22 protein-coding genes and 1 riboswitch (2 of these 23 cut by a window edge) are annotated in these 57,671 nt (G+C 49.1%); of the genes, 20 read left to right on the top strand and 2 right to left on the bottom strand.

The window, feature by feature from the left end; translation table 11 throughout:
* The 8 genes from NO352_RS11725 to NO352_RS11690 form a co-directional block, all read left to right on the top strand.
* On the top strand, nucleotides 1-1,576 hold the 3' portion of the coding sequence (locus NO352_RS11725; protein WP_289355736.1) for a non-ribosomal peptide synthase/polyketide synthase. The gene continues 15,425 nt to the left of window position 1, outside the view; the window shows 1,576 of its 17,001 coding nt (coding positions 15,426-17,001); its start codon lies off the left edge, out of view; it ends in the stop codon at nucleotides 1,574-1,576.
* A 53-nt stretch (nucleotides 1,577-1,629) separates the two neighbouring features.
* Nucleotides 1,630-10,812, top strand: coding sequence for a non-ribosomal peptide synthetase (locus NO352_RS11720; RefSeq protein WP_289355735.1), 9,183 nt, complete (start codon nucleotides 1,630-1,632; stop codon nucleotides 10,810-10,812).
* A gap of 2 nt (nucleotides 10,813-10,814) precedes the next feature.
* Nucleotides 10,815-23,354 (top strand): non-ribosomal peptide synthetase, encoded by a 12,540-nt coding sequence (locus NO352_RS11715; protein ID WP_289355734.1) that lies wholly within the window; start codon nucleotides 10,815-10,817, stop codon nucleotides 23,352-23,354.
* Nucleotides 23,355-36,752: an amino acid adenylation domain-containing protein gene (locus tag NO352_RS11710; RefSeq protein ID WP_289355733.1), complete on the top strand. Its 13,398-nt coding sequence runs from the start codon at nucleotides 23,355-23,357 to the stop codon at nucleotides 36,750-36,752. It begins immediately after the preceding gene.
* 71 nt (nucleotides 36,753-36,823) lie between these two features.
* Nucleotides 36,824-37,606, top strand: a complete 783-nt coding sequence (locus NO352_RS11705) for a thioesterase II family protein (protein ID WP_163977462.1) — start codon at nucleotides 36,824-36,826, stop codon at nucleotides 37,604-37,606.
* Nucleotides 37,607-37,672: 66 nt separating this feature from the next.
* On the top strand, nucleotides 37,673-39,091 hold the full coding sequence (locus NO352_RS11700) for an ABC transporter ATP-binding protein (protein WP_289355731.1): 1,419 nt from the start codon (nucleotides 37,673-37,675) through the stop codon (nucleotides 39,089-39,091).
* The gene (locus NO352_RS11695) at nucleotides 39,091-40,614 is read left to right on the top strand and encodes a hypothetical protein (protein ID WP_005549945.1); all 1,524 of its coding nucleotides are present in this window, start codon (nucleotides 39,091-39,093) and stop codon (nucleotides 40,612-40,614) included. Before NO352_RS11700 ends, NO352_RS11695 begins: the two co-directional genes overlap by 1 nt.
* A gap of 167 nt (nucleotides 40,615-40,781) precedes the next feature.
* Nucleotides 40,782-43,151 carry a type IA DNA topoisomerase gene (locus NO352_RS11690; RefSeq protein WP_289355730.1) on the top strand — a complete coding sequence of 790 codons (2,370 nt, stop codon included), beginning with the start codon at nucleotides 40,782-40,784 and terminating at the stop codon, nucleotides 43,149-43,151.
* A 113-nt stretch (nucleotides 43,152-43,264) separates the two neighbouring features.
* Here NO352_RS11690 and NO352_RS11685 read toward each other — a convergent pair whose 3' ends face one another.
* Together NO352_RS11685 and NO352_RS11680 are read right to left on the bottom strand one after the other, a co-directional pair.
* Nucleotides 43,265-44,041 carry an HAD family hydrolase gene (locus NO352_RS11685; RefSeq protein ID WP_289355729.1) on the bottom strand — a complete coding sequence of 259 codons (777 nt, stop codon included), beginning with the start codon at nucleotides 44,039-44,041 and terminating at the stop codon, nucleotides 43,265-43,267.
* Nucleotides 44,042-44,128: 87 nt separating this feature from the next.
* Nucleotides 44,129-45,049: an ArsR/SmtB family transcription factor gene (locus NO352_RS11680; protein ID WP_005549951.1), complete on the bottom strand. Its 921-nt coding sequence runs from the start codon at nucleotides 45,047-45,049 to the stop codon at nucleotides 44,129-44,131.
* A 125-nt stretch (nucleotides 45,050-45,174) separates the two neighbouring features.
* Here NO352_RS11680 and NO352_RS11675 point away from each other — a divergent pair, with 125 nt between their 5' ends.
* The 12 genes from NO352_RS11675 to NO352_RS11620 form a co-directional block, all read left to right on the top strand.
* Nucleotides 45,175-46,356, top strand: a complete 1,182-nt coding sequence (locus tag NO352_RS11675) for an MFS transporter (protein ID WP_289355728.1) — start codon at nucleotides 45,175-45,177, stop codon at nucleotides 46,354-46,356.
* 125 nt (nucleotides 46,357-46,481) lie between these two features.
* On the top strand, nucleotides 46,482-47,210 hold the full coding sequence (locus NO352_RS11670; protein WP_005549956.1) for a phosphonate ABC transporter ATP-binding protein: 729 nt from the start codon (nucleotides 46,482-46,484) through the stop codon (nucleotides 47,208-47,210).
* Between the two features lie 126 nt (nucleotides 47,211-47,336).
* Nucleotides 47,337-47,948 (top strand): DUF3298 and DUF4163 domain-containing protein, encoded by a 612-nt coding sequence (locus tag NO352_RS11665; protein ID WP_005549957.1) that lies wholly within the window; start codon nucleotides 47,337-47,339, stop codon nucleotides 47,946-47,948.
* Nucleotides 47,949-48,178: 230 nt separating this feature from the next.
* Nucleotides 48,179-49,480 (top strand): hypothetical protein, encoded by a 1,302-nt coding sequence (locus NO352_RS11660; protein WP_268599875.1) that lies wholly within the window; start codon nucleotides 48,179-48,181, stop codon nucleotides 49,478-49,480.
* 27 nt (nucleotides 49,481-49,507) lie between these two features.
* Complete coding sequence (locus tag NO352_RS11655; protein ID WP_005549959.1) at nucleotides 49,508-50,206, top strand: response regulator transcription factor; 699 nt, start codon at nucleotides 49,508-49,510, stop codon at nucleotides 50,204-50,206.
* The gene (locus NO352_RS11650) at nucleotides 50,185-51,630 is read left to right on the top strand and encodes a sensor histidine kinase (RefSeq protein WP_163977455.1); all 1,446 of its coding nucleotides are present in this window, start codon (nucleotides 50,185-50,187) and stop codon (nucleotides 51,628-51,630) included. Before NO352_RS11655 ends, NO352_RS11650 begins: the two co-directional genes overlap by 22 nt.
* Nucleotides 51,631-51,821: 191 nt before the next feature.
* Entirely contained in the window at nucleotides 51,822-52,340 is a 519-nt protein-coding gene (locus NO352_RS11645) for a response regulator (RefSeq protein WP_262866692.1), read from the top strand.
* 45 nt (nucleotides 52,341-52,385) lie between these two features.
* Nucleotides 52,386-54,227: a sensor histidine kinase gene (locus NO352_RS11640; RefSeq protein WP_289355727.1), complete on the top strand. Its 1,842-nt coding sequence runs from the start codon at nucleotides 52,386-52,388 to the stop codon at nucleotides 54,225-54,227.
* A 183-nt stretch (nucleotides 54,228-54,410) separates the two neighbouring features.
* The gene (locus NO352_RS11635; RefSeq protein ID WP_005549963.1) at nucleotides 54,411-55,199 is read left to right on the top strand and encodes a transporter substrate-binding domain-containing protein; all 789 of its coding nucleotides are present in this window, start codon (nucleotides 54,411-54,413) and stop codon (nucleotides 55,197-55,199) included.
* A gap of 154 nt (nucleotides 55,200-55,353) precedes the next feature.
* Nucleotides 55,354-56,010 carry an amino acid ABC transporter permease gene (locus tag NO352_RS11630; protein WP_005549965.1) on the top strand — a complete coding sequence of 219 codons (657 nt, stop codon included), beginning with the start codon at nucleotides 55,354-55,356 and terminating at the stop codon, nucleotides 56,008-56,010.
* Nucleotides 56,003-56,725 carry an amino acid ABC transporter ATP-binding protein gene (locus NO352_RS11625; protein ID WP_005549967.1) on the top strand — a complete coding sequence of 241 codons (723 nt, stop codon included), beginning with the start codon at nucleotides 56,003-56,005 and terminating at the stop codon, nucleotides 56,723-56,725. Before NO352_RS11630 ends, NO352_RS11625 begins: the two co-directional genes overlap by 8 nt.
* A 245-nt stretch (nucleotides 56,726-56,970) precedes the next feature.
* Nucleotides 56,971-57,139: riboswitch (cyclic di-AMP (ydaO/yuaA leader) on the top strand.
* 2 nt (nucleotides 57,140-57,141) lie between these two features.
* Nucleotides 57,142-57,671: the 5' portion of a 3D domain-containing protein gene (locus tag NO352_RS11620; RefSeq protein ID WP_005549969.1), read on the top strand. 184 nt of this gene lie beyond the right edge of the window; the window shows 530 of its 714 coding nt (coding positions 1-530); the start codon lies at nucleotides 57,142-57,144; its stop codon lies beyond the right edge, outside the window.

Below are 57,671 nucleotides of genomic sequence, written 5' to 3'. Positions count from 1 at the left end.
TTCGATTGTGAGCATTCAGATTATTTTCCGCTGCACCCAAGCCGGGTTGAAGCTGACACCGAAGGATCTGTTCGATCATCAGACGATCGCTCTCTTGGCAGAGGCGGTACAGATGGGCAGCGAACAAGGTCCAGTTGTTGGTGACATTCCATTAACACCGCACCAGCAATGGTTCTTCGAACTAGCAATGACGAACCCGCATCATGCGAACCAGTCCAGACTGCTGACAGTGCCGGAATCGATTGATATCACGTTGCTGTCACAAGCATTCCACAGCATCATTGTTCATCATGATGCATTGCGTCTGCGATTTGTGATAACAGATGGCATCGTAGAGCAAAGAAACGAAGCTGAGCCAGATGAGCATATATTGGAGTTCATTGACCTGTTTGATCTGTCAACAGCTGCACAGAAGGAGGCGATCAAGAGAGAGACAGAACGGCTGCAGCGGAGTCTCCATATAACCGAAGGGCCGATCATCCGCGCAGCGCTGTTCGACCTTGGACCGGGAATTCCTGCTAGATTGTTCATTGCCATTCATCACTTGGCAATCGATCACAGCTCGTGGCACATTCTGCTTCAAGATTTGCAGACAGCTTATGAACAATTGAGCAAAGATGGGACTGTTAAACTGCCGTTGAAGACGGCCTCGTTCAAATCATGGGCCGAGCAGCTGAAATCGCAAGTTCTGTCAGATAATGCGACATCGGAGCCGGAATTCTGGACATGCATGACGCAGCAAGAGGTGCCGATGCTTCCGGTTGACCGACATGTTGATCTGGATGTGATGGCCGATGTAACCACGATGGGAATGAGCAGCAAGCTGAACCTTTCCCTGACCGAGCAGGAGACGGCAGATCTGTTGCACCAAGCAACTGCGGCGTTCCGTGTCGAAGCACGGGAAATACTGCTCGCTGCTCTAGCCGTAACCATCTCATCATGGACGGCACAGCGTTCATTGTTCGTTGAATTGCAGGAAGAGCGATTCATTGACAAGTTCAAATTGGACTTGTCACGCAGCGTGGGCTGCTTCAGCTATCAATTTCCATGGTGTCTAGAGCTAGGAGATAGCCAATCTGTTCAGGAAGTAATGGCTGCTGTCAAAGAGCAACTGCGGCGTGTGCCTGATAATGGAATCGGGTATGGACTGCTGAAATATGCAAGTCCGAACCGAGAGATGGCACGACAGCTTCGTGAGCAGGCGAAACCGTCAATTCGCTTTACTTATATCAAGCCGTCAGATCAGACATGGAACTCCGATTATTTTGGGCTTGCACAGGAATCCATCGGGGCTGATTGGTCGGAACATACACAGCTCGATGTTGCTCACCATATAAACTGCTATCTCCATGATGACCAGCTTCAGGTGGAATGGTGCTATAACGCACATCTGTACGAAAGAGCGACAATTGAACGGCTGATGGCCGAGTTTGCAGAAACGCTTCGCACGATTATTTTGCAGAGTACGGGAACTCCTGTTGATGCATATTCTGCCGTTGATTTTGCCGAATTTGGTTGGGATCAATCTGAACTGGACGGCTTCCTTGACGCAATCAAGAAGCATTCCGGCTCCTGACAGCACAAGACATTCACCAGGTATTCTGATTCGGGAAGGATTGTGTATATACAATGAGCCTTAATCACATTGAAGATTTTTTCCCGCTTTCCCCTATGCAGCAAGGCATGTTATTCCATAGTTTATATGCGCCTGATTCTGGCGTATGCGTCGTCCAGTCCTCCTTGAGTTTCAAGGGGGATCTGGATCCATCCGATTGGAATAAAGCGTGGATGCACATTGTACAGCGGCATGCTATATTGCGAGCTTCATTCATTAGTGACGATGTGAAAGAACCGATTCAAATTGTGAACCGTGAAGTTGAGCTTACGCAGGAACTTCTTGATTGGCGCTCCGTCCCAGAGGAGGAGCAGCCGCATCGTCTTGAAGCGTATCTACAAGCAGACAGAAGCAGGGGATTCGTGTTAAGCGAGCCTCCGCTTCTGCGGCTTGCTTTGATTCAGATGGCGGAACAGAGCTACACGTTTGTTATTACGATCCACCATCTACTTTTAGATGGATGGAGCCTTGGAATTCTGTTCCGCGAATTATTTACCCAATATGAATGTCTCCGTGCAGGAGTAGATGGAGTATTCGATGCTTCGCGGCCGTATCGCGATCATATCGCATGGTTAAAGAAACAGGATATGTCGAAGGTAGAAGCGTTCTGGCGCGATCAACTGCGAGGATTTTCAAGCCCGACGCCGATAGCAATTGGCCGAACTCCGGCACAAGTAGGGCAGCAGTATGACGAATGTTCGGTTATACTGCCTGAGGATATCACCGCAGAGCTGCAAGCATTTGCACGCCGTAATCGAATGACACTGAACACGCTTCTGCAAGGTGCTTGGGCGATTGTACTGAGCAGGAACAGTGGTGAAGAGGATGTTGTCTTCGGTTCAGTTGTTTCAGGCCGTCCTCACGACTTGCCGGGAGCAGAGTCCATTGTTGGCTTGTTCATCAATACATTGCCAGTTCGCGTTCAGGTGCCAGGTCATGCTACTGTTATTAACTGGTTCCGCGAATTTCAAGCTTATCAGACACAATTGCGGCAGTACGAGCACAGTCCGCTGCTGCAGGTACAGAATTGGAGTGAGCTGCCAAAGGGACAACGCTTATTCGATAGTATTGTCGTGTTCGAGAATTATCCGATTGACGGCAGTGTGATTGAACAGCAAGGGAATTTAAAGCTGGAAGCAGTGCAAAGCTTCGAGCAAACCGGATATCCTTTGACTATCGTCGCAGGACCAGGGTCAATGTTGAAAATTGAGATGCTGTATGCATGTGATCGATTCACAGGCGATGCTATCGAGAGGTTGCTGGAGCAACTGCAAGCTGTGCTGACAAGCATTGTCCACAATGAAAAGCGCACGCTTGCAGACCTTCCATCACTGCCTGAAGCAGAGTACCAGAAGCTGCTGCATGAATGGAATGATACCGCGCTGCCGCTTGCGCTTACAAGTCCCGTTCCTCATGGCGTGGCTCAGATGGCGCAGCAGCTGCCCGACCAGATTGCAGTATCAAGCTTAGACGTATCTATCACCTACCAAGAGTTGGATGAACGGTCTAATCAGCTGGCGAGATTTCTGCAGCAAGCAGGTGTCGGGAAAGGATCATTAGTAGGCGTTTGTGCAGAGCGCTCGGTTGAACTGATTGTCGGGCTGCTGGGCATTTTGAAAACGGGCGGGGCTTATGTTCCGCTTGATCCCGAATACCCGAAGGAGCGTCTGCAATTTATATTAGAAGATACAGCGGTACAGGTATTGCTTACCCAGCAGCGGCTTCAAGATCGACTGCCTGACCACGGCGCTCGGGTTATTTTCCTAGACACAGAATGGGATCAAATCGAACAGCATAATGCTCAAGCTTTCATATGTGAGGCAGATCTTGACGATGTGGCATATGTTATCTACACCTCGGGCTCAACAGGCAGACCGAAGGGAGTAGAGATTACACATTATGCTCTACTTAATCTGGTCAATTGGCATCAACATGCGTATAAGGTGACGGAGAGCGATCGTGCCACTTTACTGGCCGGTACTGCCTTTGATGCTTCTGTATGGGAAATCTGGCCGTATGTAACGGCTGGTGCAGGCCTGTTCATTCCGGACGAAGATACGAGGCTTATACCTGAACAATTGAGAGACTGGATTGTTGAGCAGCATATTACAATTAGTTTCATGCCGACACCGATTGGTGAAAGACTGCTTGACTTACCGTGGCCGAATCAGCTATCGCTGCGCGTGCTGCTGGTCGGCGGCGATAAGCTTCACCGCTACCCAGCAGAACAGCTGCCGTTCCAACTAGTCAATAACTATGGACCGACGGAGAATACGGTCGTTTCTACGAGCGGATTCATACCTGTCCGAAGAGATAGCGAAGAAGCGCCAACGATTGGTCGACCGATTGCCAATACGAAGGCGTACATATTGGATCGGCATCTGCAGCTTGTTCCTGTGGGCGCTGTAGGGGAATTGTATGTGGCTGGACAAAGTCTGGCACGAGGATATTGGAGGCAACCCGAATTGACTGCCGAACGATTCATCCGCAATCCGTTCGGATCATCACCTGATGAGCGGATGTATGCTACGGGGGATTTATGCCGCTATCGGACAGATGGAGAGATTGAATATATCGGCCGCAAGGACGATCAAGTAAAAATACGCGGCTTCCGTATTGAACTGGGTGAGGTGGAGACTGTTCTTGCCTTGCATCCTGCCATTAGCGAAGCATTGGCTGTTGTGCATCAGACGTCGGCGGGTGACCCGCGATTGGTTGCCTATGTTACGCTGGCAGACACGACTGCTATTGCGGTGCAAGGGGCCGAACTGCGTCACTATGTGAAGGAGCGGCTTCCGGATTATATGGTGCCTGCCTCTTTCATGATTATTGACGCGTTTCCGCTTACACCGAACGGCAAAGTCGATCGCAAGGCGCTGCCTGAACCGAATCTTACACTGGAAACCGAGACTTATGTCGCACCTCGTTCTGAAGTGGAACAACAATTCGCTCAGATCTGGTCGGATGTGCTTGGGATTGAACCGATCGGCATTCATGACAACTACTTTAGCCTAGGCGGCGATTCGATTGTAAGCATTCAGATTGTTAGCCGCGCCAAAAAACAAGGTCTGCATATTACGCCGAAGCAGCTCTTTGCTCATCCAACGATTGCAGAACTGGCACATGCAGCGGTGAAGATGCAGACGACTACAGCGGCACAAGGAGTCGTCGAAGGCTCCGCAGCGCTTACACCGATACAGCGCTGGTTCTTCGAGCAAGAGTTTTCAGCTCCACAGCACTTCAACCAAGGCATGGTGCTGACCGTCAATCCGAAGTTAAGTATAGATGTGCTGCGGCATGCGATTGGCCATCTGGTTGCCCATCATGACGCGCTAAGAATGCAGTTTACGCGAAGTTCAGAGGGATGGGTGCAGCATAATGCGGGCATCTCGGAACAGATTCCATTCGCTGTAGTAGATCTGTCTCATCTGCCGCAAGACCAACAAGCGGAAGCGCTTGAACAGGCAGCTGATGAGGTGCAGCGTAGCATACAACTGGCTGAAGGAAATCTGATTAAGGCTGTTTATTTCCAGCTTGGGGGAGGTACTGCGGGGCGACTACTGTTGATTATTCATCATTTAGCGGTGGATGGTGTATCATGGCGCATTTTGTTGGAAGATTTACATAACGTTTGTGAACAATTAGTCGACAATGAACCTGTGGAGCTTCCAGCCAAAACAACTTCCTTCCGGGAATGGGCCGAGAAGCAGACGGAATATGCATGTTCGGCGGAAGTACAGGCAGATGCTGCTTACTGGTTCGGGGAACGAAACACGTACGAACCAGCATTCCCTGTGGATAGAGAAGGAGCAAGCACCGCCGCAACTGTTGAACAGACCGTTCGCATCCTGTCTGCCGAAGAGACGCGGCAATTGCTGCACGATGTACCTGCGGCCTATCGAACCCAAATTAACGATGTGCTGTTGACGGCACTGGCGCGTACGATGGCATGGTGGTCAGGGGATCAGAAGCTGCTGCTTCATTTGGAAGGGCATGGACGAGAAGAGGTAATTGAAGGAATTGACTTATCGAGAACGGTGGGTTGGTTTACTTCCATGTATCCACTCCTGCTTGAGCTTACGGAGCAAGATGAAGTCGGTGAACAGTTGAAATCTATTAAAGAACAGCTTCGTGCTGTACCAAATCGTGGTTTAACTTATGGGCTGCTGCGTTATGTAGCTCAACCACCAATGCTCAGGCCGTTTGAGGAGTACCCGTCACCTAAGCTTAGCTTTAATTATTTGGGTCAATTTGATCAGACGCTGGGATCCAGCGGAGATGCTCTGTTTAGCGGCGCTGCGGAATCTATGGGAGCTGAGTTTGATCCGTCAACCGTTCGTCAGCATTTACTTGATGTATCCGGCATGATTGTGGGCGGCTCGCTTCATGTGACGTGGGCGTACAGCGACAACAATTATAATTCGCTTACCATTGAGCAGCTTGCGGATCGATATATGGAAGAACTGGTTGGAATCATCTCCCATTGCCAGATGCCTGATGCGGTAGGGGTAACGCCTTCAGACTTCCCGCTTGCCAAAGTTACGCAACAGCAGCTTGATCAAGTCTATGCTCGGAACAATGCGCTGCGAGATTTATTTCCGCTTACGCCAATGCAGGAGGGAATGCTATTCCATTCGCTGGAGGCTCCGGAAGCGAGCCTATATTGCGAGCAGAGTGTATTTACGCTTCAAGGCCCATTCCAGGTGCGGTCATTCACGCAAGCTTGGCAGCAAGTGATGGCTCGGCATGCGATTCTGCGCACCCATGTTGAATGGGAAGGGCTGGAACGCCCGCATCTCGTACTTTGCGACGAGGCGCCGGTGAATGTGGAGGTGCTGGACTATCGTTCGCTTCCAGCGAAGGAGCGCAAAGAGATGTTGCAGAGCTTACTCGTGGAGGATCGCCGTCGGGGCTTTGATTTCGCGCAGTCGCCACTGATGCGCTTCACGATTGTACGACTTGAAGACAATGTGAACCAGTTTATCTGGACATTCCATCATTTACTTCTTGACGGGTGGAGTGTGCCGATCGTTATTCACGAATTTTTCCTCTTGTATGAAGCGCATGCGGAGGGTACATCTGTAAGTCTTGATCCAGTACCTTCGTATCGCAATTATATTGCATGGCTCGACAAGCAAGATCAGAAGTTGGCAGAGGAATTTTGGAAGAGCTATTTGCAAGGAATAGAGAGCCCTACTGCCATAATGGGAGCGGCGGCTCCGGAACATGAAGAAGTACAGTATGACGAGATGATGGTCGGAATTGGCGCTGTGTTGACGAACGAGCTTGACTCTTTTGCACGCAGTCAACAGCTTACGATCAGTACGTTAATCCAAGGAGCATGGGCACTTCTGCTCAGTCGTTATAGCGGGGAAGCAGACGTTATGTTCGGAACGACAGTTGCGGGCAGACCGGTTGATCTTGATGCGGTCGAAACGATGGTTGGCTTATTCATCAATACATTGCCAGTTCGTGTATACATAGAGCCGCACAAGCAAGTATTGCACTGGCTGCGTGAACTGCAAGAAGTGCAGACCAACATGAGGCAGTATGAATATGCATCGTTAGCTCAGGTTCATAGCTGGAGTGAGGTGCCGCGTGGGACGTCACTATTCGAAAGTCTCGTCGTCTACGAGAACTATCCTGTGCTGCAGGCTTCACCGGAAGTAGCAGCAGCAATAGCCGAACTGGAGATGGAGTCAGCTCAGAAGCTGGAGTTGCTTGAAGTTAAGGCATATGAGCGGACGAATTATCCGATTACTGTAACGGTCATCCCTGGTCATGAGCTGGAACTGCGTGTCAGTTATGATGCTCATCGGTATAGCGAAGCAACGATAAGACAGATTACAGTACACTTAGAACGAATTTTGGCAGGCATAATAAAGCAATCTCATGACAGCATTCGTAACATCTCAATGCTAACCGAGGACGAGGAGCGTCTTCTGCTTCATCAATGGAATGATACGGCTGGGAATTACCCGCGTGATAAGACGGTGCATGAGCTGTTCGATGAACAAGCAGCACGTACCCCTGATTCAATTGCACTTGTGTTCGAGTCAGAGCAGCTTACTTACCGCGGACTGCAAGCAAGAGCAAATCAGCTTGCCCAATATTTGCGTAAGCATGGGGTCGGTCCTAATGTCCCTGTCGGGATTGCGTTGGAACGCTCATTTGATGCGATTGCAGCCCTGCTTGGTATTTTAAAGGCTGGAGGAACCTATGTTCCTCTTGATCCGGATTATCCGACAGAACGGCTTATGTTCATGGTGGAGGAGACAGACATTGCGCTGTTGCTCACACAGGAGCGATTACAGCATAAGCTGCCTAAGACGGCAGCGAAAATGATTTTGCTGGATCAAGAATGGGAGATGATTGCAGAGCAAACGACGGATGCGCCTGAGCTGTCATGCGGTGCTGAACATTTGGCGTACATCATCTATACTTCAGGCTCAACCGGACGACCAAAAGGAGTATCTATCCCGCATCTCGGCATCGTTCGGCTTGTGAAAGGACTCGACTTTGCCCGGTTCGGATCAGGTGAGGTTATGCTGCAATTCGCCCCTATCTCCTTCGATGCGTCAACGTTCGAGGTATGGGGAAGCTTGCTAAATGGCGGTACATTAGCCATTATGCCTCCAGGGCTGCCTTCTGTTCAGGAGCTTGGCGAATATATGCAGACCAATAAGGTTACCGTTGCTTGGCTGACAGCCCCGCTCTTCCATACGATGGTAGAGGAGAACTTGGACGGACTGCGTCAATTGAAGCAGCTATGGGCTGGCGGCGATGCGCTAAGCATGGTGCATGTGCAGAAGGCGCTGGCATTAGACGGCTTGGAGTTAATTAATGGATATGGTCCTACGGAAAATACGACATTTACATGCTGTTATAGGTTCCCGCAAAAAATGGGTTCTATCATTCCGATCGGGAGACCAATCATGGGCACTACATGCTACATATTAGACAAAAACCAAAGTTTGGTGCCAATAGGGCTGCCTGGCGAGCTTTATATCGGGGGAGACGGATTGGCGCATGGTTACTTGCATCAGCCTGAGCTGACAGCGGAGAAGTTCGTAGACAGTCCTTTTGTACCAGGGGAACGCTTATATCAAACAGGTGATTTGGTTCGATATATGCCGGATGGAAATATGGAGTTCCTCGGACGCCTTGACCATCAAGTGAAAATCAGGGGTTTCCGTATTGAGCCTGGTGAGATTGAGAAGGAAATCAGCTCACATCCAGATGTTAGCCAAGCTATCGTTGTTGCAAAGACAAACGGCTCCAAAGAGAAGCGGCTGGTGGCGTATGCGGTGCAAGCTCAGGCAGGCGGACACTTGACTGGCGACAATTTGCGTGCCTATCTCAAGGAACAACTGCCGGACTACATGGTTCCGACTGTCATTGTGGTGCTGGATGAATTGCCACTGCTACCTAGCGGCAAAGTCAACCGCCATGCATTGCCTGAACCTGAGTTTACTTCTTCTCAAGGGTATGCAGCACCTATAGAGGAAGCAGAACGAATTTTGGCGGAAATATGGTCGAATGTGCTCGGGGTAGAGCAGGTTGGCATTCATGATAACTTTTTTGAACTGGGTGGAGATTCGATCCTAAGTATTCAGATTGTGGCCCGTGCTTCGCAAGCAGGCTTGAAGCTGACACCGAAGCAATTGTTCCAATACCAGACGATTGCGGAGCTTGCGACGGTCGTGGAAACGACGACAACGGTTCTAGCAGAACAGGGATTGGTGCAGGGGCCGCTTCCGCTTACTCCTGCGCAGCACTGGTTTTTCGAGCTGCCGCTCGTCAACCGTGATCTTTGGAACCAATCGTTCATGCTGCAGCTGCACTCGGATTCAGTAAGCCCGGATATCGTACGACAAATGATCTATCATCTTATCAGCCATCATGATGCGCTGCGCATGAGATTTAACGAGGACGAACACGGCTGGACACAATGCAATGATGAGCTAGAAGAGGCCGAGGTACCGTTTGCACACTTCGATCTCTCCATGATGGAGCAGGTGGAGCAGTCAGCCAAAATCGAAGAGATCGCCGCCGGACTGCAAGCCAGCTTAAGCTTGTCTGGCGGGATTATGATGCGCGCTGCCTTGTTCGAATTGGGAGGAGGTCAACCAGCACGACTCTTCTTAACGATTCATCACCTTGTCGTAGACGGCGTATCGTGGCGCATCCTGCTGGAGGACGCTGAGCGAGTATATAATCAGCTAGCAGAAGGACATCCGGTAGAGCTTCCAGCCAAAACGACGTCATTCCGGCAATGGGCTCATATGCTTACAGAAGAAGCGGCCAAGGGAGCATACAGACAGCAGCTCGAGTACTGGGAAGACATGGCGATGGCATGGATACCGCGTCTCCCACTTGATTATTCAGTAAGCGATGACCAGATTCCGATGATCAATACTCATGCGTCATCTGAAGGCATCAGCGTTCAACTGGATGCAGAGAGCACACAGAGATTGCTGCAAAATGTACCAGCCGTCTATCGGACGCGCATTGATGAAGTATTGTTGACTGCACTTCTTGCTGCCATGGAACGCTGGACAGGCAGCAGCACTCTGCTTGTTCATCTGGAAGGACATGGGCGTGAAGATATTGTGCAGGGAGCGGATCTGTCTCGTACAATAGGTTGGTTTACTGCAATTTATCCGGTCTTGCTTGACGGAGGTTATGAGACGGAACCCGTATCCCGACTTCTTGCCGTCAAGGAGCAATTACGGGCAGTACCAGATCGTGGCGTAGGCTACGGTATATTGCGTTATCTCGATCAAGGAGAGCGAGGAAATCATACACTGGCGCAGTTCCCTACGGTGGAGGTGAGCTACAACTACTTGGGTCAGATGTCATCTATGTATGAGGAAGGCGGCTTATTCCAGCCGGCTTCTGAGTCAGGCGGGATGACACATGAACTATCCAATTCACGTCAGCACCTTATCGATGTGGCAGGAATGGTAGTCAATAACCAACTGCAGTTGATGATTACCTACAGTACGAATTTGCATCATAAGAGCACCATTGAGCAGTTAGCGAATGACTTTACTGAAACGCTTCACGCCATCATCGCAAATTGCCATCATTCTGCTGCAGATACGTTCACGCCTTCAGATTTCCCTGAAGCGGGGCTGAGCCAGCAAGAGTTGGACTTGATCATGAAAAAAATGCATGGCGGGAGGAACAGCTAACGATGACTGCAAACATTAAAGATATATACGCGCTTTCCCCTACCCAGCGGGGGATGCTCTTTCATACGCTTTATTCCCCTGATTCTGGGGTCTACGTTGTGTCCTATAGTTGTACGTTTCAAGGTGCAATTGACGTCGCTTTATTCGAGAAGGCGTGGAACAAAGTCATCGAACGCCATGACATTTTACGTACCGGTTTCGTATGGGAAGATATCGAGAAGCCTGTGCAGGTCGTCTATGATCAGCTTCACGTTTCACTGGAGCAATACGATTGGCGCGGAATGATAGAAGATCAGCAGCAGGAGCGGTTTGATGCCTATTTACGCGATAACCGCAGCAAAGGGTTTCAATTATCTGAAGTACCACTGATGCGATTGTCGCTTATCCAATTACAAGAGGATTGTTACCAGTTCGTATGGATGTTCCATCATATTTTGTTGGACGGCTGGAGCATCTCCATCGTTATGGGGGAAGTGTTCGCCTTCTATGGCGCATTTATTCAAGGACAAAACTTGCGATTGCCCGGCATCCGTCCATATCGGGACTACATTGCATGGAATCAGAAGCAGGATGTGCAGCAAGCGGAGCAGTTCTGGCGAAATTTGTTGCAGGGGGTCGGCGCACCGACCTCCCTGCCTCCAAGCCGTATAAAGGGGAACAGCGGATACGAAGAAATTGGTACTGCGTTATCTGTAAACGTAACAAATGAACTGCGCAATTTGGCGCGTCAGCATCAATTGACACTCAACACTTTCGTACAGGGGGCATGGGGGTTGCTGCTATCTCGATATACGAGGGAGCAAAATGTAATTTTCGGAGCTACTGTCTCCGGTCGTCCCGCGAATCTTCCAGGTGTTGAATCAATGGTCGGTCTGTTCATTAATACGCTGCCTGTGCGAGTGAACGCTGATCCGCAGATGGATGCCATATCGTATTTAAAACAATTGCAGGAGCTTCAAGCGAGCATTCGAGATTATGAATACTGCCCGCTGTCCGATGTACAGGCGTGGAGTGAGGTAGCACGCGGTCAAGCGCTCTTTGAAAGTATTATTGTGTTCGAGAACTATCCCATTCAGCAAACGAAGGAAGAAGAACGCGGCCTGCTGAATATGATTACAAGGATTCATTCGGAAGAGCAGACAAACTATCCGCTCACGATAAGTGTAGTTCCTGGCGATTTTCTGGAACTATCCATTTCATATGATCGCAGCATATTCGACAAAAACATGATTCAGCAGATGATAGCGAATTTACATACGGTGCTTGAGGCGATGGCTGCTTCATCGACACAGGCGTTGGCATCCATTCCTATCCTTACGCCTGAGGATCGTGAACAAGTGCTTGCGATCTCTGCTGGCGAAGTTATTGATTATGACGCAAGTGGCTGCGTACACGAGCTTATACGTGAGCAAGCAGAACGCACTCCTGATGCATTGGCTGTCGTATGTGGGGCTGTATCGATGACTTATCGGGACTTGAATGGCCAAGCGAACCGAGTCGCAGCTTATTTGCGCCAGCTAGGGGCAGGTCCGGGCAAGCTGGTTGGTCTGTTCTGCGATCGCTCAGTGGAGCTGGCGATAGCGCTGCTGGGTGTCTTGAAGGCGGGTGCTGCATATGTGCCGATAGATCCGGCGTATCCACAGGAGCGCATTGCATACATGATCGACGATGCACAGATGTCATTCCTGCTGACGAAGACGGATCTTGCATCGCAATTGCCAGTGAATAGTGCGACAGTGATTTGTCTTGATGCAGAGCGTGATGCAATCTCTGCCCAATCTGGCGAAGAATTGGAAGCCGATGTAACTGGAGATCATCCTGCCTATGTCATTTATACATCAGGTTCCACGGGGGTGCCGAAAGGCGTTGTCGTTCCGCATCGAGCGATGCTTAATCACAATCTAAGTGCAGCAGCGCATTTTGAATTGACAGCAGCGGATCGCGCATTGCAATTTGCAACGATTAGCTTCGATGCGGCTGTCGAAGAATTTTTCCCGACATGGATTCACGGGGCAGCTCTCGTCATGATGCCGGAAAGGTTAATGAGTCCGGCCGAATGCTGTCAACTGGTGGAGCAGCATCAGATAACGGTGCTTAACTTTCCTACAGCATACTGGCATGAATGGGTAAGCGAGATGGCAGAAGGGACGATCTCGCTGCCATCAACGGTACGCGCCGTTATTGTCGGTGGTGAACGTCCATCACCGGAACGGCTTGCTGATTGGCAGCGTATCGTTGGCAATCAAGTGGCATGGTATAACACCTATGGACCGACCGAAGCAACTGTGAGCTGCACAGTATATCGTGCTACTGATGCAAGTTCAGATGACGAGCTTGTTTACGAAGAGATTCCGATTGGCAGACCTATCGCGAATACCCGTATTTACATCTTAGATGAGAACAAGGATCTGGTACCGATTGGGGTGCCCGGTGAGATGTATATTGGCGGGGCAGGATTGGCCCAAGGATATCTTCATCGGCCAGAACTGACAGCGGAGCGATTCCTTCCGAGTCCATTTGAAGACGGAGAACGATTGTATCGCACCGGGGATATTGGTCGTTATCTGCATGATGGTCAACTTGAATTCTGGGGACGGGTTGATTATCAGGTGAAGATCCGCGGCTTCCGCATTGAGCTGGAGGAGATCGAGGTTGTACTGCTGCGCCATCCGAAGGTGCGCCATGCGATTACGATTGCGCATGCAGATCAGCGTGGTGACAATCGACTGGTTGCTTATGTGGTGCTGCGGGAAGAGGAGCACTTGGAAAATGGCGAACTGCGTCATTATGTGATGGAGCGGCTGCCTGTATATATGGTTCCTGCTGCCATAGTCATATTGCCTGAGCTTCCTCTTACTCCGAGCGGAAAGGTTGATCGCAAAGCGCTGCCAGCGCCTGATTTCTCTCAATTAACTAGAGAACAGGAGTATGTAGCGCCGCGTAATGGCGTTGAGGAAACTCTTTGCCGCATCTGGTCTGAAGTGCTGGGGGTTAATCGTGTCGGCATTTACGATAATTTCTTTGAGCTTGGCGGGGATTCGATTCTGTCTATCCAAGTGGTCTCGAAGGCAGCTCAGGCTGGATTATCGTTGTCACCGCGGCATATCTTCGAGCATCGCACCATCTCGGAACTGTCTGCTGTGGCGAAGTCAGCTGGGATATCCGCAAACGAGCAAGGCATGGTAACAGGGCCGGTTCCGCTAACTCCGAATCAACAGTGGTTTTTCGAGCAAGACATTACGAATCGCCATCAATGGAATCAAGCGATGTTCCTTACAGTCGAACAGCCGGTGCATGTCGTTGCGATGGAGCAAGCGGTAGCGCGGCTTATCGAGCATCATGACGCCTTGCGTATGCACTATACGCTGACAGAGGATTCAACTTGGGTGCAGCACATGGGTGATCGGCTTGAGAAAACACCGTTTGAGCGGGTGGATCTGTCACATGTACCGTCAGACGAGCAGCAAGCAGTGCTGGAGTACAAGGCTGAGGAATATCAACAAAGTCTAAGTTTGAATGGGCCGCTGATCAGAGTTGTGTTGTTCGATCTTGGCCGCCAAGAACGAGCTCATTTGCTCATTACGATTCATCATCTGGTCGTTGATGGTATGTCTTGGCGTATCCTGTTGGAAGATTTGCAAACCGTCTATGAAGCGTTCGTAAAAGGAGAACAGGCGGTGCTCCCACCGAAGACAACCTCGTTCAAGCATTGGTCTGAGCAGCTTGTCAGCTATGCACAATCGGGCGCACTTATGCATGAAGTGAACAATTGGGTAGAAGCTTCGCCTTCACAAATAGCAGCTCTGCCGACCGATTATGAGCTAGATTCGCGAACAGACAAGCTGGTAAATACAGAAGCTTCAACCGCAACTATAGCAGTTGAACTCAGTGAGGCGGAGACACAGTCTCTTTTAAGAGAAGTTCCAAACGCATATCGTACACAGCTTAGAGATGTACTTGTAACGGCACTTGCTCACACGATAGCGGAGTGGACCCAATCCGAGTCAGTTGCTATCGATATGGTAGGGCACGGCCGAGAAGAATTAATGGATGGTGTTGACCTATCACGAACGGTTGGCTGGTTTACGTTTGTATATCCGATCTACCTTGAGATCGATCGTTCTACAGCAGCTAAGCTGGGGGATGCCATTATTCGTACAAAGGAGCGACTTGCTGCGATTCCGAACAACGGTATCGGATACAGCATATTGCGCTGTTTGGGTGATGAGGCGAGTAGAGAGGCGCTGCGTCATTTACCGCAGGCGGCAATCAGCTTCAACTATTTGGAACAGACGAATCAACAACAGAAGCCAGGAGATGGCGAAGGCAGATTCAGCATCGCCACCGAATCGTCGGGTTCTGTATTGCATACAGCGAATAAAAGAACATATTTGCTCGATATCAACGTCATGATCGTCTGCGGCAAGCTGCATATGACGTGGTCGTACAGCAGCGATTTGTATAAGAGCGAGACGATAGAGGAGCTGGCTGGCGAGTATGTTACTGCGCTGCGCGCGCTTATCGCTCACTGCCTGTCAGCCGAAGCGGGCCGTTTTACACCTTCTGACTTCCCGCTGGCGGCTTTGACCCAGGAACAGCTGGATGAGCATCTTGCCAGCTATCGCCAGATCGAAGATATCTATTTGATCTCGCCGATGCAGGAAGGGATGCTGTTCCATGCCATATACTCGCCAGACTCGCAGCTATACTTTGAGCAGTCGAGCTTCGCTCTGCAAGGGAAGCTGAACATAGATGCATTCGAGCAAGCTTGGCAGACAGTGCTCGATCGCCATTCGATATTGCGCAGCGGATTTATGTGGAACGGCGTGGACAAGCCACACCAGTTCGTACTCCGCTCACTTCAAGTGCCGTTTGAACATCAGGATTGGCGAGGCATGGAACAGGAAGAGCAAACAATTCAGTGGGAGAAGCTTCTTGAGCAGGATAAGGAACGGACATTTGATCTTGCAGCACCTCCGCTGATGCGATTTGCGCTCATTCGTACAGAAGAGCAACTGTACAAATTCGTCTGGAGCTTTCACCATATTTTGTTGGATGGTTGGAGCGTGCTTACATTACTTGGCGAAGTGTTGACAAGCTATAATTCGCTCGTTCAAGGGAAGGAGATTCAATTGCTTCCCGTTACTTCAGCCTATCGGGATTATATTGCATGGCTGCAAAGGCAAGATATGCAAGCAGCGGAGGCTTATTGGCGTACGCAGCTAAGCGGCTTCGCTGCTCCAACAGCCCTGCCGATTGAGCGTCGCAAAGGTGAACAGCAAGAGCAAGGCGAGACGAAAGTGACTTACACACTTTCTGCAAAGGCAACAGCACGCTTGCAAGCAATGACAAGGCATTATGACTTGACAATAAGCACCTTAATACAGGGTGCTTGGGGATTATTGCTCAGTCGCTATGCGAACGAAGAAGATGTGCTATTCGGCACGACGGTTGCTGGACGACCGACGGAATTACCGGGCTTCGAATCAATGATTGGCTTATTTATTAACTCGTTGCCGGTGCGTGTAACGGTCGATGAAGAGCAACCCGTTCAACAGTGGTTGAAGCAGCTTAACAAGCAGATGGTCGCTATTCGCCACCAATTCGAGTATAGCCCGCTCGCTCAAGTGCAAGGCTGGAGCGATGTGCCTAACGGAATTTCGTTGTTCGACAGTCTTGTTGTTTTCCAGAACTATCCGGTGCAGGATGTGCCGGAGCAGGATCATCCGGATGCGCTGCAGCTGCACAGCTTCCACACGTCTGAACAGACAAACTATCCGATCACCTTGGTTGCGGAATCTGGCGATGAGCTGCAACTGCAAGTGTTGTTCGATCCGAAGCTGTTTACGGCTTCTAGCGTAGAGCGCATGCTGGTACATCTAGGAACACTGCTGCAGGAGATGGCGAATCGGCCAGCACAGAAAATTGGCAATCTGCAGCTCCTCTCTGAACAGGAGCGCAAGCAGACATTGGTGGAGTGGAACAGCACTCATACCGAGCTCCCGCTTGACAAGACTGTTGCGGAATGGTTCGCAGAGCAGGTGCGGATACAGCCGGGCGCTGTTGCGATTGTATCTGAGAAGCAAGCCGTTACTTACGGCGAGTTAAGCCGCATGGCTGAACGATTAGCGCACAGCTTCATTCAAAATGGTGTTGCAAGTGGCGATATTGTAGCTATCTGCATGGAGCGTTCTATTGAATCAGTAGCAGGTATGCTTGGCATCTGGAAGGTAGGTGGGGCCTACCTGCCGCTAGACTCGACTTATCCACAGGAACGCCTGTCATACATGCTCGCCGAATCGCAAGTGAAGGTACTGCTAACGCAAGAGCGGGTACGTGAGCAGCTGCCTCCATTCGCTGGGCGTATCGTAGTGGTAGAACAGGAACTGCAGGCTGAAGTGGGTGACGGTGCTGAAGTGAATGGAGGATCTGAAGCTGCAGAAGAAGCTGTAAATGCTCAAGTCCAGCTTCCTCCAGCAGCTGGCATGGATCAACTGGCATACGTCATATTTACTTCCGGATCGACAGGTCAGCCGAAAGGGGTAGAGATTACGCACCGCGGCTTGATGAATCTAATCGGATGGCATCGCCGGACATATGACGTTCAGGCAGCCGACCGGGCAACAATGCTGGCAGGTGTTGCTTTCGATGCTTCCGTCTGGGAGTTGTGGCCTTATGTAACGGCAGGAGCCAGCATCTATATTGCAAATGAAGAGACGAGACTGAATCCGGTCGCTTTACGCAACTGGCTGCTCGAAAATGAGATTACACTCTCCTTCATTCCGACGCCGCTTGCTGAGCCGATGCTGACGCTGGAGTGGCCGGATAGATGCAAGCTGCGCGCCATCCTGACTGGTGGTGATCGACTTGCTCAATATCCGCCAGATACACTGCCGTTTGCCTTGCATAATCACTACGGCCCATCGGAATCGACTGTTGTTGCCACGGCTTGTCAAGTTCCGACGCAGTCCAGCAAGTCACCTAGCGAGAGTGCTCCATCCATCGGCCGACCGATCGCCAATATACGGGTATATATATTGGATCGCAAGCTGCGTCCGGTTCCGCAAGGAGTGCCAGGCGAGATGTATGTTGGCGGTGAGGGCCTTGCCCGCGGTTATATGAACCGTCCCGATCTGACGGCAGAGCGGTTCATCGACAGTCCGTTTGTACAAGGAGAACGGCTGTATCGAACAGGAGATCTTGCCAGACATCTGCCAAGCGGTGATATTGAATTTCTCGGACGCAATGATGATCAGGTGAAAATACGCGGCTATCGCATTGAGCTTGGTGAAATTCAAGCGGCCATTGCGGAGCATGCAGCAGTACGAGAGGCTTCCGTCGTCGTACGTGAGGATCGTCCAGGTGATAAGCGATTGGTTGCATACATCGTGCTGCATCAGAAACAGCAGGATGACCAGCATGACGGAGCAGTCCATTCCGTCCGCAGCTACTTGCAGGAACGGCTCCCTGATTACATGGTGCCGCTGGCTTTCGTCACACTTGATGCCCTGCCGCTGACGGCTAACGGCAAGGTAGATCACAAGCAACTGCCTGCACCTGCATGGGAACAGATGTTGAATGCGGGCTCATATGTCGCGCCGCGCAATGAGGTAGAGCGCAGCTTGACAGCTATATGGGAAGAGGTACTCGGTCTTGAGCAGGTTGGCATTCATGACAACTTCTTCGAGCTCGGCGGGGATTCGATATTGAGCATACAGGTGATGTCCCGTGCATCACGCGAAGGCATTCGCTTAACACCAAAGATGATCTTCGGACATCCTACGGTAGCACAGCTCAGCGAAGTTGCCGAATGGTCTGAGCGTACGGTAGCGGAGCAAGGACTGGTTACTGGGCAAGTAGAGTTGACTCCGATACAACAGTGGTTTTTCGAGCAGCCACTTGCTTATAGACATCACTGGAATCAAGCGATGATACTGACTGTACAGCAGCCTGTGCATGTGCAAGCATTGGAGCTGACAATACAAGCGCTTGTGGCCCATCACGATGCATTGCGGATGCGCTTCATGAAGGAAGCTCAGGACTGGAGACAGGATAATCTTGGCTTGGACGAAACGGTCATCCTCGCAACCGAAGATTTGTCGCAGCTCTCGGAATCAGCTCAGTCTGAAGCAATTACATTATTGGCGGAAACTGTGCAGAGCAGCTTGAACATTGAACATGGGCCGCTCATGCGTGCAGTGTTATTCAATCTTGGGGCTAATCAGCCGTCTCGATTGCTGATTGTCACTCACCATCTGGTCATTGATGCGGTGTCGTGGCGCATTATACTGGAAGATCTCGAAGAGGCGTACACACAGGCGTGCCAAGGTATTACGCCACAGCTGCAGCCGAAGACAACTTCCTTCCAGCAATGGAGCGCGCAGCTGCAGCAATACGCGCAATTGGAACAGACACGCAAGGAGGCCTCGTATTGGCTTGCATTGACGGAGCGGGAGTTCGCTTCACTGCCTGTCGATGCTCATCTGACGGACAACGACCGAAGATCGCTGAACACAGCAGCATCGTCCCGTACTGAAGCGGCTGCACTAACGAAAGAGGAAACCCAGGCACTGCTGCAGCAGGTGCCGGCAGTATATCGCACACAGATTAATGATGTCCTGCTTACTGCTCTGATGCTGGCAATGCGCCAATTCACAGGTCAATCTTCGATGTTGATCCATATGGAAGGCCACGGCAGAGAGGAGATTGCGGATGGAGTGGACGTATCCCGTACCGTTGGCTGGTTTACATCCATATATCCAGTGTACTTGGAGCTCGCTCCGGATACAGCTCTGGGTGAAGCACTCTGCTCCATAAAGGAACAGCTTCGTCAAGTCCCAGAGCGCGGATTAGGGTATGGTGTACTTCGTTATCTGTCGGACGATCAACAACTGAGAGCCAAGCTGCAATCGCTGCCTACGCCTGAGATCAGCTTTAACTATTTGGGACAGTTCCATCAGCTGCAGAAGGAGGCAGCAAGCATATTCGGTGCAGCTTCGGAAGATTATGGAGTCGTTCAGAATCCGTCCGATCCGCTCGCCCATCTGCTGGACGTAGCGGGAATCATTGTGGAAGGGCAACTGCAATTGACTTTATCTTACAGCAGCAATCTATTCCGTGAAGAAGAGATGCATGCACTGATTGTGCATTTCGCGCAGTCACTGCGTTCTCTAATCGCACACTGCCAATCAGCGGAAGCAGGTAAATTTACGCCTTCTGACTTCCCGCTTGCCCGTCTGTCACAAGTAGAGATTGACCGCCACCTGACGAATACAGAACAGATTGAGGATGCATACGGCTTAGCTCCGGCTCAAGAGGGGATGCTGTTCCATTCGATCTATGCGCCGTCATCCGGCGTCTATATTCAGCAGGTTAGTTTCACGCTGCAAGGCAGTTTGAATCGGCAGGCGTGGCAACAAGCGTGGAAGATGCTGTGCGATCAGCACCCGATACTGCGGACAGCCTTCCTGTGGGAAGGAATATCTGAACCGCATCAAGTCGTTTATCCGCGCGTCACGATACCGTTCACTGACCTTGATTGGAGTGGGTACGGGGCAGAGGAGCAATCCGCTCTGGTTGCTGAATTTTTACGAGAAGATAGGGTGAAAGGGTTCGTTCTGGATAATGCGCCGCTTATGCGCATGGCTATGATCCGATTGTCTGACGATTGCTGCCAATTCATCTGGACGTTCCATCACCTGCTGCTTGACGGCTGGAGCACACCGATCATACTCGGTGAGCTGGCTACCATCTATCATGCGCTCTGCAGCAAGCAGCCGCTTGAATTGATTGCCGGAAGACCGTATCGCGACTATATCGCTTGGTTATACAAGCAAGATGAACATGAAGCGGAGCAGTTCTGGACGGACAAGTTAAGAGGATTCACTGCGCCGATACGGCTGCCTGTAGAGCGCTCACAGACAGCGGAAGCTGCTGGCAATAAGGATGTCGAGCACCTGCTCTCTAAGGAAGTGACTCAACGCTTGCAGCAGTTGGCGCGTCAGCATAATGTTACGTTGAACACAGTCGTGCAAGGCGCATGGGCCATTTTGCTGTATCGATATACAGGTGAGACGGATGTTGTGTTCGGTTCTACGGTCGCAGGAAGACCAGCGGATCTTCAAGGCTCAGAGCAGATGGTGGGATTATTCATCAACACGCTTCCTGTGCGCGTGCAAGTCAACCCTGATGAAGCAGCTCAGAATTGGCTGAGAAGATTGCAAGATCAGCTGGTCGAGCAGCGCGAATATGAATTCTGTCCGTTAGTAAAAATTCAGAGTTGGAGTGAAGTACCGCGCGGAATCAGCTTATTCGATTCGATTGTCGTGTTCGAGAATTATCCGATTGGGCCGCCAGCTGAGCAAGCAGGTGAAGGAGTAGTCATTACGTCATCTGAGACAATCGACCAGACGAATTACCCATTGATGGTGGCCGCAGTCCCAGGGGAAGAGCTGTCCTTGCGTATTGCTTATGATACGGCCCGTTATGGGGACGATGCTATCAGTCGTATGATGGGGCATCTGACTGCACTGCTAACCGGTCTAGCAGCGGATTGGAGCCAAACTGTAGCTCGTCTGCCGATACTGACTGAAGCTGAGCGCAATGAACTGCTGCCTGCAGAACCGATCTCGATACCAGCTGCGGACGTTCGCTGCATTCACGAATGGTTCGAGCAGCAGGCCGCAGCACGACCAGACAACATTGCTGTTGTTTATGAGAAACATGCACTGACCTACACTGAACTTAACGAGCAAGCGAACCGTCTCGCTCGTTATTTACAGAAGCAAGGAGCAGGCCCTGAAACGATGGTCGGCTTGTGCATGGAGCGATCGCACAACCTGATAGTTTCCATTCTTGGCATTCTCAAGGCGGGAGCCGCTTACGTGCCGCTTGATCCGGTGTATCCGGCAGAACGTCTCAGCTTTATGCTGGAAGATTCGGAGACACCGCTGGTGCTGACACAAGCACAGCACCAAGATTCATTGCCAATAGTTGGAGTACGGATGATCTGTCTGGATGCGATACAGGACGAGCTTGCGCTGGAGAGTGGTGACAACTTGGGCACAACGGCTGCTCCAGACAATCTTGCTTATGTTATTTACACCTCAGGCTCAACCGGCAAGCCAAAAGGGGTTGCCGTATGCCATGAGCATGTCGTGCGGTTGTTTACTTCAACAGAGGCTTGGTACGGTTTCCATGAACAGGATGTATGGACGTTGTTCCACTCGTATGCCTTCGATTTCTCAGTTTGGGAAATGTGGGGAGCACTGCTGTACGGTGGAAAATTAGTTGTTGTTTCCTATTACACGAGCCGTGCAACGGATGAGTTTTATCAATTGCTTGCAGCGGAACAGGTTACGGTGCTGAATCAGACGCCATCCGCTTTCCAACAGCTGATTCGTGCAGAGGAGCAAATGGGAATTGCGGACCTAGCGCTTCGTTATGTCATATTTGGCGGTGAGGCATTGGATCTGCCTGCACTTAGCCCTTGGTTCGAGCGCCATGGAGAGGACTATCCGACGTTAGTCAACATGTATGGCATTACCGAGACGACGGTCCATGTCACCTATCGACCGATTACGATGAAGGATGTGCACGAAGCAAGTGGAAGCCTGATCGGCAAGCCGATTCCCGATTTGCACATTTATGTGCTGGACAGTGCACTGCAGCCTGTGCCTGTTGGTGTGACAGGGGAGATGTATATTGCTGGAGCTGGTGTGACGCGAGGTTATCTGAACCGAGCTGAATTAACCGCAGAAAGATTCATTCCGAATCCGTTCAGCCAACTAACGGAGGCACGCTTGTACAAGAGTGGGGACTTGGCTTGCTGGAAGGCAAATGGAGAGCTTGAATATGTAGGGCGCGCCGATGAGCAGGTTAAAATTCGCGGTTTCCGTATTGAGCTGGGTGAGATTGAGTCCGTGTTGGCTCAATATCCCTCCATACGTGAAGTAACGGTAATGGCTCGTCAAGACGGAGAGGAAGACAAGCGGTTAGTTGCCTATCTGACTACCGAGGATGCAGACATCACAGTAGCCAGTCTTAGAGCCCATCTCGCTAACAGACTGCCCGACTATATGATTCCAGCGGCATTTGTGCTCATGGATGCATTCCCGCTCACCAGCAACGGCAAAGTAGACCGCAAAGCACTTCCGGCTCCCGAGATTTCTCACCTTGATTTGAAGCGAAGCTATGTAGCACCGCGCAATCCGACGGAGGAGAAATTATCGGCAATCTGGGCAGAAGTAATGGGCATCGAGCGGGTCGGAATTGAAGACAATTTCTTTGAATTGGGCGGTCATTCCTTGCTTGCCACTCGTTTGATTTCGCGAATACGCGATGCCTTTCAGGTCGAGGTTCCACTGGCAGCATTATTCGAATCGCCTACAGTAGCATCACTTGTTGCGACAATTCAGCAAGCACAGGAAGAACAAGCCGGCACTGCTATGCTAGACGAGCTTCTCAAGGAGTTGGATGGAATTTCCGAAGAGGAGCTGCTTCAAATGTTGGCAGAGCAAGCGGCGGACAAGGAGAATGAATAGATGAGCGATATGAACACACGGTTGGCCTCATTAACTCCCGAACAACGTCAGATGCTTGTCAAAAAATTAGCAGAGAGGAAGGCGGCCATAAGGCCGTCTCCTACTCCGCAGCCGATTGATCCGCATGGTTCTGTGCTCTCTTATGCACAGCAACGCCTCTGGCTGCTGGATCAACTTGAGCCTAACATGAGCCATTATAACATTCCGTTCTCGCTTCGCTTTAGAAGCAAGCTTGACATATCCGCTCTGCAGCGCAGCTTGACGGAGATTGTACGTAGGCATCAGGCATTGCGAACTCGCTTCATGGAGAGAGCGGACGGTGCTGTGCAAGTAGTTGAACCTATCGAAGCAGATTGGCAGTTCCCGCTGATGCAGGTGAATCTGTCTGATCAGGCAGAAGTGGGCTTGGACCAGGAAGAAGAAGCGCAGCGCCTCGTCAACGAAGAGGCGGGAAAACCGTTTAATCTGGCAACAGGGCCGCTGCTGCGCGGCTTGCTTATTACAGTTGGGGATAACAATCATATCCTGCTTGTCACCTTCCATCATATTGTGTTCGATGGCTGGTCGCTGACGGTGTTCCAGCAGGAGCTGCTGTTATTGTATGAAGCTTATGCGGGAGGGCAATCCTCTCCACTGCCTGACCTGCCGATTCAATATGTTGATTATGCGATCTGGCAGCGCCAATGGTTGACAGAGACCGAATTGCAGCACCAACTGGACTATTGGACAGATAAGCTGGGGGACGCCGACCATGTGTTGGAGCTGCCAACAGATCGTCCGCGTCCAGCGGTTCAGACGTTCCGCGGGGATATTCGTTCACTACATATTGGTGAGCATATCGTTAAGCCGCTGCGGGAATTAAGCCGCAAGGAAGGGGCTTCGCTGTTCATGACGATGCTGGCAGCATTCCAGATCTTCCTTTATCGGTATACGGGCAAGCATGATCTATCTGTCGGCACACCGATTGCGAATCGGGGCATGTCGGAAGTAGAAGGATTAATTGGCTTCTTTGTCAACACGCTCGTTATGCGTGGCGATTTATCCGGAAGCCCGACGTACCGCCAGATGCTTAAGCAGGTGAGAAGGACAGCTTTGGAGGCGTATTCCAATCAGGATTTGTCGTTTGAACGATTGGTCAATGCGCTGCAGCCGGAGCGCTCTGTCAGTCATGCACCGCTGTTCCAAGTGATGTTCACGATGGATGAGGCACAGGTCTCAGACCGCTCCAGTGTAGGGACTGGTGGGCTTGTCGTCGAACCATATACATTTGATAGCCGGAGCGCCAAGTTTGACATTACGCTGATGATTTTTGATACAGGGGACAACGGTGTAGTAGCACAGATGGAGTATAATACTGATCTTTTCCATGAGAGTACCGTGCTGCGCATGCTGCGTCATCTGAACAATCTGCTCGCAGGGATTGCGGCCAATCCGGACAGCCCAATCGGGACATTGCCGCTGCTGGATGATGCAGAAGTTCATGAACTGCTCGTTGCACGCAATCAGACTAGCGCGGTGGGCGATGCAAGCTTGATAAGTCTGCACGAACGAATAGCCGCTCATGCTGAACTGACACCTAATGCGATCGCTGTCGTAGACGGACAGATTACATTGACTTATCGTGAATTAAATCGTCGTGCGAACCAGCTTGCCCATCATGTGCGCAAGCTCGGCATAGGTACGGAGACAATTGCTGGAGTGTTGGCCCATCGGTCGGCGGCACAAGTTATTGCTATAGTAGCCATTATGAAAGCAGGCGGTGCTTATTTGCCTATTGACCCGAACTATCCTCGGGAGCGGATCGCCTACATGATGGAAGACGCTCGAATTCCAGTGTTGATAGCAGAGAAATCATTACAAACTCATCTTCCGCAGCATTCAGATGCAACAATTGTATGGATCGATGATATAGCCGCGTATGCCGAAGAGGAAGGCGAAGTTCCGCCTGATTTATGCACCTCTCCAAGCCAACTGGCCTATGTTATTTATACGTCCGGTTCGACAGGGAAACCGAAAGGCGTTCAGATCGAGCATGCTGGTCTAATGAATTTGGTGCAATGGCATATACACGAATATGCGATGACCGCGGCGGATCGGGCGACATTGTTCGCAGGGCCTGCATTCGATGCTTCTGTATGGGAGTTATGGCCGACATTAGCAGCGGGAGCTTCCATCTACATTCCGCACGAGGAGCTGCGAACCGATCCAATTGGACTGCGTGACTGGATGGTGCAAAGCGGAATTACGCTCAGCTTTTTACCGACTCCGATGGCCGAAGCGGTTATTTCGTTAGATTGGCCTGCACCGTGCGCACTGCGGTATTTGTTGACTGGTGGAGACCGACTGCGCTTATTTCCGGCAGACAACCTGCCATTTCAGCTTGTGAACCATTATGGACCTACAGAGTCGACAGTCGTTGCCATTGCAGGTCACGTTCCGACTGTATCTGCGAACGGGGGTCAGCTTCATCTTCCTTCCATTGGCCATCCAATAGCCAATACAGAAATTTATTTGCTGGGTGAGCATATGCAGATTGTTCCTGATGGCGTTGCAGGTGAAATCTACGTTGGTGGCAGCGGATTGGCACGCGGATATTTGCACCAGCCGAAGCTTACCGCCGAGAAGTTCGTTCCAAGTCCGTTCCAGCCTGAACGCTTGCTCTACCGCACGGGCGACTTGGCACGGTATAACGCAGCTGGTGCGATTGAATTTATCGGGCGTGCAGATGATCAAGTGAAAGTTCGCGGCTACCGAATCGAGCTGGGTGAAGTAGAAAAAGCGATAACGGAGCATGCTGCAGTTAAAGAGGCGGTCGCGCTTGTGAAAGAGGTACGTTCAGGCGATCGGAGACTGGTTGCGTATGTAGTGTCGGAAGAACACGATGCACACAGTGCATTCACAGCAGAGCTTCGTACTTACTTGCGTACGAAATTGCCTGAATATATGGTTCCAGCCGCCTTCGTCATGTTGGAGCAACTGCCAATTACCCCGAATGGCAAGGTGGATCGCAAGGCGCTTCCTGAACCAGAGTTTACAGTGGAGACGCAAGCTTATGTGGCGCCGCGCACAGCCAAAGAGGCGCAGCTTGCTGCCATATGGGCAGATGTGCTTGGCGTAGAGCAGGTGGGCATCCACGACAATTTCTTCGAATTGGGCGGAGACTCGATCTTGAGCATCCAGATTGTCAGCCGTGCTCGGCAGAGTGGATTGCAGCTTACACCTAAGATGCTGTTCCAGCATCAGACAATTGCCGATTTGGCTGCAGAAATTCGTGAAGGGGCAGGCGTGGAGGCAGAGCAGGGCATCGTAACCGGAGAAGTACCGCTTACGCCAATTCAGCGCTGGTTTTTTTCCCAACCGATGCAAGCGCACCATCATTTCAATCAGTCCATGATGTTTATTGTTCATCCATCCGTCCAGCAACAGATGCTGCGTGAAGTTGTTCGGCAGCTAATCCATCATCATGATGCTTTGCGCCTGCAATATACAGCTGGAGATGCAGGTTGGGAGCAATATAATGCGGGCGTTACCGAAGAAGTTCCATTTACTTGCGTAGATGTAAGTGGATTGCGTGCAGAAGAGCAGACAGCTATGATCGAGCGCATCGCAGCGGAAGCACAGCAAAGTCTCGATCTAAATGCAGGTGTACTGCTGCAGGCTGTCTATTTCAACTTGGGCGCAGACCAAGCAGGCCGCTTGCTCATCGTCATCCATCATCTCGGCGTGGACGGTGTCTCTTGGCGAATTCTGATGGAGGATTTATATCGAATTGGCCAAAATGTAGCAGCAGGTGAGTCGATTAGACTTCCAGCGAAGACTACCGCATTCCGTGACTGGGCGAAAAAGCTGGCCGAATATGCAACCTCAGATAAGGTGCTAATAGAGGCGGACTACTGGCTTGATGAGAAACGCAAACACATCCCATCACTGCCTGTCGACTTCATACATGGCGAGAACATGAATGCGACGACACAGGATATTATGGTGGAGCTTCCGCCTGAAGAGACACAGATGCTGCTGCAGGACGTTCCGCATGCGTACCGGACTCATATTAATGATGTCCTGCTTACTGCGCTGCTGCTTGCCATATCAGATTGGTCAGGGCATGACAAGCTGCTGCTTCATATGGAAGGGCATGGACGCGAAGAGCTGTTCGATGAGGTTGACTTGTCACGGACGGTAGGCTGGTTTACTTCGATGTATCCTGTGCTTCTGGAGCGAAGCAGCAAAAGAGAGCTCGGTGCCGAGCTGAAGTCGGTGAAGGAGCAGTTGCGTCTGGTGCCGAATAATGGGATCGGATACGGTATGCTTCGGTATATGGGCAGCAAGGAGCAGGCACAAATGCTCGAAGCGCTGCCGAAACCGCAGGTCAGCTTCAACTACTTGGGACAATTCGATCAAGTGCTGAGCAGCGGGGAGGACGGTCTATTCGGACAAGCTCCTGAACGTACTGGATCTGAACAGAGTCTGCAAGAGAAAAGGGCCCATCTGCTTGATATTACCGGACTTGTTGCAGGAGGCTCGCTGCGGCTGACGTGGACATATAGTGAGAACCTGTACTTGAGTGAAAGTATAGAACAGCTTGCCGTGCTGTACATGGAACAACTACGCGCTATTATTGCACATTGCCGTTTGCCGGAATCACGCGGAGTTACACCGTCTGACTTTCCGCTTGCACGCTTGACGCAAGAGCAGCTCGATCAGCTGGCCGGCACTGGTCAAGGTGTCGAGGATATCTATACATTATCTCCAATGCAGCAAGGCATGTTGTTCCACGCAGCGTTCACACCGGATTCACACGCATATTTTGAACAAATGAGCTGGATACTGCAGGGAGACTTCCATCCGGCGGCGATGGAGCAGGCATGGAATCGGGTTGTCGAACGGCATTCCATTTTACGTACCGCTTTTTACTGGGAGGAACTGAATGAACCGCATCAAGTTGTGTACAACCATGTAACTGTTCCGGTCGAATATTACGATTGGCGGACATGGACAGAGGCGGAGCGCGAGGCGAAGACAGAAGCATTCTTGCGTGAGGATCGAATAAGAGGCTTCAAGCTGACGGAGGCGCCGTTAATGCGCATTACGATGATTCGTCTCACTGATGAGAGTTCGCTGTTCTTATGGAGCTATCACCATCTGCTGCTCGACGGATGGAGCATGAATGCTTTGATTGCAGAAGTGCTGCAAGTATATGAGGCAGTTGTCCGCTCGGGAGAGCAGCCTGTGGAGCTCGTATTCGAGCAGGTTCGACCGTATCGAGACTACATTGGCTGGCTGCAGCAGCAAGATATGGAGCGGGCGAAGCAGTACTGGCGCGATTCCTTGCACGGCATTCATGCGCCTACGCCTTTGACAGTAGACCGCTTGCTTCCGGCTAATACTGAGTCCCAGGGAGAGTTCAGCAGCATCAAGATCACATTGCCTGCTACATTGAACGACAATATACAGGCCTTCACTCGGCAGCACCAAGTAACACCCAATACGCTGGTGCAAAGTGCATGGGCACTCTTGCTGAGAAGATACAGTGGCGAGGAGGATGTCGTGTTCGGTGCGACTGTTTCGGGTCGTCCTGCTGATCTGATCGGCGTGGAGTCGATGATGGGCATTTTCATTAATACGCTGCCTGTTCGGATTCATGTGCCAGACGATGAGACGATTCTGACATGGGTGCAAGATGTGCAGGCGAAGCAGGTGGAACAGCGGGAATACGAATATAGCCCGTTGTCGATGATTCAGAACTGCAGTGAGCTCGCCCAAGGAGCGCCGCTGTTCGACAGCTTGTTTGTTTTCGAAAATTATCCGGTCAGTGCCGGAAACAGTGAAGGCAGTGATGCAGGCGGGTTAACGGTTAGTTCGATGTATCTGTTCGAGCAGACGAATTATCCGCTTACCTTGCTCGTCGTTCCTGATAATGGATTCGACTTAGTCATTACATATGACCAGCAGCGGTTCGAAGCTGGCGCGATTACAAGAATGTTGAATCATCTAATCGTGCTGCTGCAAGGCATGTGCAGTCATCCAGAGCAGCCTGTCCAAGTGCTGACTATGCTGAGCGAAGAAGAGCACCAGCTTCTGCTTACCGAATGGAACCGGACAGATGCTCCATATCAACTGGAACAATGCATTCATCATCTGTTCGAGCAGCAGGTGGAACGTACGCCTGCCTTGCCTGCACTTCGTTATGAGGAACAGGTGTTGACATATGCCGAATTGAATGCCGAAGCAAATCGGCTTGCCCGATATTTGCAGCGAAAAGGTGTCGGTCCAGAGGTTCCTGTGGCAGTATGTATGGAGCGCTCGATCGATATGGTGGTTGGTCTGCTTGCGATATTGAAGGCTGGCGGCGCATATGTGCCGATGGATCCGGATTATCCACATGATCGGCTTGCGTTCATGTTCGAGGATACGAACGCACCACTGCTGCTTACGCAGCGTCACTTGCTTGAGCGGATCCCTGAATATGCAGGACAAGCCGTATGCATGGATGAGCAGCGGCAGTACATTGCAGCAGAGAGCGATGCACCGCTGAACATCAAGGTATCTCCTGACAACATGTGCTACATCATTTATACATCAGGTTCAACCGGAAGGCCCAAAGGGGTCGTCAATATTCATCGTGCTGTTGTCAACCGGCTCCTCTGGATGCAGGAGGCATATCAGCTTACATCAGAAGATCGTGTTCTGCAAAAAACACCGTTCAGCTTCGATGTATCCGTATGGGAATTTTTCTGGCCGATAATGACGGGAGCTACGCTTGTCGTTGCTGCACCTGGAGGACACCGTGATCCTGCATATCTGCGTGATCTTATTCGTCAGGAACGAATTACGACACTGCACTTCGTTCCATCAATGCTGCAGGCCTTCCTGGAAGAAGAAGGTGTTGAGCATTGCACTACGATTCGTCAGGTTATGTGCAGTGGGGAAGCACTTTCCTATGACTATCAGGAGCGCTTCTTTGCCAAGCTGGACGCACAGCTTCACAATCTGTACGGCCCTACAGAAGCGGCTATCGATGTTACGCACTGGACATGCCGCCGGGATACGGCATTGCGGACCGTTCCGATCGGGATGCCGATTGCGAACATTCAGATCTATTTGCTCGATCAGGAGCTTCGTCCTGTGCCGATCGGGGTGCCTGGGGAGCTGCATATCGGCGGCGTTGGGCTGGCGCGCGGCTATTGGAATCGCGAGGCGCTGACGGAAGAGAAGTTTATTCGCAATCCATTTGATCCTTCGATGCAATCCCGTCTATATAAGACAGGAGATCTGGCACGATATATGCCGGACGGTGTGATCGAATATATGGGGCGTATCGACCATCAGGTTAAAATTCGCGGGTTCCGCATTGAGCTTGGGGAAATTGAAAGTGTGCTTACGGCACATCCGAACATTAAGGAAGCGGCCGTCGTAACACGGGAAGATACCCCTGGGCATAAACGTCTCGTTGCTTATGTCGTCGCAGAAGAAGCTAAAGAAGTGCAGGCTGCGCAGCTCAGCAGCTACCTGCTGGAAATATTGCCTGATTATATGGTTCCAGCATCGTATACGTTCTTGAAGGCGATGCCGCTGTCGCCTAACGGCAAGCTGGATCGCAAAGCTTTGCCTGCTCCGCAGGATGCGCGCCTCGTATCCGGCAAGCCTTATGCTCCGCCACGCAATGCGATAGAGAGAACGCTGGCTCAAGTATGGGCAGACGTATTGGGTGTGAAGCAGGTAAGCATACATGACAATTATTTCGAATTGGGCGGGGACTCGATTCTCAGCATGCAGATTGTATCGCGTGCACGTCAAGCAGGAGTGCATCTGACACCTAAGCTTGTATTCCACAACCCGACAATTGCACAATTGGCGGCAGTAGCTAAGGAAAAAGTAGTGGTGGCAGAGCAAGTGGAAGTAACGGGAGAAGTTGAATTGACGCCAATTCAGCGTTGGTTCTTCGACAAAGAAATGATCGATCGGCATCACTGGAATCAATCGATGCTGTTGTCCGTGCGTCCTCCGGTAAATCGTCACGCCATAGAGCAGGCGATAGCTCATTTGCTGAAGCAGCATGATGCGCTGCGGCTTCGCTTTATTCCAGTGGGTGACGGTTGGAAGCAGGTGTCTGCTCCTGTTGGCTCTGATATGCCATTAGAGTGGGTAGATCTGTCGAATTGCTCAGAAGATCGCAGACTGACTGCCATCCAAGCAGAGACCGCACGGCTGCAATCCAGTCTCGATCTGACAGCTGGGCCGATTATACGGGCAGCTCTGTTTGATTGCGGTGAACACGATGCTGCTAGACTGTTCATCGTCATTCACCATCTAGCAGTAGATGCAGTGTCATGGCGGATTGTGATGGAAGATCTGGAGACGGCTTATGCGCAGTTACTTCAAAATGAACCCGTTCAGCTCCCGCCCAAAACGACGTCATACCGCCAATTTGCAGCCCGCATGAAGGAGTATGCGCAATCTGAAGCAGTTAAACGCGAGCTGTATTATTGGTCGAGTCATAATGACGGCACAGAGCTGCATATGCCGTTCATGAAGGAGATCGATCATGTTGAAGCTGCACGCAAGCTGAATACAGTTAGCTCGACCCGTACTGTCAATATTTCTCTATCTGCAGAGGAGACGAAGGCATTGCTGCAGGAGGTGCCGCTTGCTTATCGTACTCAGATTAATGATGTACTGCTGACTGCATTGCTCCTTGCCTTCAATAAGTGGTCAGGGCAAATGATACTGCAAATTGATATGGAAGGTCATGGTCGAGAAGATATATTCGAAGAGTTCGACTTGTCACGTACAGTTGGCTGGTTCACCTCGGTCTTCCCGGTTCGACTTGAAGTGTTTGCAGCAGAGAGTGTCGAGTTCACACTCAAGCGTGTTAAAGAGTTCATGCGGAATATTCCACAGCGGGGGCTTGGATACGGTCTGCTGCGCTATGTTAATGAAGATGAAGAAGTTCGCCAGTTAATGGACTTGCGTCCAGATTCGCTGATTATGTTCAATTATTTGGGACAGATCGATCAAGGCGTTGCCGCTGATACGCTGTTGGCGAGCGCATATGAGGAAACGGCACTTGACAGCAGTTCGCATGGGCTTAGACGCTATCTGCTGGACATTGCTGGAATGGTTACGAATGGCGAATTTCATCTTGGCTTCATGTACAGTGAACATCTTTTCCGTGCTGAAACGATTGAACAACTGTCGGAGCTGTTCTTGTCTGCTCTTCATACTATTATCGATCATTGCCGTCAACCTCAGGCAGGCGGAATTACGCCGTCTGACTTCCCGTTGGCCAAGCTGCCGCAAGTACAGCTTGATCAATTGTATGCGAAGGATCAACACATCCGTGATCTGTATCCGCTGACTCCGATGCAAGCGGGAATGTTATTCCACTCCCTCGCGGAGCCGCATTCAGGAATGTATTGTGAGCAGAACACTTTCACGCTGCAAGGCAGATTCCAGGCAATGGCGTTCGTGCAGGCGTGGCAACAGGTTATGGAGCGGCACGCAGTGCTTCGTACTCGCATTGAGTGGGAGGGGCTAGATCATCCGGTGCAGATATTGGTCGATGACCTTTCTGTTCCGTTCAATGAGCTGGATTGGAGCATGCTGTCTGCACATGAACAGGAACGCAAGCTGCAATTATTTTTAGAGGAAGATCGCCGAACTGGCTTTGACTTTACTCGGGCACCAATTATGCGTATGGCCATTATTCACTTAGATGCCAATACAGTCAAATTCGTATGGACGTTCCACCATCTGCTGCTCGACGGATGGAGCAACCCGATTGTCGTTCAGGAGTGCTTCGCTCTGTATGAGTCCATTGTGACAGGCACGGAAATTCAATTGGAGGCGGTTCGCTCCTACAGGGATTATATGTATTGGCTGCATGAACAGGATCAAGTGGCGGCGGAATCGTTCTGGACAACCTATTTGTCCGGTATCGAGGCGCCTATACAATTGCCGCTGGATCGACCAACAGCTGTTGAATCATCTGGCTTTGCAGAGGTTGTTCTGTATGTAGATGAGCCATTGACTGCATCGCTGAACAGCTTGGCGCGCATGCATCAGTTGACGCTCAGTACGATTGTACAAGGTGCATGGGGGCTGCTGCTAAGCCGTTATAGCGGAGAATCCGATGTGCTGTTCGGAGCAACTGTCGCAGGACGGCCTGCTGAGCTGGAGGGCGTTGAGACAATCGTCGGCTTGTTCATCAACACACTGCCTGTAAGAACGAAGATATCGGCTCATATGGACGTCATATCCTGGCTGTGCGACCTGCAAACTTGGCAGACGGACAAGCAGCAGTACGAATATGCGGCACTTAGTCAGATTCAGTCGTGGAGTGATATGCCGCAAGGAACACCGCTGTTCGACAGCATTATCGTATATGAGAACTATCCGATTCAAGTTACGATATCGGAGCCGGGAAGCATGGATAGGTCTGCTATAGATAAAAACGACAGAATAGTTCGTGCAGGGGATGAAGCAGGACATCCAGCAGAGATTGATTTAGCTGATGTAAAAGACAATCAGAAAGCTGACACAGCTAACGAGACTGGAGGCGTGCAGCTGCTTGGTGTACAGTCTTTCGAACGAACGAACTATCCGATTACATTGACTGCTGTGCCTGGGGATGCGCTGGAGCTGCAGATTGGTTACGATACGACGCGATATTCTTCCACCGACATGGAGCGGATGCTGCTGCACTTGCGCAATCTTCTGCAGGGCATCGCATCTCATCCAGATGGGCTGGTTGTAGAAGTGCCGATGCTTGGAGATGCCGAGGGAGACCAGTTGCTGCTGAACTGGAATGAGACGATGGCAGAGTACCCGTCAGGCTGTGTGCATCAGCTCATCGAAGCACAGGCGCTCGCTGCACCAGAGCGGACGGCGCTCGTCGTTGGACAAGACATGCTCACATACGGGGAGCTGAACGAGCGCGCCAACCGACTGGCTCATTATTTGCGGAAGCTGGGCGCAGGACCAGAAGTATTGGTCGGCATCTGTGCGGAGCGTTCTACAGAGCTAGCGGTCGGCATCTTAGGCATCTTGAAGTCCGGCGCTGCCTATGTCCCGATTGATGCCGCATATCCGGCAGAGCGAATTGCGTATATGATCGAAGATGCGTGCATGCCGCTGCTGCTGACACAAGAGCGCCTCATTCGGCAGTTGCCGCAGCATGAGGCGACGATCGTGCGGCTGGATGCCGATTGGGAGGCAATTGCGAAGGAGTCGGCGGATGCAGTTATAAGCGGAGTAGGCGAAGAGAACGCGGCGTACGTGATTTACACATCAGGTTCAACCGGACAGCCGAAAGGCGTCGTCGTTACGCACGCTGCCATGGTGAACCACAATCACAGTGCGGTGTCGCTGTACGAGCTGACCGAAGCAGACCGTGTGCTTCAATTCGCGACCATTAGCTTCGATGCTGCAATTGAAGAGCTGTTCCCGACATGGCTGTGCGGCGCAGCATTAGTCATGCCGGAGGAGCGCCTGCTCAGCATATCCGGCTTCACGGAGCTTATTGAAAGAGAGCGGCTCAGTGTGCTCAACCTGCCGACAGCATATTGGCATGAGTGGGTAAATGAGCTGGCAGCAGGGCGGGCTCCGCTGCCGAGCAGCATTCGCACGGTCATCATCGGCGGAGAGCGGCCATCGCCGGAGCGGTTCGCGGAATGGCAGCAGCTTGCAGGTAGACGCGTGGCGTGGTACAACACGTACGGCCCAACGGAAGCGACAGTCATCAGCACGGCATTCCGTGCACCAGTGCCGGATGAGAATGGAGGGCCGACATACAGCGAAGTTCCAATAGGACGTCCGATTGCCAATACGCAAGTGTACATCCTGGACAAGCATATGCAGCCCGTGCCGACAGGCGTGCCTGGCGAGCTGTACATTGGAGGAAGAGGTCTGGCGCGTGGATATTGGAACAAGCCGGAACTGACCGATGCTGTGTTTATCTCGAATCCGTTTGCAGCTGGAGAACGGCTGTACCGGACAGGAGATCTGGCGAGATATGTACAGAACGGTGATATTGAATACTTAGGTCGCACCGATTATCAGGTGAAAATTCGCGGCTTCCGCATCGAGCTTGAAGAAGTGGAATCTGCGCTTGCCCAGCAGGATGGGGTGAAACACGCACTTGCACTTGCCCGTGAAGATCAAGCGGGCGGGCAGCGCCTCATTGCTTATGTTGTGGCTGAAAATGAAGCCGATGTCGACATAGCAAATATGCAGCAAGCGCTGAAAGAGCGATTACCGGCCTATATGATTCCGTCTGCGATTGTGCTGTTGGATGAATTGCCGCTTACGGCGAATGGCAAGGTGGATCGCCGAGTGTTGCCGATGCCTAACGAGCATCTCCTTGAAGGGAACACGGTACAAGCAGCACCACGCAACTTGACAGAGTTCCAGCTGAAGCAGATTTTTGAGGACATGCTGCAAGTAAGTGATGTAGGAATCCATGATCATTTCTACGATCTAGGCGGACATTCCTTGCTTGCGATTCGAGCCATTGCTCGAATCAAGCAGCAATTCAACTGCGAGCTTCCGATCAGTATTGTTCTTGAAAAAGGGACAATCGCCGAATTGGCCAAGGAAATTTTATACAGCGATACGCAAGCACCGTTCTCGACACTTGTCACGCTACAGCCGAAGGGGACGCAGATTCCAATCTTCTTCGTCCATCCGGCGGGTGGCCTCGTGCTTAGCTATACGACGCTGTCCAAGCATCTGGGGAGCGATCAGCCATTTTATGCCTTCCAGTCTCGGGCATTAAACGGGGAAAGAACAGGACTTATCGAGGATATGGCAGCCGATTACATCACCGAGCTTCGTTCTGTACTGCCACATGGACCTTATCGGCTTGGCGGCTGGTCCATTGGCGGAACGATTGCTTTCGAGATGGCTCGTCAGCTTGTGCAGCAGGGAGAAGTGATCTCTGATCTTGTTTTACTGGATACTCCGGCTAAATATGCCGATGAGGATGAGGATATGGCACTCAGCGATGCAGAGCTGTGGTCCAAACTTATCGACCTTCCATTAGGCGAACTGCAGCAGGTTGAACCGAATAGGCAGCTAGATGAGTTGTTGGCTGAGGCGAAGAAGCGTAAAATCGCTGCTGAGGATATGACAGTGGAACATGTTAGAACTTTGCTCCAAGTATACCGTGATAATTCGATAGCGACTACAGCTTACAAGCCTGAGATGTATAATGGCCGATTGACGTTGATTCGTATACATGACGAAAGTGCAGCATATCAGGAGGAAACAATGGGTTGGAACTCGCTGGCAAAGCATGGTGTAGATGTCTATTATGTTGAAGGTGAGCATCACACAATGATGGATTTGCCGTATGTGGAGGCCGTAGCGCACCATATGCTTCACTCGTTCCTTAACTAATTCAGCTAGGGGGGAGAAGGTGTGTATTCTCCCCCCTCTAAGCTGACTAATACACAGAAGGAGTGCTTGAAATGAGTACAGTGACTGTAAACAATCGATGGATCGTTTGTCCGAAGCCTAATCCCAATGCTACATTTCGTCTATTCTGTTTCCCATTTGCAGGGGGATCCGCATCCGTGTTTCGTACATGGCATAAGAAGCTGCCAGACTATCTTGAGGTATGCTCGATACAGTATCCAGGCAGAGGTACATGGATGGGGGAAACATTTTATACGGACACCAAATCGATGGTTGAAGCGGCAGCGCAGGCGATTCGCTCTCATCTGGACAAGCCCTTTCTTTTCTATGGGCACAGCATGGGGGCCATTATTGCCTTTGAGCTTGCGCGATATTGTGCGGAGCAATTCGGTCGGCGCCCGATTCTGCTGATGGTTGGAGGGCGCAATGCGCCTGATGCGGATCGAGAGATCGAGCCGATCTACCATCTGCCTGAAGCAGAATTTCGTGCTGGACTGCGAACATATGGTGGAACACCAGATGAAGTGCTAGCGAATGACGAACTGATGGATTTGTTCTCACCAATATTGCGTGCCGATTTTCAATTGTCCGAAACATACTCCTACGAAGGTGGAAAAGTGACTTGTCCAATTGTTGCTTGGGGTGGATATGATGATCATATGGTGCCTGAGGACAATTTGCGTGATTGGAAGAGATTCACGGATTCACGATTTACATGCGAGATGCTGCCTGGAGGACATTTTTTCTTGCAAAGCCACCAAGAAGAACTGCTTATTAGAGTGAAGAGAGAATTAGAACTGCTTACTCAATTATCAATTTGGGGCCGATTACAGTAATGCAATTTCCTATAATTATGTTATAATATACCTGAATTTAACAGAATAGGGTTGGAGGTTTGATAGGTGAACTTCACATTTCGAAAAAAGTCCACTGCACTGAAGTACAATTTGATCGGCCTGACTGTCGGCATACTGTTAGGACTTATTGCGATTATTCTCGTGGCTATCTTCTTGGGTTCTCCGTGGAATTGGATTGTCATGGTAATCGGAGTGCTTGTACTTTACGGTGGCACTCGCAGTCTGCTCGTCCTGATGAAGGAAGCTCACTCCATTGGCACGGAGGGGCTTGATTTCAAGTATTTTGGTTTCCATCTACATATTCCTTACCATGAAATTGATCGAGTAGAACGTTATACAGGAACATTGCCACGTTTTCTGGAGCTGCCTCACAGTGAACAGAAATATTCTCCTGACAACAAGACCCTCTACCTTGTAGCAGATACTGCGGAAATGATCGAAGTAACGATGAAACAACCGACCGAAACACCTCTTCCATGGCCGAGCAAAGAAGTGATCAACTTCTCCAAGCTCATATTCAGCGTAGATGAACCCACGAAGTACCTTGATAAGTTATCTGAATATTTCAGTGATGAACAACCCAGTTCTGAAGCTAGTGTCGAAGTACAGCGCTCAATCTCGGATATTGCTGCTGCCAGTGAGACACTGAACGGTTCAGTGCCCCGTTCAGAAGCAATACGAACGAAACGAAAGGAATTCATCGGAACAAGGGAAGGCAAGGCGATCAAAATTGCGGGTTTGCGCAAAACATATGGCAATTTTGAAGCAGTAAAGGGCATTGATCTGACCGTCGAGCCAGGTGAAATTCTAGCATTCCTTGGCAGCAATGGGGCAGGCAAAACTACTACAATTAAAATGTTGATAGGCTTGCTTGATCCGACGGCAGGAGAGATTACGATATGCGGAAAAGACTTGTTCCAAGATGGCTTATCTGCGCGGAAGCTAATCGGTTATGTGCCGGATAACCCGCTGCTGCGCGAGGGACTGACCGCACGTGAATTCCTGTGGCTCGTTGCAGGCTTGTATCATATTCCAGAGCAGGAGGCCAGAGCTCGAACGGAGGAACTGTTGAAGGCGCTCAAGCTAGAACAATGGGGCGATCATCTGATCCGTGGCTTCTCCCTAGGGATGAAGCGTAAGATGGCGATAGCAGCAGGGTTGATTCATCGCCCCAAAGTACTTCTGCTTGACGAAGTTACGAATGGTCTTGACCCTCGTGCTGCACGTGAGGTCAAGGATCTAATCGTTGATGCTGCCAACCAGGGAACAGCCATATTTATAACGACACATATCCTTGGCTTGGCAGAAGAATTGGCGGATCAGATTGCAATTATTGATCGTGGTCAGTTGCAAGCATTAGGAACGATGGATGAACTCCGAACGCAGCTAGAGATGCCAGATGCGAATCTGGAACAGATCTTCCTCTACTTGACTGGTAATGTGCCGAGCGTGGAGGTGACGTGATGGCAAGCTCACATACAACACGTGCGCTAGTTCGATCCATCTTGCAAGAGAAATGGAATCAATCCTGGAGATTCAACAAATGGAAGCTTGGGTTATGGCTAAAGCTGGCTCAATTGTTTGTCGTCGGTTGGATTGTTCTTTTGCTTCGTGATGCATCTGTATACAGCTTCGGTCTCGTTGTGTCCTTCATATTATTATTATCTGTGTTTTTGAGCGTGCTTGATATATTCGGTAAGCAGGAAGGGCAGTTATATTCAGACCGATTCATGCAATTCGTACACATATCAGCTTGTCCTCCTGCACATGTGCTGCTTGCTTTTGTGATTGCAGAGCTGCCCTCTAAGGCATTTACATCTCTATTAACAGCAATCGTACTAAGCAACCTTTTGCCGTATGATATTGTTGTTTGGGCAGCACCACTATTGTTTCTTATCAGTTTATTCGCTGGATTGATTGGAGATTTGTCCGGCTTGTTGATGCTGGTAATCTTGGTTCGAGTGATGCCTGCTATCTTGGGAGCAATACGGGCTGTTATACCTGGAATAATTATTGCTTTACTTGTTTATGTGGTGTATATTCTATCGAATGGAATTCCTATAGAAGCTATTGGATTGTTGCTGCAAGAATATCAAGCGAGGATCTACTTAGTTATAGGTATGTTGATGTTTCCAGGTATTGGGATGCTGATCGCTTTGTGGCTTGCCCCGCTGCGAATTGGTGCATTGTATCGGGATGGTTGGAGAGAAGCTTCCAAGCGCTTCGATGCTGGAAAAAATGCGTCTTCCCAATCCAGATGGCCTGCATTGATGTCGGGTCCAATAGGCGCAATTCAAGCAAAGGAATGGCTGCAGTTGAGACGTAATCGCATAACGTATGTGCGGCTGTTGTTCCTTGCTGCAGGCCTAATTGCCGCATTCTTTGCAGGTCCGATAATTGCTGCTCAGGATGATTCCTTACGTATGGTGATTGTTCTGGCGGCAGGCTTGCTCGTTGCTCTGTTAAGCTACGGAGAGGTTCTTGCCGCGATGTTTGTCGGGGAAGGGCGCAACATGGCTTTTTACATTATTTCTGGCACACATCCAGGGCACTTGCTGCTTGGCAAGATGCTGTCTGGGATGCCGCTTGGCGGCATTAGCTTAGCAAGTACATGGGTGTTCGCTCTGTTCAGTGGAATGTCCATAAGTGAGCAGATTCATGCGGCTGTTATCGGTGGGCTGCTTGGAATCGGCATGATTGTCATCTTGATTGGAGTTTCTGCAGTAGGCATTAATCTAAGCGAATTCGATAAGGGAGACGAAAAGCAAACCTCCTCTGAAGTTAGTGAACAGCTTCCAAGCGGGGTGGGTTCCTGGTTAGGCATTGGGGTGGCACTGCTTTACTGGATGATCGGTTCTGTTGCTGGTGGTGCGGATCTTCCAAACTGGGTTACATACCTGTTCGTTGCCGTGCTCATTATGATGATGATTCTGGCGTATGTTCTAGGCAACTCCCGTCTCTGGAAATTAATGCTGCGCGGCAAATGATAAGGAAGTTAAGCGGTTCACGACAGACCAATTACAGCCACATTCGTCAACCTCTATTGCCTTAATGGACGTTGTAGATAATAATAAGGAATAGGTAAGTTTGCAAGAAGCTGCGCCAGGTGTCGAATGCGCGGCTTCTTCTGTTGTGCAAGGAAAGAGGTGAGAGGATGAAGACGCTTGTCGTGGCAGAGAAACCGGATATGGGCCGCAACATAGCTTCTGTCATTGAACCGAGAGGACGGAAGCATCGAACTCATATTGAAGGTGAACGGTATATTATTACATGGGCGATTGGACATCTGCTCAGACTAGCTGAGCCTGAAGTGTACGATGCCAAATATAAACGTTGGAACTTCTATGATCTACCAATCCTCCCGTCTGCATTCAAGATCGTAGCGGAACGCCGGACGAAGGATCAATTGAAGATCATTGGCGAGCTGGCCAAGCAATGCAGTACAGTTGTGAATGCATGTGACGCAGGGCGGGAAGGTCAATATATTTTCGCGCTTATCCAACAGCACTATAAGTGGAAGCAACCCGTCAAGCGCTTATGGATTTCGGATTTGACCGCTGAAACAATACGTCGCGGATTCGAGGAGCTGAAGGGAGCGGAACATTATGAGCGGCTGACAGCCGCGGCAAGAGCTCGCAGCGAGGCGGATTGGATTATCGGGATGAATGCTTCACGTGCTTTCACGACGAAGCATAAAGCCTTATTGTCCGTTGGGCGAGTGCAGACGCCTGTTCTCGCGCTCATTTATGATCGGGAGCAGGAAATTGCCGCCTTTCAGGCTGAATCGTACTTCGATATAACGGCTGTCTTTCAACAAGGGGACGTTATCTACAAAGGGATAAGACAAGGCGATCGAATCGTGGACGAGCAACTGGCAACTAGCATCGCAGATAAGGTAAGAGGAAGAGAAGGGCGCATTGCGGAGTATAATGTGAAGGAAGGCAAAGAATACCCTTATAAGCTGTATGATCTTACGCTGCTGCAGCGCGATGCCAATGCGCGATACGGCTATTCTGCGAAAAAGACCCTAGACATTGCACAGGCCTTGTATGAAAAACATAAAGCAATTACGTACCCGCGCACGAACTCGAACTATGTCACCGAACAGAATATCGCAGGTATGCATCAAGCACTGAACATGCTGAGGAACATGCAGGAGTATGCCGCACTAACCGGGCAGGCAGATCCGAAACGAGTCCATCGTAACAATCGCGGGGTGTGCAATCCTGACAAGGTGGAGGATCATCATGCAATCCTTCCGACGACGAAGCGTCCGGGTACATTGTCTTCGGAGGAAGGCAAGATCTATGATCTTATTGTGCGCCGTATGCTAGCGCATTTCTATCCCGTGGCGGAGTACACGTTATATACGGTGCTGACAGAGGTGGAGCAAATCGTCTTTAAGACGAGCATGAAGCAATGGCGAGTACGAGGGTGGAAAAATCTCTATGACGGATTAAAGGAGAAATCATCCGCCCGGACTACCAAACGTTCGAAGCAAAAGGACGAGGACGATGGCGATGAGAAGTCCTCATCGACAGAAGAGATTGTAGAGCTTGGAGAAGAAGATGCCTTTCAGCTGATCAAGGAGCAGCCAGTAGATTGTAAGGAAGCGGAGACTGCACCGAAGTCCACACAGCCCCCAAAATCGTATACGGAGGGTACGCTGCTGAAGGCAATGGAAAGCGCGGGAAAGCAGTTGGATAATGAGGAGCTTCGCGATGCGATGAAGGATGCAGGACTGGGAACGCCAGCGACGCGCGCAGCGACAATTGAGCGCTTGAAGCAGGTTGGTTATATCGGTATGACAGGCAAGCGCTTGACATTGACAACGAAGGGAAAGACTGCGGTTGAACTTATTCGCGGAGCCGGCGTTAATCTGCTTACTTCACCGGAGATGACGGGGCAATGGGAGCGCAGATTGACGCAGATCGCCCGAGGTGAGGCTTCCGAGGATGTGTTCATGGAGGCAGTGCGTAAGTTCACATTACATGTCATAGATTGCGTTGAGAAGCAGAAGCCGGTGTCGGCTGACGTGCTCGCGCTAATTGAAATTGACAAGAAGCCTGGGAGCAAAGGAACTGGAAAAAGAGCGGGAAACAGAAAATCCAATGGAACCAGCGCATATACGGACAAAAACGGCACGTCTGATGATGCTCGAAGTCATGCCGCTATGTCAAGTAAAACAGTCTCTACAATTTCGGACAGAGGCAGGCAAGCGAGAACGAGCAGTTCACCGCAGCCGCCGGAAACATTCGGGCTATGCCCGCGCGAAGGTTGCGGCGGAACGATTATTGAAGGACGCAAGGGATTTGGCTGCTCGAACTACAAACAGGGCTGTAAATTCGTCGTGTGGAAGAAACAGTTGGTGATCGGCAAAACAATATCTGCAGTGATGATGCGCGATCTGCTAGAGAAGGGGACAACCAAAAGGCTTAACTTCACGAAGGGAAACGCAACGGTCAAAGGGAGACTGGGCTTCGCCAATCGTTCAAGCGGGGATTTGAAGATTTACGAAGATTGAGGGAAGCCATGTATGACAACACAGCATTGCTGCTGCGGTTATACATGGCTTTTCGCCCTAACCCGTGCCTAAAGCCGGCAGTGAACTGTGATCTATTTATTTGCTAGATGGCTTTAGGCCTTTACTTGACTTGGTTTCTGCACTTGGGACGTCAACCACTTTAGGATGACACGTGGAACGTCCGCGAGCCGTTCGATTGTATACAATGCGCCTTGTGGCTTTGTTTCGATCTCGACAACATTGTAGAACCACTCATTAGGCCGTTTTAAATAAATGACATTTAGGCCAGCCATAAGCCCGGGCTCCACATCGGTACGAACCGAGTTGCCGATCATCCATGTATTGGCAGGCTGGAAGTCCTGATCCGCGACGATGTCCGCCAGCGCTTCCGCTGTCTTATGCTGCCTGATAAATATGCGATCATCGAAGTATTGGGACAGCTTCATTTGATCAATTTTACGCTGTTGAATAACAGGCTCTCCGCCAGTGTATAAATACAGACGGTGACCTGCATCCCGTAGTTGTTCTAGTGTCTCGACCATACCTGGATAAGGCTCGATTTCCATTTCGTAAACGCTCATTCCCAGCTTTCGCAGAAATTCGACTTCTTCATCTGACGTTTCTCTCCCGGTAAGGTTGGAGAAGTGATGATAAGCGCCGATGAGAGAGCGCGGGAAGTGCTCGCTCTCAAAGCCGTTCTTATGCACGCCTTCAATATCGAATTGGGATTGTATGGACTTAATCCCCGCAGTTGGGATGTTCCATGTTCTGAACCATGTCGCCATTGTATCCAAAAATTGATGGATGACGATGTCAAAGTATTTGTTGCAATAAATGAGTGTGTCATCCATGTCGAACAGTATCGTTTGCTTAGGAATTGATGTAGTCAATATAATTTCCCCCTTGCGCTTTTCAGACTTGACAAGCGTGAGGAGGATAACGATGATCTTCCATTACGCGAACATTGTCAGTCGTTACTATTGCACTTGTACATAATCTTCTAAAAATACAGACAAGTCGGACAACCCTTCCTGACGAAGAGCAATAGACTCCGAATTGCCGTCCCAATAGGTACGTATATATCCAGCGGATCGAAGAACGGCCAAATGATGCTTCACAGTTCCTTTGGATAACCCGAGATGCTGCTGAATATCAGTGAATGATCGTGCACCTTGACTGACGAAGCGCAGCAGTTGCAGCCGCTCATGATCAGCAAGTGCCTGGGTCATGCGGAGAAGGTTGTGAGATGGTATACAATCATCTTCTTCAGGTTCGTCCACTGCGTACAATACAAGCAGCTTGTTTTTGAAGGTGCACGTATTATTCATGGGACGATAATGCCACATTGGAGCAAGGATACACTCGCGAATCTGATTTTGCTCATCGCGGATGACGATGCCGTTTGTGGCGACTTCAACAACTTCTTCTGGATTTATTTTGCTCATTAAGAGCCGCTTCTCATGCGCATCTTGCTGCAAAATAGGCTCCCATTGCGGCAATGTATGAGAGATATAGTGCTCATACCAGCATTTCAATGCAGGAACATAGTGTAGCTGACACTTCTCTCTCGTGAGAGGCTTCTCGGACAGACCATATTGATCCTGAATGAGCTTCCACTGCTCTTCAGTTGCCTGTTCCAGATGCTTGATGTACCCGGTGATCTGACTGCCGCCAGCGTATTCAAGCGCCATGGCATACAGCATGTCATAATCCGTTAACGAATATCGCTTGATCTGACGGGCGTGCTCGTCCCACTCGGCGGGCATCATTTGCTCTGCTTGACGTACCCACGTCATGCCGTTGTCTACGTTGCGAATCCATTTGCGGTGTACAAATAGCATGAAGCTTCCAATAAGTTCATATACCGATGAACAGTCGATACGAACATGATAGGTCATGCCTGCGTAGCCTCCTTGGTAAATGACAATGACTGTCTTCGTTTATTATGAATTGTATTGCATAGCATTGTCTACTATAATTGTGAAATGTTCATTTGATAGAGGAAATGGGGAGGTTTAAAAGAATGGCATCTTGGCGGAACGCGACAGATTCCCCAACTTGGAAATTTATCATTCTCATCATTGTCGTTATGATTACAGGTTTAAGCCAGGGTCTACTGCTGCCCTTGCTTACGATCTTCTTGGAACGAATGGGCGTTCCATCTGACTTGAATGCGCTGAATGCTACTGCTCTATATTTAGGTGTGTTTTCTATGATGTTCCTTGTAGAGCGAATACTCATTCGGCTTGGTTTTAAAAAAATGCTGCTTGCTGGCATGGTATCGGTTACGATTGCATTAGCATTGTTTCCGATATTCCCAAACATTTGGGTATGGTTCATTTTGCGGATTGTCGTAGGTCTTGGTGACAGTGCGCTGCACTATGCGACACAGCTTTGGGCTGTGTCTGTCAGTCCTGCGAATCGACGGGGAAGAAATATATCATTATATGGTATGGCATATGGAGTAGGCTTCAGCTTCGGACCATTAGGCATCAATCTCTTGGCCATACATGACTCTGCGCCGTTCATCGCGATTGTTCTTATGTTCTTGATCGTCATGGCGATTGTATATGTGAAGCTGCCAAATGAGCAGGCTGCGATGATGAAAGACGGATCTAGACCGGAGAAGCGCTACCGCCGCTCCTATCAATGGGCATGGTTCGCGCTGCTGCCTGCATTCCTATACGGGTATATGGAAGCTTCCATGAACAGCAACTTCCCGGTGTATGCGTTGCGTCTCGGCATGGAACAGCATTGGATATCCTACTTGCTTCCGTTCTTCGGGATCGGAGGACTTATCCTGCAGCTGCCATTAGGTATGCTTAGTGATCGCATCGATCGGAAAAAAGTGCTGATGGGATGCGGTATCTTAGGGGGAATTGGCTTCCTTATCATCCCGCTTGCAGGGACGAATATTTGGGGGATTCTCATAATGTTCATGCTTGTTGGCGGATTAGTAGGTTCGTTCTTCTCTTTAGGCTTGGCGTATGCAGCAGACATATTGCCGAAGGAATATTTGCCTTCCGCTAACGTGATTGCATCCATACATTTTAGCTTAGGGAGCATCGTTGGTCCGAATTTAGCGGGCATCGGCATCCAGTACGTATCAGTCGGCAGCATGTTCTACTTGCTCGGCATTTGGTATATTGGCTTCTCGCTACTTGGCTTCATATTCAGGCGGCACAATAAAACGCTTGCAAGTTAGGGGCTGCCTTCCTTACACTAAGAGTAGTGTTCTTCATTCGCTGCGACCTATGGAACGATATAAATAATCTTTTGCAGCGCAAGAGCAGTGAACGGCCATTGTCGGAATGGAGAGGAGTCTTGACGATGATTAAAGTAGATCAGTTAGTGAAGCAATACCCTCCTGATCAGAAGGTATTGAAAAATATTAGCTTTGAGGTTCACCCGGGAGAGTTTATTGGTGTAATAGGCGCAAGCGGAAGCGGGAAGTCAACCCTGTTGAAGTGTCTGGCGTTGCAAGAAAGATGGACGAGCGGAAAGTTCATTGTTGACGGAGTCGATATATTTGCCCAGCAATGGAACGGCAGACGCAAGGTAAAGCGGGAATTCGCGTACTTGGAGCAAAACCCAGTACTATCTGACAATCGCAAGGCGTTGAAGAATGTTTTAATCGGACGCTTCCATCAAACTCCGCTGTGGAGAATGGCAACAGGGATGGTTCGTTCTGATGACTATATGGGGGCAATGGACACAATTGAGCAGCTTGGCTTATTGGACAAGGCTCACAAGAAGTGCGGTGATTTGAGCGGTGGGGAAAAGCAGCGTATTGCTATTGCCAGAGCGCTCGTTCATGGTGCAGATGTGCTGCTTGCGGACGAGCCCGTGCTTGGCTTAGACCCGCAATCTGCTGAATCTGTGTTATCGACATTCCGAGATCTGTGTGCCAAACAGCGCAAGATCGTTATAGCTGTATTCCATCAGGTAGAGCTTGCGGAGAAATATGCAACGCGCTTATGGGGGCTCCAAAACGGTACGATTGCTGTAGATGTAAAGGGCAGACGGCTGCTGCAATCAGAGAAGGCACTTATTCTTTAGTTTTATTTTGTCAAAAGTAAATAGGCAATTGTCAAGCCATCTCTAAAAGGTGCATAGGATATAGAGTGGGAAAAGAAGAACGCCCAACTTTAAACTATTCATACATCCGTAGGAGGTGGCTTTTTTATGCTGTATCCATTGCCGATTACGATCGAGCCTCATGTTATTCGTAAGCCCAATCTGGAGGTGTACGTTCCTGTCGTGGTGGATCCGAAGCATCCACAAGCGGCGGAGCGTATGAATCACACGATCCAAAAGCAGGTCATGGAATTAATTCGTACTTCTGGCTATGAGGAAGATCCGAAAAATATTCAGGTGCAGGGCTGGTTTGAAATTAAATTAAACGAAAGAGGATATCTAAGCCTTACCTTGAGTGTTTACGACTATCCTTATCATGCCGCGCACGGAATGACGTATCAGCGAGGATTGACTTTCGAGACGGAGACAGGAAAACTGTTGTCTCTGCCTGAATTGTTCAAGCCGGGAGCCCCATATGTGGATGTATTGTCTAAGCATGTGGCTGCCCAGATCAAGGAGAGAGATATCGAAACACTTGAGCCATTCAAATCTATACGGCCTGATCAAGATTTCTACATGACGGATAAAGCACTGGTTCTCTTCTTCCAGCTTTATGAGATTGCGGCTTATGTATATGGTTTCCTGTACTTTCCGATATCCGTATATGACTTAAAGGACATCAAGGCGGAAAACGGGATTATCGATAAGTTGTGGTATTAATGGTGTTAAGTGGTGTTTATTTGCAGGCAATCGTTATTAACTTGGATATCGGCTAGGCGTACTCCTGATAAAGTAGAAAAGGATACAAGGTTTGTCACGGGATTGTCACCATTAGGTGACTCTTTTTTTTTATAATAATAGAGTATGCCTGTAATTCGGATTTTGAGCATTAGCACTGGTATTTCATGAAGAAGCAAAATGATAGAAGCAATAAAGGAGGAATGGCATGTATGATAAAAAGGCGAACAATACGTAAAGCATCGCTCTTCCTTCTACTGGCAAGTTTACTGCTAAGCGGATGTGAGTGGGTTCAAGATCCTAAATCGATGCTGAAGGAACCGCGATTGTCCGCAGATAAAGCGAATTTAAAATCAATTATTGATTCTCAGAAGCCTGAAGGAGCCAATGTCATTCGGCCGCGCAATGCAGACGATACAAGCACGATCCGCATTGCTGACCTTAACAATGACGGCAAGGGAGAAGCAATCGTGTTCTACGAGACGCCAGACAAGGACGTTCGCATTCATGGGATGATCTTTAAGTCAGAAGGGGACACATGGACAAAGGTGTTCGACTTCGATGGTGAAGGCACCCAGTTGGATCGGGTGGAGCTGGTGGATCTAACTGGAGATAAAAATCTGGAGCTCGTAGTTGGTTATGGAAGCAATGACACAAAGCTGAACAAAGGGCTGGTTGTGTATCGATTTACAGATACGGAAATGATTCGAATGTTCGAACAGCCATATTCCCAGTTCGTTATCGATGATCTAGATCAGAGCGGCAAAAATAAATTGTTCATTTTGAATAATCGAACAGGCCAAAGCCAAACGGCGCAACTCAGTGCGTTTGATTATCAGAATGGAAAGCTGATCAAGTATCAAGATTTGAAACTGTCATCTTTGGCTAATTCATATACCAATATGGTCTCCGGATTTATTTCGAAGGATCGGAAAGGAATTGTGCTTGATGCGATAGCGGGGGCCAATTACTATCTTACAGATATCATTGGGATGAAAAAGGATCAAACGCTCCAGGCGCTGCTTCAGAATGGCTTGGGTAACAAAAAAGAAGAGATTCTTAGCATGGATATGAACAGTGATGGAATTATAGAAATTGGAAAGCCTGAAACTCCTCAAGGCTGGGATCAATTATATCAGCCGTATGAGATTCCTTATTTCACTAATTTCTTCCAATGGGATGGACAGCAAGGCTTGAAACTGGTAGAGAAGCAATATCGCGATCATTTGAATCGCTTCCATTTGACTTTCCCAAAATCATGGTATGGACGTGTAACAGTGGATACGAAATCGAAAAAAGATGAAATGCTCCGCTTTGTCGATCTGCATACGAACGAAACGTTCGCCATCATCCGCTTCTTTACACCGGAGGCATGGGAGTCCTACAAAGAAAAATGGACGTATCTAAGTTCATTTGGGGACAAGATCATCGGCATCTATAGCAAGGAGCCGCTTACAGCGAATAAAGCTATTCCGAAAATACCGGAACTTATCAAGAGCGACAGTGATTCTTAAAGGATATGAAGTAAGGAGATAGTAACGATGACGAAAATACTCATTCTTGAAGATGAAGAATCGATCCGCAGCTTTATTGTCATTAATTTGAAACGGAATGGATTCGATGTTGTAGAAGCAGATAACGGCAATGATGCTTATCAAATGATTATGAACGATCCGACTATTGATATCGCTCTGCTGGACGTCATGGTACCAGGAATTGATGGATTCGAAGTATGCCGACGCGTTAGGGAGCAGAATGAGCGGCTCGGAATCATCTTCTTGACTGCTAAAGTGCAAGAGCAGGATAAAGTATATGCCCTGTCAGTAGGCGCGGACGATCATGTCAGCAAGCCATTCAGTCCTACAGAACTGGTTGCACGGATTCAGTCCTTGCTGCGCAGGGTTAGCGCCTACCAGCACACTGCACAAAAGGTAGTTTATCAATCTGGACCGTTTTCACTTGATTTAATTGCGAAGCGGTTTACGAAAAACAATCAAGCAATTGATCTGACTCCTACAGAATTCTCACTTGTTCAGTTCTTTATGGAAAAAGAAGAGATGACATTAAGCCGAGATGTGCTGCTTGATCATGTATGGGGTAAAGATTACATGGGCGATCCTAAAATTGTGGATGTGAACATTCGTCGTTTGCGTCAAAAAATTGAGGATGAGCCATCATCGCCAAGATTCCTGGAAACGGTATGGGGGCACGGATATAAATGGAAGGGAATAACTCCTTGATTAAGCCGGGCATACGCCGCTCGGTAGTCATGCATTACTTCATCGTTGTCTTTATGACGATGCTGATGCTGGAAGTGGTCTTCCTCATCTCTGTGCGGACCTATTATTATGATTCCGTATCCAGCAATTTAACGAATCATGCATCTGTAACGACAAGATATTATCAGCAATATATCAACTTAAGCTCTAGTGAAAATGACCAAGGTTTATTGCCAGAGCTGTTAGAACTGTTCAAATTACGCGGTGCTGAAGTTCAGATTTTGGATCGAACGGGAAAAGTGCTCATTTCCTCAAGCGGGTTTCGAGTAGACAAGCCGATCGGAACGCTAGATGTTCTCAGCGCGCAGCAAAGTAAGATTGAGCATTGGATAGGCAAACAGCCTGGAACTGGTGAATCAATTATGGCAGTGTCTGCACCATTGTTTGAGCGAGGCAATATCAGCTACATTGTCCGACTTGTAACCTCATTGGAAGTCGTGAACAGCCAGTTGAATAGTATCGTACTCGTATCCATATTGGTGTCTATAACCATATTAATTATCGTCTTGGTTATTAGTCTTGGTTTGGCTAATTCGATTGTAAAGCCGATCAACGAAATAACAGCTGTGTCGGCTCAGATGGCACGCGGGCGATTCGACGTCAGGGCCAAGGATGGATACAAGTATGAGCTTGGGGAGCTGTCTAAAACGCTCAACTTCATGGCTCAGGAGATTGTTCGAAGCAATCAATTGAAGAATGATTTTGTATCTTCCATCTCTCATGAATTGCGGACGCCATTAACGGGGATCAAGGGATGGAGCGAAACTCTGTTGTCTGGTTCCTTCGATCAAGAGGAAACGAAGTTGGGCTTGAATGTTATTCATAAGGAAACTGATCGATTAATTGGGCTTGTTGAGGAATTGCTTGACTTCTCAAAGCTGCAAGAGAATAAGCTGCAATTCCATTGGCGACAAGTGTCCATCGCTACGATTATCGAAGACACGATCCTACAAGTAAAAATGAAGGCCGAGAAGAAGCAAATTCGATTGGAAGAGCGGGTTAGAGGAAATGAGCAGATGCTGAACGCCGATCCGAATCGTTTAAAGCAGGTTTTCTTGAATTTAATTGATAATGCGGTCAAGTTTTCGCCAGAAGAATCTGTAATCACGATTCACACCTCTTGGGATGCTGAAAAGGTGGTTGTTCGGATTGTGGATCAGGGAATCGGGATAAGCGAAGAACATTTGACTAAAGTAATGGACAAGTTCTATCAGGTTAATCCTAGTCATGGCGGTACTGGATTGGGGCTTGCCATCACATACGAGTTAGTTAAGGCTCATGGAGGAGAAATGTCCATTGAAAGTGAACCTGGTGTAGGGACGACTGTTATCGTCTCTTTGCCAATTCGGATGCCGATTGAAACAGAACAATCTATGGATTCATGATTTTTGTTGTAAAATTCCTGTTCATGAGACCTTTACGTGATAATTTTCATGTAAAGGTCTTTTTTTTCGGAAAAATAAGAAAATAGCATATCTTACTTCGACAAAACATACTATAATATGAATCATAATCATCCTTATCGTTGTCGTAATAACTCGATTGTTGTCGTCCTCATCGGAAGGAGGATAGGATTGTGGAACTATTTTTTTTCGTGTTATTTTCCGCGTCTGTCCCATTTATTATTTATTTATACTTTATAAGTAAGCAGCGTCCCCGTTCACTTGAACAAGCTCCAGCTATAGCAGTCAACAGTTCGCCCAATCACAGGGATATGGACGAAGGACAGGATGTGGCGAGCCATTGTTCTATACTTGTTGTAGAAGATCAGCTGTCTATCCGCATTCTATTGAAGGAAGCGCTGGAAGAGCTGCCGCTAGAGGTAAGAGAGGCAGAGACGGGAGAGCAAGCGCTAGACTCGATGCGGGAATGTCCGAGCAGAATTGTGCTTATGGATGTTAGCCTGCCTGATATGAATGGGCTGGATGTTCTGCATACGGTTCGTACGATGCGTCCAGATACCGAGGTTATCATGATGTCTGCTTATAGTGATGCGGACAAAGTCAACGAAGCGAAGGCGGCTGGTGCGATTGGTTTCTTTTCGAAGCCATTCGACCTGGAAGAGCTGCGAGCGTACATATCATCCAGACTATAACTGACAGCGTTATCTCGTCCTGACAATTGTCAATCGGAGGATGTTATGTTTAGAACGATACAAAGTCAGCTTAGCGCCCGCATAGTGATAACACTAGTGGCTGCGTTAGCCATTATTTTTTCTTTTTCCTATGAAGCTATACGCTCGATCATTGAAACAAGCCTGCAAAACAATTATTTGAACCAAGCTAGAATGGCCGCTAATGAAGTTGAAGCGGCCATTCGTCACCACAAGCTTATGGTAGAAACCTATGCGAGAATCATTCAAGGCATATTCGGTACTTCTAGTCGTATTAAAGCCAAGTTAGACCAAGTGACGGAATGGTATGCGAGTCAGCCTAATGAGCTTTTATTTGGCTATTGGTTTACGATGCAATCCAGTTCTCGATGGGCAGACAAATTTGCATCATGGTATGGATACGATGAGGCAGGCCAGCTTCGAAATTTTTATAGACAAGATCATGTGGATGAGTCATTGCCCCAGTATCGAGACGATCCGCGATATGACTATTATCATGGTGCCGTAAAGAAGAATGGAACCCACCTGACAGCATCTTATATCGACCCTTATCTCAACCAACCAATGATATCCATCAGCACACCTATATACAATTCAAGAGGCACACTGCTCGGTGTAGCCGGAGTTGATATACGGTATGGCGATTTGAAGCAGTTAGCAAGTAAGCTAAGTGTGCACCCCAACAGCAAGATTCTACTAATTACCCTTCAAGGTGATTTACTATACGACCCTGACAAAGATAGAAGCGTTTATGACAATATATACACTGATCTTAATGAAGATGCAGTTTCTTTGCTGCGCAAATTAGGAGATCAACAGGATGCCTTTATTTTGGATGATTATCATGGAAATTCAATGTATGTAAGTTCTGTAACGCTGGAGGAAGCGAACTGGAGAGCGATGATTATGCTGCCTGCGAGTGTAATCAACAATGTACTTATTCATGTATGGATTGTCACACTGACCACGATTAGCGTTAATATTGTAGCGATTTATTTCCTTATGAACTGGTGGATACGCAGACTGATCGTATTTCCGCTGGATCAATTAGTGAGTGCCTCACACCGAATTGCAAACGGGAACTATGAAGGTACAGTTTGCATCGACTCAAATAACGAATTTTGCATGCTTGGCTCTGATATGAATCGAATGAGCGAAGCATTGCGTCAGAAGGCTAAGATGGAACAGGAAATAAAGCGTATGAGCGCTTTGCAGGTTGTGGGGGAGATGGCTGCTGCAATCGGTCATGAAATACGGAACCCGCTAACGACTATAAAGGGATTTTTGCAGCTTCTGCGCAATAAACCGGAGCATGCGAATGAACATCTTTACTTTCATACGATGTTGGAGGAAATTGAGCGTGCAAATTCGATCATTACTGAATATTTGTCCCTGGCCAAACATAAGATTGCTCAGTTCCGCCCCCATTGTATGAATGAAATCATTAGACAATTATACCCGCTGGTTCAAGCGACAGCATCCGCGAGCTGCCAGGATATTCGATTGGATCTAGCTCTGGTTCCTCAAATGGAAATGGATGAGAAGGAGATTAGGCAGCTTCTGCATAATCTCATCCGTAATGGCCTTGAGGCAATGGATGAAAATCAGGTTCTTACCATTCGGACTCGTTCTGAAGAGGGCACAGTAGTTCTAGAGGTGGAAGATGAAGGTCCTGGCTTTACACAAGATGTATTGCATACAGCAGGTACCCCATTTGTCACAACGAAGGAAAAGGGGACTGGGCTCGGATTGTCCATTTGCTACAGCATTGTGGAGCGCCATGAAGGGCAACTGGTCATTCAATCCTCACCGGGACGAACCTTGATTACCATCCGTTTGCCACTAACTCAAAAAAAGAATGATTTGTAGCCTCTATATTACCATAATTGACCGATGTATTATAAAATGAAAGAATTATGCACTATTACTCTATTTTGTTGTAATGAGCCTGCGAAAAAATGGTTGTATAACTATGCATATATGTGTATAATGATGTTACCTCACCAATTGCGAGCGGGGAAATCACATAAATGATGAGCGGGGTTGAAGGATATGAAATCACTGAAAATTGTTGCGGCATGCACACTCATTTTATCCTTATTAGTTGGCTGCGGTGCTAAAGAAGACCGTCTAGCAACTGTTCAAGAAAATAAGAAACTGGTACTTGGCACGAGTGCTGACTATCCACCATTTGAATTTCGCAAAACGGTAGACGGCAAGGATCAAATTGTCGGATTCGATATTGAGATAGCAAAGGAAATTGCGAAGGATTTGGGCGTAGAGTTAGAGATTAAGGATACATCTTTAACGACGCTGCCTGAGGAATTAAAAACAGGCAAGATCGACATTGCCATCGCGGGGTTGGATCCTTCGCCTGAACGGGAAAACGCAATGGAATTCTCTACACCCTATTATTTGGCGGAAGCTGGAGTCATTGTACGTGCAGCTGATAAGGACAAGTACAAGACACCTGAGGATTTGAAGGGACTAAAAGTTGGCGTACAGCTCGGATCGACATTCGAGAATGTCATACAGCAAATTCCAGATGCAAAGAAGGAAATGCTGGATAAAGTAAATGATCTCGTGCTGGCGTTGGAAGCAAATCGCTTAGAAGCGGTTGTCGTTGAGAAGCCTGTAGCAGCTGCATTTGCGGCAAACCGCAAGGAGGTTGCTGTCGCGCCTGTTGAGCTGAAGCCAGCGAGCGAAGGGTATGTGATCGGTGTTCGCAAGGGCAGCGTGAAGCTGCGCGATGAAGTGAATAAAACGCTTGAACGCTTGAAGCAGCAGGGGAAACTGGACGAATATATTACACAAGCGGTACAACTGGCGGAACAGCAATAAAACAGCGGCTGTCGCTTAACAATGACGGTCAATGCTTTTACGTATGTGACGTGTTCGCTCCTCTTGGGAATCCAACCAGTGAGGGGCGTTTTCTCTTTATTATAGAAGAAATACAGATTATGAGCCGTTATGCGTAGGGAAGGGGTAGGTTGTCATGTTCGATTGGATCGACATGTTATGGAAATATAAATTAGGGTTTGTATCTGGTGCTGGCATTACGGTGCTGTTGTCCGCGATATCTGTCTTATTCGGGCTGTTATTGGGTGTCACCATTGTACTAATGCGAATGTCGAAAATTAAGCCGCTGAAATGGTTTGCAGTGACTTATATTGAAGTATTCCGTGGAACACCACTGCTTGTACAATTATTCATCATTCATTATGGTCTCGCGGAATATGGTGTAGAGTTTACGGCTTTGACATCTGGGGCAATTGCCCTCTCCTTGAATAGTGGAGCGTATCTGGCTGAAATCTTCCGAGCAGGCATTCAATCTATTGACCATGGACAGTTGGAAGCAGCTCGTTCACTCGGCATGTCCAAGTCGATGGGAATGCGGCTGATCGTCCTTCCACAAGCATTTCGCAACGTTATACCGGCGATTGGGAACGAATTTATTACGATCATTAAGGAAACTTCGATTGTAAGTACGATCGGGATTGCGGACTTGATGTTTGAGACAAACATCATCCGTGCCAAAATCTATTCGGCTATGGGGCCGCTGCTGGGAGCGGCATGTATCTACCTGATTTTAACCTTTACATTATCGAAAGTGGTAGCACGTTTGGAAAGGAAGTTGAGCGAGCATGATTGAGATTCGGAATTTGCACAAATCGTATGGTAAATTAGATATTTTAAAGGGTGTCAACTTGTCAATCGATCGCGGTGAAGTGGTAGTAGTTATTGGTCCAAGTGGATCTGGAAAGAGTACGCTCCTTCGTTGCATTAATTTGCTGGAAACACCAACCAAAGGTGACATATTATTTGAAGGTCAATGCATCACGGACAAGTCACATAATATAAATAAGACACGTGAGAAAATGGGAATGGTTTTTCAATCATTCAACTTATTTCCTCATATGACTGTGCTCCAAAATATTGCACTTGCACCGATCAAGGTCAAAAGTGTGCCTGAAGCCGATGCTAAAAAACTGGCAATTGAACTGCTTGGCAAGGTTGGACTGGCAGATAAGGCAAATGCTTATCCAAGACAACTGTCCGGAGGACAGAAGCAGCGTATAGCCATTGCTCGTGCGCTTGCTATGCAGCCTCATGTAATGTTGTTCGATGAGCCAACGTCTGCGTTAGATCCAGAGATGGTTGGTGAAGTTCTTGAGGTTATGAAATCATTAGCTGCAGAAGGAATGACAATGGTCATTGTAACTCATGAAATGAACTTTGCAAGAGAGGTGGGAGATCGGATTCTGTTCATGGATGGCGGCAATATTGTGGAGGAAGGCTCTCCACAGCAGCTTTTCAACCAGCCGGCACATGCAAGAACGAAAGATTTCTTAAGTAGAGTTTTATAAATAGCTTACATCACAAAGGCATCCAAATCAGGGGTGCCTATTTTTGTTAAGTCCATTTGAAAGCGTTTTCGTTTACAAATCAGAAATATGTGTTATGATAGGTCTATAAAGATTACAAAAATGTCATCTGGGATTACAAATTTGTTATGAAATAAAAAAATTTCGAAGCTTCAAACCATTGGGGGGCGCGGGTTCCAGAAACTTACCATCATATTCCTGCGCACAGGTTACAAAATTGTGATATGATGCAATCCGAGCCGAAACGACACACCCGTACGGGGGACTATTGACCGGTGTTCAATATTTTACCGAACACCTTGGGGTGAATCGCTTATTCCGCAAATGGAATAGCGTAGGGGAACTCCTTGACCCGAATCCGACAACTAACCCCGCAGGCTAATGCACAGGAGGAAAACATGCGTAAAAGAATTACAGTAACGATTACAGCTGCTTTACTTGGACTTGCGTCCATTCTTCAAATTTTGCCGGCACAGGCGGAGCCCTATACGGTAATAGAGGGAGAAACGTTTTATTCAATTGCTAAGAAATACAACATGAGTGTTGAATCTGTATTGTCGGCAAATCCGACAATCAATCCTAAAAATTTGTATGGTGGTCTTTCCATCGAGCTTCCAGGACCTGTTGTTCAAAAGTCTGTATTGGAAGGTATGCCAGTCGGTAATGCTTTGGGTGGAGCAAATAATAACGGACAGGCAGTGAAGACGGCTTCGGCTTCAAATAATGAAAAGGCAGTTCAACAGGCTGCTCCTAAAAATGTGGTTCAAATGTCCTCAGGACGTACAGCAACATATAAAAAGACATTAAATATGCGTGCTACAGCATATACGGCCCATCCGAGTGAAAACGGAAAATGGGGTGCGGTAGATGCTTTGGGCAACGCATTGAAACTTGGTACAGTTGCAGTGGATCCAAAAGTCATTCCACT

It is taken from the genome of Paenibacillus sp. S-12 (genome assembly GCF_030363895.1).
Classification (GTDB): domain Bacteria; phylum Bacillota; class Bacilli; order Paenibacillales; family Paenibacillaceae; genus Paenibacillus_B; species Paenibacillus_B alvei.
The sequence above is the reverse complement of the archived record's forward strand: the minus strand, read 5'-3'. Positions and strand labels throughout refer to the sequence as shown.

Bases quoted from the DNA above. Each gene is read 5' to 3' on its own strand.
- NO352_RS11720 (WP_289355735.1), top strand. From the start codon at position 1,630: ATGAGCCTTAATCACATTGAAGATTTTTTCCCGCTTTCCCCTATGCAG.
- NO352_RS11715 (WP_289355734.1), top strand. From the start codon at position 10,815: ATGACTGCAAACATTAAAGATATATACGCGCTTTCCCCTACCCAGCGG.
- NO352_RS11710 (WP_289355733.1), top strand. From the start codon at position 23,355: ATGAGCGATATGAACACACGGTTGGCCTCATTAACTCCCGAACAACGT.
- NO352_RS11705 (WP_163977462.1), top strand. From the start codon at position 36,824: ATGAGTACAGTGACTGTAAACAATCGATGGATCGTTTGTCCGAAGCCT.
- NO352_RS11695 (WP_005549945.1), top strand. From the start codon at position 39,091: ATGGCAAGCTCACATACAACACGTGCGCTAGTTCGATCCATCTTGCAA.
- NO352_RS11690 (WP_289355730.1), top strand. From the start codon at position 40,782: ATGAAGACGCTTGTCGTGGCAGAGAAACCGGATATGGGCCGCAACATA.
- NO352_RS11680 (WP_005549951.1), bottom strand. From the start codon at position 45,049: ATGACCTATCATGTTCGTATCGACTGTTCATCGGTATATGAACTTATT.
- NO352_RS11675 (WP_289355728.1), top strand. From the start codon at position 45,175: ATGGCATCTTGGCGGAACGCGACAGATTCCCCAACTTGGAAATTTATC.
- NO352_RS11670 (WP_005549956.1), top strand. From the start codon at position 46,482: ATGATTAAAGTAGATCAGTTAGTGAAGCAATACCCTCCTGATCAGAAG.
- NO352_RS11665 (WP_005549957.1), top strand. From the start codon at position 47,337: ATGCTGTATCCATTGCCGATTACGATCGAGCCTCATGTTATTCGTAAG.
- NO352_RS11660 (WP_268599875.1), top strand. From the start codon at position 48,179: ATGATAAAAAGGCGAACAATACGTAAAGCATCGCTCTTCCTTCTACTG.
- NO352_RS11655 (WP_005549959.1), top strand. From the start codon at position 49,508: ATGACGAAAATACTCATTCTTGAAGATGAAGAATCGATCCGCAGCTTT.
- NO352_RS11650 (WP_163977455.1), top strand. From the start codon at position 50,185: ATGGAAGGGAATAACTCCTTGATTAAGCCGGGCATACGCCGCTCGGTA.
- NO352_RS11640 (WP_289355727.1), top strand. From the start codon at position 52,386: ATGTTTAGAACGATACAAAGTCAGCTTAGCGCCCGCATAGTGATAACA.
- NO352_RS11635 (WP_005549963.1), top strand. From the start codon at position 54,411: ATGAAATCACTGAAAATTGTTGCGGCATGCACACTCATTTTATCCTTA.
- NO352_RS11630 (WP_005549965.1), top strand. From the start codon at position 55,354: ATGTTCGATTGGATCGACATGTTATGGAAATATAAATTAGGGTTTGTA.
- NO352_RS11625 (WP_005549967.1), top strand. From the start codon at position 56,003: ATGATTGAGATTCGGAATTTGCACAAATCGTATGGTAAATTAGATATT.